The following is a 55257-nucleotide window of genomic DNA, read 5'->3' as shown; positions in this document are numbered from 1 at the left end:
TTCGGCGCGCCCCTGCGACCCCGGCTCCCCTCTCCTCGGGCTCCGGCGGTGATGCGACGAGTTCCGCCAGTGCGGACAGGGCCGGCGACCGGATGTGGTCCCGGTGGTCCAGGTCGGCGAAGGCGTCCACGAAGGGGTGGAACGGCGAGCCCTCGTCCGGGTCCCCGGGCCCCGCGTGGCCGCGCAGGACGGTCACCCCACGCGTCCGGGCCCGCGCCGCGAACTCTGTGAGGAGTCGGGTCTTGCCTATGCCCGGCTCGCCCGTGACGTCCACGGCCACCGGGCCCGTCCCCTCGGAACGGTGGCGCAGCAGTGCGTCGAGCCGGTCGAGTTCGCGCGTCCGTCCGACGAGAGGCGCGCGGTCGACGCCCCCCAGGTCCGTGAAAGCGTCCACGTGCAGTCCCCCTCGCGCGGTCACGCGGTCGTGCACCCCGCAGCCCTCGGGCCACGGAGCGTTCGGTCGTCCTCTTCCCCGCTCTCAGTTGTACGGCACGCCACCGACAACGGCGTCAGGCGGAGGCGAGGACCTTGAGCGCGCGGGTCGTTTCCGTGAGGGCCCTCGAAGACGAGGACGGGCTGCCGGAACATCGGCGGCTACGGGATGCCGTCGGCATCGGCGTACGGCTCGCCGATCACCTCGGGCGGTTCCTGGCCGGGGGCGCTGACCAGGAACGTGGTGACGTTCGGCGCTGCCAGGTCTACAGATCCTCCCGCAGGGGTACGGCGATCCTGGTGTCGAAGCGGACGGGGGCGTCGTCGGTGGTCGTCATGGTGTGACCTAGCGGGTCGGCGTCCGGGGCGTGGCGGCCCGGAGATCGGCGAGGAGATCGGCCTGGCCCGCGAGGACGCCGGAGAGGATCGAGCGCGCCACGGTCAGCAGCTCGGCCACCTGCGGGCTCGTCAGGGCGTAGTGGACAGCGGTTCCCTCGCGCCGGGCGACGACCATGTTCGCCCGGCGCAGGACCGCCAACTGCTGGGAGAGGTAGGCCGGTTCGACGCCGGTGTCGCGGAGCAGCTCGGCCACCCCGTGTTCACGTTCACACAGCAGTTCCAGGACGCGGATGCGGACCGGATGCCCCAGCGTCTTGAACAACTCCGCCTTCAGTCGGTAGAGCGGCGCGCTCATCGCACCCACCCCGCGCCTCGCGTCGACCCAGCACTCTGCACCATGCCCCCATCCTCGCGCGTGACGGGACGGACTTCGCACCGATTCCCCCAGGGCGTGCGGGAGTTGGGCGGCCCGAGGGCCGAAGCGGGCCGACGACTCAGGCGGTCGGCCACGCGTCGCTGCGCCAGGCCCGCTGCTCCACGCCCGCGCCCGTGTGCGCGGCGAGCGCGGCGGCCAGGTCACGATGGATCGGGACGGGGTGCCCGTCGCCCACGGGTACGAGGGAGCCGTCGGCCGGGATCGCGGCCAGTTCGAGGGCCCGGCCCGCGGCCCGCAGCCGCAGGGCGGCCTCCGCGACGGCGAGCTGCCCGCCCACCGACCAGCCCCGCAGCCGCGTCAGGTCGAGGACGACGGGCCCCGTACCCCGCGCGACCGCCCACCCCACGGCCCCGGTGAACCGTCCCAGGGCGTCGGCTCCGAGGAACCCGGCCAGGGACAGGACGCCCAGGTCCTGCTGCACGGTGTAGCGCCATTCGATGGTCATGTGCGTCGTCGTTCCTTCTCGTACGGTGATCACTGCGGGAGCGCGGATGGGCGGGTGTGCGGCCGGCCCGACCGGGCCGGCCCGGTCAGCTGGGCACGGCCTCGCTCTCGCGGAGTCCGTCGAGGAAACGGTCCTGTACGGCGAGCATCTCGGTGAGGATCCGCCGCGCGGCCCGCATCAGCTGGGCGACGTCTCCGCTCGTGAGCGTGTAGACGACGGTGGGCCCCTCACGCGTGGCGGTCACGATCCCGGAACGGCGCAACACGGCCAGCTGCTGGGAGAGGGCCGCGGGCTCGACCTCGATCCGGGCGAGCAGGTCCCGTACCGGCATCGGCCCGTCCTGGAGCAGCTCCAGGACCCGGACGCGTACGGGATGGCCGAGCAGGCGGAAGAACTCGGCCTTGGCCTGGTACAGCGGGACCGGCACGGGCTGTCCTCCGGGGGCGCGGGCGGGGGCACCGCGCCCGCGGCTGGCCTGGGACGCAGCCTGATCAGGATGTATCGAATTGCAGAATTATGCAATTTGCTGATCACTTATGACCGGACCCGCCGCCGATGCCGACCCGTAGCCGGACGTCCAGAAGGGCCGCCGGCTCGGCCAGGCACTGGCTTCGGCACCGGCGGGGCCCGGCCCTCGCGCCGGGGAACCCGTGGCGTGTTCCGTACCCTCCCCACCGCCGTCTGACGGAAGCTGTTCATGACAGCCGTGATCACGCACAGCCGGAACAGAAGGACGCAACCATGAAGATCGGCATCATCGGCGCCGGCAACATCGGCGGCAATCTGACCCGCCGTCTCACCGCCCTCGGCCACGACGTGTCCGTGGCCAACTCCCGTGGCCCCGAGACCCTCACCGCTCTCGCCGAGGAGACGGGCGCCACCCCGGTCGCCGCCTCGGAGGCCGCGCGGGGCGCCGACGTCGTCGTCGTCACCGTCCCGCTGAAGAACGTCCCGGACCTTCCGGCCGGACTCTTCGACGGGGCGGCCGACGGCTTCGCCGTCGTCGACACCGGCAACTACTACCCCCGCGAGCGTGACGGTCGCATCGCCGCCATCGAGGACGAGGGACTGACGGAGAGCCGCTGGACCGAGCGCCAGATCGGCCACCCGGTGGTCAAGGCCTTCAACGGGACCTTCGCCCAGGACATCCTGGAGCGGCCGCGTCCGGCGGGCGCGCCGGACCGGCTCGCCCTGCCCGTGGCGGGGGACGACGCGGCGGCGAAGGAGAAGGTGCGCCTCCTCATCGACGAGCTGGGTTTCGACACGGTGGACGCGGGTGGTGTCGACGACTCCTGGCGCCAGCAGCCTGGCACGCCGGTGTACGGCCTGCGGGAGGGCGTGGACGCCGTGACGAAGGCGCTCGCGGAGGCCTCCCCCGAGCGCCCGAAGGACTTCCGGGGCTGACCGCCGCCCCTTCCGGATCAACGCGCTCCGGCCCGCCGGAGGCCGACGCGATCCGCGTGCCCCGCAGCCGCTTTACCAGAACCATCTTCTCGACAGGGCTGCACCAGGGTTGCCCCGTGTCTCCTAAGCAGCAGCGTGGTGAGGCCACGGTCGAGCGGCTGCTGACCACGGCGCTGCGGGTGTACGCGGACTCCGGCCGGCAGGGGTTCACCGTGAACGCGGTGACGGCGGCCAGCGGTGTCAGCCTCTACCACCACTTCGGCAGTTTCGACGGCCTCGCCGCCGCCCCGTACATCCGGTGCACGGAGCAGCTGTACGGCGAGGTCGTCGCCGGGCCGGCCGCCGAGACCGCGCGCCGGTGGCTGTGCGGCGCGCACGATGTCGATCTCGCCCGGGCGACGCGGATCCTGCCGGACCGCGTCTGGCGTTCGCTGCGCCCGGAGTGACGGAACAGCGGGACTCTCCCTGGCTCCCCGTCCCGCACGGGAGCCTCAGCCCGTGGTCGGGGCCGGGGCCGGGGCCGGGGCCGGGGCCGGGGCCGGGGCCGTGAACGCTACGTCCGCGGCGCGGACGGTGACCTCCGCGTCGCTCCCGAGGGCGTAGGCCGCGACCCGGGAGACCGTCGCGGCCGGGACGGCCTCGCTGATCCCCGGCGCCGCCGGAACGTCCTGGGTGGCATGGGCGTCGTGCGGCACGACGACGCGGTAGCCGCGCGCCAGGGCCGTACGGGCCGTCGCCTGGACACACATCTCGGACATCACTCCGCAGACGGCGAGCGCCCGCACCCCCGCGTCGGCGAGCACGCCGCCCAGCGGGGTCTCCTGGAAGCCGTCGTCGTGCGGCTTGCGGATCACCAGCTCCCTCGGTCCGGGCTCGACGGGGTGGTGGAGCTCCCAGCCCGGCGTGTGGGGTTCGTCCTCCGAGCCGGGCGGTCCGTCGTTCTGGAGGTGGACGACGAGGGCGCCGTCCCTCCGGGCCCGGGCGATCAGGTCCGTCGTGCGGTCGACGAGCCGCGCGGCCGCGGGCACGGCCCCGTCCCCGGTGACGAAGGCCGACTGCACGTCCACGACGATCAGGGCGTCCACGGGCGGGGTCGGGGTGGTCCCCGGATGCTGGGTCATCCGGACATCATCACTCCCACCGGCCCCCGCTGCCACGGGGTTTCGTCCGCCGGACCGCGGCGGAGCGGGGTTCCGCGGCGCCCGCGAGGGTTCCCGGGGAGCCGTGGTCACCGTGGACCACCGCCCGCGGGTCGATCAGCTCCGTGAGCGACAATCTGTTCGTGGGACCGCTCGCGCCACGCGGGCGCTGTTCGCGGATGCCGTACCGGCGGCGGGCGTCGCCCGGTCGTCCGGTGGCCGGTGTCCGCTGGGGAGAGGAAGAGCATGTCGGTGAGCCGCGACGTCGTCGCACTCGACGACCCGGTGGGTGAGTCCCTGCGCGGTCGTCACGCGCATCTGGCCCGCGGCGTCGGCCGCGCCGCCACCTACCTGCCGGACGTCTCGACCTTCGCCTCGGTGTCCGCCGATCCGGGTCCGGCGGACTGGGACGACCTCGTCCGGCTCCTCGGTCGGGGCGAGTTCGCCGACATGTTCAGCTGCCCGGCGACCCCGCCGTCGCACTGGGAGCCGGTCTTCGTGCTCGAAGGCCGGCAGATGATCTGGCCCGAGGACGCCCTGCCCGGCCACGCCGGGGACGAGACCGACGCGGGCATGGTCGAGCTGGGCGCCGACAGCGGACCGGAGATGCTCGACCTGATCGCGCGGACCAAGCCGGGGCCGTTCTGGTCGCGCACCCACGAACTCGGCACCTACCTCGGAATCCGCGACGACGGCGGGCTGGTGGCCATGGCGGGCGAGCGGCTCCGGCCGCCGGGCTGGACGGAGATCAGCGCCGTCTGCACCGCGCCCGAGGCCCGTGGGCAAGGGCACGCCGCCCGCCTGGTCGGCGCGCTCGTCACCCGCATCACCGCCAGGGGCGAGCGCCCCTTCCTGCACGTGGCCGAGGCGAACACCGGCGCGATCGCGCTCTACGAACGGCTCGGCTTCGTGACCCGCAAGCCGGTGACGTTCCGCGGGTTCCGCACTCCGTGACGAAGGCCGGTGGTCACGGTGGCCAAGACACGAAGGCGGTGAGCACGGCACGAGGTCGGTGATCACGACCCGACGGGCGGGGTCCCGCCGCTGCGGCGGGTCGCGCGGGGGAGCAGCCATCCGCCCGTGACTCCCGTCGTCAGGAGGCCGGTGACCAGGGCGATCAGGGAGATGCCCGGGCCCGAGGCCCAGTCGACCGCTCGGCCGTGGACGACGAGGACGACCGCGAGGGCCAGCGCCACCGCCGGGACCGCCCGGAGGGCGGGGCGGAGACGGGTCAGGTCGTCCTCGGCCAGGGAGGCGAGGACACCGACGCCGAGGGCGAGTGCCCACACTCCCAGGCCCTGCGCGTCCGCCCGGTTCACGGTCCACGGCACGAGGGCGCCCCAGAACCCGGGGACGACCAGCAGGCCGACCCCGATGCCGAGCCAGCCCGAGCCGACGACGGCGAGCGGCGGCTTCGACCAGCCGGGCATCGGAACGCCCGGCCGTCGCGGTGCCGCGCTCCCGGTCGCGCCCCCGGCCGAAGCCCTTCCCGACGGCCCACCGGCCGACACCGCGCCCGGCGGCCCCCCGGCCGAAGCCGTTCCCGACCGCCCCGGCACGGCCGTCCGCCCGGCCGGTCGGCGGTACTGCGCGGCGAGGCAGCCCACGGCGGCGAGGGCAAGGAGGCCGAGGGTGGCGACCCAGCCGAGGCTGAAGAGGGCGAGGAACAGCGGGCCGCCCCGGACCGCCTGGAGAGCGCCGGCGTTCAGCAGGCTCACCGTGAACAGGCCGACGAGCACGATCACCAGAGGCAGCACCAGGCTCCGCACGTCCTCCCAGACGCGCGCCCCGCCGATCGTGAAGAGCGCCGGGGCCACCCCGGCCATGGCCGCGCCGATGAGGCCGGGGCTCAGCGCCTCCGGCGACGCCCAGGGGCCGGCCGCGTACCCGGCCAGGCTCGTGACGGCGAGCAGGGCGCCCGTGGCGAGGCTGACGCCTCCCACGACCCCGCTCAGGAGGACGATGCCGGGCGAGAGTTCCCGGCCCCCGTCTGTCACGGCGCTCGCGCCCTCCGCCGCCGTCCGCCGCCGGGTCTCGCTCACCGATGCCGCACTGTCGCCGCTCGTCGGTGCCGCACTTTCGCCGCTCGTCGGTGCCGCCCCTCCGCCGCTCACCGGTGCCGCCCCCTCCGCGCCCATCGGTGCCGCCCCTTCCCCGCTCATCGCCCCTCCCCCGTCGCTCCGGCGCCGGCCGGAGCCGCCTCCGCCGGGCGGGTCGGTAGGTCGGCTAACTCCCCCTGTCGCTTGCGGACTTCGCGGCCGTGCAGGACGCGCAGGCTGACCACGGCCACCGCCGCGTACGCCAGCATCCCGGCACCGATGCCGACACCCGCGATCAGGGACGTGAGCCGGTCCAGTCCCATCGTCCGTTCCAGTACGGGCACGGTGACCGCCGAGAACGCGGGCGCCAGGCACTGGGCCGCCAGGTGGAGGCGCCACTCCTCGCGCGCCCAGGGGGCTCCCCTCCGGCGGGCGTTCGCCGCGCGGGCCGCGACGACGGCGTACGTCAGGACGTACGGGACGAGGAACGCGACGAGCAGCCGCCTCCCCTGCGCCCCCTGCCCGAGGAAGGCGTACACGGTCCACGCCAGGCCCGCGGCGCCCGCGAGGTGCGCGGCGACCAGGACCGGGCCCGGGGCCCAGGTGCCGGTCAGGCCCGGGACGGCGGCCCGCCGGTCGAGGGCGCGGGAGGCCAGGAGCGCGCCGAAGGCGACGAGGGCGCCGAGGTGCATGATCGCGACGCGGTTGATCTCCTGGAGGGAGAGGCCGGCGTACAGCCAGGGCAGCGCGCCCCATTCGAGCCGCAGCAGCGGAGCGGTCATCAGGAAGCCGTAGCAGAGCAGCATCCAGCGCTGGTGGAGGTCGGGGAAGCCGCGGACGGCGGCGAGGACGCCGAAGGTCACGCTGCCGACGGTGCCCACCAGGATCGTGGCGAGGACGATCCAGAACGCGGCGCCGCTGAAGGCCTCCGCCGGCGGGGTGCGCAGCAGGTACAGCGCGGCGCCCGCCATGGAGACGTACACGGTGACGGCGAAGACGGTTCCGGCGGTCCGGTGCAGGCGGACGCGGCGGCGTACCGCCGAGAGCAGTTGGACCGGGCCGAGCACCATCAGGAGGCCGCCCAGGACCGAGTGGACGATCAGCGGGACCAGGCTGCGGCCGTACGGTCCCATCCGGTCGCGTACGGCGTCGGCCACGAACTCCGGCGAGACGGAGCGGCCGAGGAGCCACTCGCCGACGGCGGGCGCGCCGGGCCTGGCGTACGGCCAGAGCCCGGTCATGGCGATCGGCGCGTACAGCAGGCAGACCACCGTCACGGCGACGGCGGACGCCCGCCCCCACCTCGTGCTCGTCGGACGCCCCACGGCGATTCCCCCTTCACCGTCCACGCGCACGCACGGCCGCGATAGTCCTTTCTGGACTATGCAGGAAGGTAGGGCGGGGCGCCGCCGAGGGTCAACCGGTCGGTAACAGGAATCAGGGCTCGCGGCTCTCGACCCACTGCCAGAAATCGACCATCATCCGCTCATACCGGATGCCGAACTCCAGCGCCTCGCGCTGCCCGCGCGTCAGCAACTCGCCCACCTCGCCCGCGAGTCCCTCGTACTCGTCCAGGGTCCGCCGGTGCTCCTCGACCTGGACCGGAGCGTGGACCCGCGGACTCGCCCCGAACCACAGCTTGAGGATGCCGCGTTCGCGCGCCTCGACCGGTACGAAGGCGGGGTCGGCGAGCCAGCCGCGCAGGGCGGCGGCCCCCTCGCCCGTGAGCCTCATCAGGCGCCGGTTGCGGCCACCGGCCTGCCGGACCTCCGAGAGGAGCCCCGCCTCCAGGAGCCGGTCGCACTGGGCGTAGACCTGCGCGTGGGGCATGGACCAGAACGGCGCCACGGTCCGCGCGGCCTCGACCTTCACGTCGTACGGACTGGCCTCGCCGAGCTTGTCGATGATGCCGAGCACGAGAAAGGAGGGCGTGGTCAACCGGACTTCAGACATACGACCGACGGTATCGCGCGGGCCCGCCCGGGCGGCCGGGTCCGCCCGACGGGCCGGGCGGCCGGGACGGGGTGGGTCCCGGCCGTGGTCGTGGCCTACGGGCCGGGTCTCGTGCCACCCGTCTCGAAGAGGCGGGGGACCACCGGATTCGGCAGGGCCGTCGGCTCGAACGACGAGCCGTCCGGCAGGTCGCCGAACAGCCCCTCCGGCCACGCGTCCGGCACGCCCTCCGGCGGCTCCGCCTCCGGGCACAGGAGGTCGCACAGGGCGGTCACGCGGATGAGCCGGAGGATCCACGGCTGGTCGCAGACGAGTCTCCAGCGCCCACCGCGCTGTCGCGTGCGGCCGGCGCAGTGGGCGAGGAGGCCGAGCCCGGTGGCGTCGCAGAAGGTGAGCCGCCGGATGTCGACCGTCAGGGCGTTGGACTCCCGGACGAGCGCGTCGAGCTCGGGCCGCAGGTGCCGTACGAGGACGAGGTCGAGCTCGCCACGGAGGGCGGCGACGGTGAGGTCGCCGGTCGAGCGGACCACGAGGTACGGGTCGTGACGGGGGATCAGCTGCATCGGGACGCTCCACAGGTGGCTCCATGTGTAGCTTCGAGCGTGGCCGCCCCGCTCCGGGGAGGGACGTTTCGCCTCGGCCTCTGTCACCTGAATCGGTGAACAGACGGGCCACTCGAACTCGCCCGTACGTCCGAGACTCGCCTCCGCGTACGAGGAATAGCGCCCTCCTGTCCCCCGCCGCCCCTCCCCGCGGCACGTCACGAACCGACCGGCGCCGTCACACGTCCAGCTCCACGTCCGTCAGCGGATACGCCCCGCACGCGTGCGCGTACCGCGAGTCCGGGTCGGACAGGCGCGGTCGGGCGCCGGGCACGTCGTGGCGTTCGACGAGCAGGGCGCGGGGCAGCGGCGGTGAGCCCGGCGCTGGCGGGGCCGATGCCGACGGCGTCGGCGTCCGCGCCGGTCACCGCCCACCGTCGGCGGCGGTCTCTCCGGCGCCGGTCGCGGCGAGGGCCTCTGCCCTGATGCGGTCGAACTGGGCGCCCATGGCCTCGGAGAGCGCCTGGGCGGCGGAGAGCGGCCGGACCATGACCATGAAGTCGTCGATCCTGCCCTCCTCGTCGAAGTGGAGGAAGTCGCAGCCGTTGATCTCCTTGTCCCCGACCTTCGCGGTGAAGACGAGGGCGTGGTCGCGGCCGTCCGCGCCGGCGATCTCGCGTACGTAGCGGAAGTCGGTGAAGACGCGGATGACCCCGCGCAGGATCGCGGCGGTGATGGCCTTGCCGGGGTAGGGCCGGAAGGCCACCGGGCTGGTGAAGACGACGTCCTCGGCGAGCATGGCCTCGATGGCGGCGTGGTCCCGGTCCTCGACGGCCTTGCGGAACGGATGCATGACACGACCCCTTATGCAACTTGTTGAATAGGTGCAGGGGCAGCTAACCGTATCCTCCGTACCGCGTCCAGAGGCCGACCGCGCCCGGCCGGCCCCCGCCCGTTCAGCCCTCCGCGGGCCGGCCCCCACCTGTTCAGCCCTCCGAGGCCGGCGACCGCCGCAGGGGCGGCCGGCTCAGCGTGGTCCACGCCCGCAGCAGCCATTCGACGGGGCCGTAGCGGTACCGGCGCAGCCACCACCGGCTCACGACGATCTGCGCGGCGAAGAGCGCGAGCGCGATCGCGAGCACCACCGGCGGCGACACCCGGCCCACGAGCCCCGCCCCGTACCCGGTGAACAGCAGCGCGCAGACGAGCGACTGGGTGAGGTACCCGGTGAGGGTCATGCTCCCGACGGGGCCGAGCACGGCGACCACGCGCTCGCCGAACCGGCCCTGGGTGAGCCGGAGCACGGTCGCGGCGTACGCGGCGGCGAGCAGCGGCGCCGTCACGACGTCGATCCCGATGGCGAGGACCTGGTACGCGCTTCCCGGGCGCGCCAGGCCCGCGTGGGCGTAGAGGACTCCACCCAGGAGTCCGACCGTGAAGCCCGCCCACTGCAGCCGGATCAGGACGGTCCGACGGCGGGCGAGGTCGCCGAGCGCCCGGGTCCGTCCGGCGGCGAGGCCGAGGAGGAAGGCGGCGAGGGCGGCCGGGGCCTGGAAGAAGACCAGCAGGAAGACGACGTCGGGCAGCTGCGCGAGGTGCTCGGCGATCACCGATCCGGCGCCGCCGCGCAGGGCCGCCGCCGCACGCTCGGCCTCGGCGGCCACGCCGGGGTCCACCCCGCCGCCGCCCGCCAGGCGCAGCCCCAGGGCGAGCAGGGCGTACACGGCGGCGGTCACCGCGAAGAGACCCACGGCGGTACGGACAGCGGTGCGGGGCCGGATGCGGTGGAGGGCGAGCAGGATCAGGCCGAGGACGGCGTAGGTGGTGAGGATGTCGCCGGGGAACAGCAGGACCGCGTGCAGGACGCCGAGGACGAGGAGGCCCGCGAGGCGGCGGAGGAAGCGGGGTGTGAATCGGGCGCCGCTCCGCTCGGCGGAGGCCAGTTGGAGGGTGAAGCCGTACCCGAAGAGGAACGAGAACAGCAGGAAGAACTTGGCCTCGAAGAACGTCGCGACGAACCATCCGACGGCGCTGTCGAGCGGCGAGCCGAAGGCCGGGTCCTCGATGCCCGAGCCGTGGTAGGTCGACGCCAGGAAGCCGATGTTGACGATGAGGATGCCGAGCAGGGCGAACCCGCGCAGGGCGTCGACATGGGCGAGCCGTGCTCCGGCGCCGGGCGTCGGGGTGTCGGCGGCGCGTTCCGCCGTGGCGTGTGGCTTCATGTTCTTCCCCCGTTGACTATCGTTGTGAAAACGCTCGTATTGAGAATGAACGTATTACTATCGATAGTGCAAGTCCGCCGCCCGCTCGCCGTCCGGTGCGGGCCGTCACGAGGAGGAACGCCGATGGACCCGCGACCGGTGGTGCGCCGAGGCGTACCCGAGGGCGGTGAGGTCAGGGTCGCCGCGCTGTATTGGGAGGCCTTCGGGCGCAAGCTCGGCGCCGCCCTCGACCCGCCCGACAAGGCCCGCGCCTTCATCGCGGCCCACCTCCACCACGACCGGGGCGTCACCGCGCTCGTCGACGGAGAGGTGGCGGGGGTCGCGGGCTACCGGCTCGACGGGCGCGGACTCACCGGCGGCGGCGCTTCGGACGTCCTCGCCGCGTACGGCGCGGTGCGCGGTCTGCCCCGGCTGGCCCTGCTCGCCCTCCTGGAGCGCCGCCCCGCCGCCCGCGAACTCGTCATGGACGGCATCGCCGTCGCCCCCGAGCACCGGGGCACGGGCATCGGCGGGCTGCTCCTGCGCGAGATCGCGGCCGTGGCCGCCGAGGCCGGCTGCCGCCGCGTCCGGCTCGACGTCATCGACGTCAACCCGCGCGCCCGCGCCCTCTACGAGCGGTACGGCTTCGTCGCCGTACGCACCGAGAAGACCCCCTACCTGCGCGGCCTGATGGGCTTCGGCGCCGTCACGACGATGCACAGGACCGTCACGGCGGCCGACGCCCGCCCCGGCCAGGAGGCCCGATGACCAGCCCCGACGCCATGCCGCCCCGCGCGACCGGCGGGAACACCGGCGGGGGTGGCCCGACCGTCCTGACCGGCGGGACCACCCCCGCCGCCCCCTGGAACCCCGTCGCCACCCGCACCCTGGTACACGCCCTCGTCCGCACGGACGGCACCGTCGACGCCGGGGAGCTCTACACCGTCGCCGGGCTCCTCGCCATGTCCGACCAGCAGGTGCGGCTCTGCGTCAAACGGCTCGTCGCGGAGGGCCGGTTCACCCACGAGGGCCGGGGGCGCAAGGCCGTCCTCCGGGCGGTCGCCGATCCCTCCGGTGCGATCGCCCCCGACGTCGGCCACGTCCGCCTCGCCCGCCGCCAGGACCACGGGCTCGCGCCCTGGGACGGAACCTGGCACCTCTTCGCCTTCGCCGTCCCGGAGTCCGCCCGGGCCGCCCGCGACGCACTCCGCGACACCCTGCTCGCGCTCGGCTCGGCCCCGCTCCAGGGCGGTCTGTACGTGGCCGCCAACCCGATCGAGCCGCTCGTCGAGGCCCAGGCCGACCACCTCGGCGTGGCCTCCCAGGTCACCTGCCTCACCAGTACCGACCTGCGGGTCGGCGGGCTCGCGGAGCCGCGGGCGCTGGCGGCCGCCCTCTGGCCCCTGGAGGAGATCGCGGACCGGCACACGCGTCTGGCCGCCTTCGCCCGCTCCTGCCTCGAACGCGTCGAGAGCCCGGAACCCCTGACGGACCCGGAGCGCCTGGCGCTCGCCGTCCAGCTCGCCGCCGCCTTCACGTACGCCATGCGGCCCGACCCCCTGCTGCCGCCCGAGCTGCTCCCCCGGCCGTGGCCCGGGGCCTCGGCGCGGGAGCTCTTCGCCGAGTCCTGGGCGGCGCTGACGGCCCGGCCCGCGTCCGGCCCGGGATCCCCGGATCCCGGGCCGTCCGGCTCCGGTTCACCGTTCCCGCGCCTCTTCGCCCTGTACGAGGACGTCGTCTGACGGCCCAGGGCGAGGCGGCGCCGTCCGCCTGATCGGCGACCTGGAACCGGACCCGGCCCTCGGACCTGGCCCGAACCGGTCACGGAGGACCTCTTGAGGGTCGGCCCGCCGGCGCGCGAGGCGCTCAGCCCGCGAAGCGGGCCATCCACGCCTCGACGTCGGCCGCGGAGCGCGGCAGGCCGTCCGACAGGTTCTCGTGGCCGTCCTCGGTGACGACGAGGTCGTCCTCGATGCGGACACCGATGCCGCGCCACTCCTCGGGCACGGTCAGGTCGTCGGGCTGGAAGTAGAGCCCCGGCTCGACGGTGAGCACCATGCCCGGTTCGAGGACGCCGTCGACGTACTCCTCGGTGCGGGCGTGCGCGCAGTCGTGGACGTCCAGGCCGAGCATGTGCCCGGTGCCGGCCATGGTGAAGCGGCGCTGGAGGCCGAGGGCGTACGCGCGGTCCGCGGGGCCCTCGATGAAGCCCCACTCGACGAGGCGGGCGGCGAGGTGGCGCTGGGAGGCCTCGTGGAAGTCGCGGTACGCGGCGCCCGGCTTGACCGCGGCCATGCCGGCCTCCTGGGCCTCGTACACCGCGTCGTAGACCTGGCGCTGGACGGGCGTGAAGGTGCCGCTGACGGGGAGGGTGCGGGTGACGTCGGCGGTGTAGAGGGAGCGGGTCTCCACGCCGGCGTCGAGCAGGAGGAGGTCGCCGGGGCGGACCGGGCCGTCGTTGTCGGTCCAGTGCATGATCGTGGCGTGCTCGCCGGCGGCGCAGATGGAGCCGTAGCCGACGGCGTTGCCCTCCAGGCGGGCCCGGCGGAAGAACGTGCCCTCGATCCACCGCTCGGACGTGGCGACGGCCCGGGACAGCTCGCCGACGCAGTCGGTGAAGCCGCGGACGGTGGAGTCCACTGCCTTGCGCATCTCGCCGATCTCCCAGGCGTCCTTGACCAGCCGGAGGTCGCTGAGCGTCCCCTCCAGCTCGATGTCGCGCTCCTCGTCGGTGGTGACGGCGGCTTCGAGGGCCGGGTCGACCCCGCGGACGATGCGGGTCGGCACACCGGAGCCGGCGGCCAGGTCCTCGACGGCGGTGCGGACGTCGCGACAGGGCAGGCCGAGGACGGTCTCGGCCTCCGCGAGGGAGCGGCGCCGCCCCATCCACAGCTCGGCCGTGTAGCCGATCCAGAACTCGTCGTTGTCGCGGCTGTCGCGGGGCAGCTGGTAGCAGTAGGCGTCGTGGCCGCCGCCCGCGCGGGGTTCGAGCACGAGGGCGCCGTCGCGCGCCTGGTCGCCGGTGAGGTGCACGTATCCGGTGTAGGGGCGGAACGGGTAGGTGTCGTCGTTGGAGCGGGTCTTGAGGTTGCCGGAGGGGATCACGAGCCGTTCGCCGGGGAAGCGCGCGGAGAGAGCGGCTCGGCGGTGGGCCGCGTACGGGGCCTGCTCGTCGGGTTCGAGACCGTGCCGCTCCGTGTCCGCCCACCCCGACCGCATCAGGGTGGAGAGCTCCTCGGAGGGGTTGTCGTAGAGGCCGTTCTTGCGACCCTTCGCCACGTCCTGCACCTTCTTCCTGCTGGGTTTCCTCGCCTGCCGTGGACCGGCGGCCCCCGGAAGGTACTGCGTCCGGCGCGCGCCGGTTGCCGGATACCGCCACTGGCACGGATCGGCCAGAAGGTGCGGCGCGGGGCCCGATAATCGGTGCATGGCGAACGAGAAGCTGGGCGAGGCCCTCCGGTTCCTGGGGATCGGACCCGAGGCCGTCCTGGTCTACCGGAGGCTCCTGGAGCTGGGGCCCGCGCCGCTGAGCGCGGTCGGTGCGGCGGCGGGTCTGGAGGGCGTGGAGCTCGCGGCGGCCTACGGCGAACTGGTCGACTCCGGCCTCGCGAGCGGGGCCGGGCAAGGACCGGACCTGGCGGCGCCGGTGCCGCCCGCCGCCGGCCTGGAGATCCTCGGGCGGCGCCGGGCCGCCGAGCTCGACGCGTCCCGCCTCACCGTCGGGAGCGCCTTCGAGTCGTTCCGGCGGCAGCGGCTCGCCGGATACCACGACCCGCTGGTGGAGATCGTCACCGGCGACGCGATCGGTCCCCGGATGCGCCAGGCCTGGGCGAGCGCCCGGGAGCAGATCCGGCAGCTCGACTCGCCCCCGTACTTCCCGGTCGAGGGCGCCACGGACGACGCGCTGGCCACGCTCGCGCGCGGGGTGACGCAGCGGGTGGTGTACTCGCGGGAGTCCCTGGAGCACCCGGGGCAGCTGGAGCACTCCATCGAGCCGGTCGTCGAGGCCGGAGAGCAGGCGCGGGTGCTCCCGTCGGTGCCGGTGAAGCTCGTGATCATCGACGACGCGTACGCGTTGGTCTCCCTGTCGATCAAGGAGACGGACGTCTACACCACGATGCTGGTCGTCCAGCCCTGCGGGCTGCTCTCCGCGCTCGTGGCGCTGTTCGAGCAGGCCTGGCAGAACGCGCTGCCCTTCCACGGCCGTTCGGCCCGGCCGGCGGGGCTGCCGCCCGCCGACCGGCGTCTGCTCCGGCTGCTCGCCGCCGGGGCGAGCGACGACGTGATCGCCCGGGAGATCGGGGTCAGCCGTCGCACCCTCTTCCGCCGGGTGCAGGTCCTGATGGCGCGGCTCGGCGCTACGAGCCGGTTCCAGATGGCGTTGCAGGCGCAGCGCTCGGGGTGGCTGTGAGCGGGCCGGGGATGGTCGGGGTGGCGGTGCGGGTGAGCCGCTGCCACAGGTAGGTGTGGACGAGCGCGCTGTTGTGGGCGGCCTGTTCGTTGTCGCCCGCGCCCGCGTGGCCCCCGCCGGTGTTCTCGTGGAAGAGGACCCGGTGGCCGAGCTCCCGAAGGCGCGCCGCCGTCTTCCGGGCGTGGCCGGGGTGGACGCGGTCGTCCCGGGTGGAGGTCATCAGGAGGACCGGCGGGTACTCCCGGTCCGCCTCGATCCGGTGGTACGGGGAGAGTTCGCGCAGGTGGGGAAGGTCGGCCTCGTCGTCCGGGTCGCCGTACTCGGCGATCCAGGAGGCGCCCGCGAGGAGCTTGTGGAAGCGGGTCATGTCGAGGAGCGGCACCTGGGCGACGATCGCGCCGAACAGCTCCGGGTGACGGGTGAGCATCGCGCCCATCAGCAGGCCGCCGTTGCTGCCTCCCTGCGCGCCCAGCATGGCCGGGGTGGTGATGCCGCGGGCGACGAGGTCCTCGGCGACGGCGGCGAAGTCCTCGAAGGCCCGGGGCCGTTCGGCGCCGAGCGCGGCCTGGTGCCAGTCGGGGCCGTACTCGCCGCCGCCCCGGATGTTGGCGATCACGTGGGTGCCGCCGCGCTCCAGCCAGGCGCGGCCCGTCACGGCGCCGTAGTACGGGGTGAGGGAGACCTCGAAGCCGCCGTAGCCGTAGAGCAGGGTCGGGCCGGGGCCGCCGGCGGCGTGGTCGGGGCCGACGACGAAGTACGGCACGCGCGTGCCGTCCCGGGAGGTCGCGAAGTGCTGGGCGACCGTGAGCCCGGCGGTGTCGAAGCGGTGCGGGGCCTGCTTGAGCACCTCCGAACCGGCGCCGATCCGGCCGAGCCGGAGGGTGGAGGGCTGGAGGAAGCCGGACACGTCGAGGAAGTACTCGTCGGAGACGTCCGGGTCGGTGTCGACGACGCTGACGGCGGACAACGGCGGTACCCCGACGAGCGGTTCGCGCGTCCATCCGCCGCCTTCCACGGGGGTGAGGACCTCGATGTGGGTGCTGACGTCCCGCATCGTCTCCAGGACGAGGTGGTTGCGGGTCCAGGTGTGCCCGGCGAGGGCGGTCCGCCGGTCGGGCGTGAACAGCACCTCGGGGGTGCGGTCGCCGGCCAGGAAGGCGTCGAAGTCGAAGGCGAGAAGGGAACCGGACGGCTGCCCGAGCCACTCGGACTTCGGGGTGACGATCAGGTACCGCCGGTGCGCGTAGGCGACGGCGTCCTCGGGGACGTCGATCCGTACGAGGGTGCCGTCGGGCCGCAGGAGGTGGGTCTCGCCGCGGAAGAAGTCCAGCGAGCGGCCGACGAACTCGCGCTCGAAGCCGGGTGTGGTGTCCCGGTACCCCCAGGCGGAGACGTCCTCCGGCGCGGCCTCGAAGACGGGTTCGGCGTCCTCGACGGGCGTGCCGCGCCGCCAGCGCAGGACGGTGCGGGGATAGCCGGAGTCGGTCAGCGAGCCGGGGCCGAGGTCCGTGCCGACGAGGACGGCGTCCGGTCCGGCCCAGCCGATCCGGGTCTTCGCCTCGGGCAGCCGGAAGCCGTCGTCGACGAACTCCCTGGTGCCGAGGTCGAACTCGCGGACCACGACGGCGTCCCCGCCGTCGCGGGAGAGCCGGACGAGGGCCCGGTCGTACTCCGGCCGCCGGACGCGCGCCCCGTCCCACACCCACTTCTCGTCCTCGGCGGCGGCCAGCGCGTCGACGTCGAGGAGGACGTCCCACTCGGGCTCGTCCCGCCGGTAGCTCTCCAGGGTCGTGCGCCGCCACACCCCGCGCACGTGCTCGGCGTCACGCCAGAAGTTGTAGAGGTGCGCCCCGCGCCGCACGGTGTACGGGATCCGGTCCGAGGCGTCGAGCACCTCCCGCACGCGCGCCTTCAACGCGTCGAATCCGGCGTCCCCGGCCACCTCTCCGGCGGTCTCGGCGTTCCGCTCGGCGACCCATGCGAGGGCGTCCTCGCCCGAGACGTCCTCGAGCCACAGGTAGGGGTCGTCGTCGCTCACGTTCCGCATGGTTCTACTTCCCGTCCTCGCGCCGCAGTCGTGCCGAAAGGTGGTGCCGGAGGCGGTGGCCGACGGCCGCCATGTCGTGGACGAAGTCGAGCGTGTCGCCGTCCGTCAGGGTGTAGCGGCGGCGGGTCGCCTCGACGTGCTTGGCCGTCGGGGCGAGCGCGACCGTGTGCGTGCCGAGGTCGATCGTGCCGTCCTCCGTCCGGCCGACCAGGATCTCGGCGATGCCGGTGGGCTGGGTGATGAGCGCCTCGATGTCCCCCTCGGGCTTCAGCCGCCACCAGCCGCTCTCCCGCGCCGCCGGCCGCAGCGGCGCGCCGTCCGCGTCGGTCAGCCAGGCGCGCGCCTCGTAGTGGAGGAAGGGGCGGCCGTCGTGGCTGAAGGTGACCTCCTGCGCGTACGTGAACTCCTCGGCGAGCGTCGGGTACGCGCCGCGGCCCCGTCCGGTCCAGGTGCCGAGCAGTCCCGCCACCGGTGCGAGCAGCTCGTGCGGGGCGGGTGCCTCGTCCGGCCGGAGGGCGTCGGGGTACGGGTGCTGCCGGTCGCGGTCGGTCATGGTGCGCGCTCCTGGGTCGAGGCCTGTGCCGGAGGGCAGCTTAGGTCGTCGGCCCTCCGGGCCACGGCCCGCCCGGGTGCGGTTCACCCGGGCGCGGCGCGTGTCGCCGTGACGTTCCCCGGCGCTATCCCCGGCTGCGTACCAGCAGGTAGAGGAAGTACGGGGTGCCGATGACCGCGGTCATCATGCCCGCTCCGAGCTGGGCCGGGGCGATCACCGTGCGGCCCACCAGGTCGGCGGCGCAGACCAGGACGGCGCCGAGGAGGACCGCGACGGGCACCACGCGCGCGTGGTGCCGGCCCACGAGGGCGCGGGCCGCGTGCGGTGCGACGAGTCCCACGAAGCCGATGGCGCCGGCGGCGGCGACGGCGGTGGCGGTGAGCAGCACGGCGAGGGCGAGGAAGCCGAGGCGGGCGCGTGCCAGGCCGAGGCCGAGGAGGCGCGGGGTGTCCTCGTCGAGGGAGACGAGGTCGAGTTCGGTGCGCCGGGCGGCCGCGACGGCAACGCCCCCGACGAGGACCACGGCGAGGGGCACCACGTCGGGCAGGGACCGCCCGTAGGTGGAGCCCGAGAGCCAGGTGAGGGCCTTCGTGGCGTTGAACGGGTCGGTGAGGATGATCAGGAGGCTGATCAGCGCGGCGGCGGCGATGGCGACGCCGATGCCGACGAGGACGAGCCGGTTCTGCTGGAAGCCTCCCCGCGCGGCCAGTCCGAAGACGAGGACGGAGCTGGCGGCGGCGCCCACGAACGCGGCTGCGGCGATGCCCCACGAGCCGGCCAGGGGCACGGTCGTCACGAAGAGGATCGCGCCGAGCGCGGCGCCGCCGGAGACGCCCAGGATGCCGGGTTCGGCGAGCGGGTTGCGGGTGACGGCCTGGACGAGCGTGCCGGCCAGGGCGAGCGCGGCGCCCGCGAGGAGGGCGGCGAGGACGCGGGGCACCCGGGTGTCGAGGACGAAGGTGACGGTCCGGCCGGCCTGTCCCTGGGCCCAGTTGACGACGTCGCCGAGGAGCAGCTTGCTGTCGCCGAGGAGGACGCCGGCGACGGCGACGCCGGCCAGGACGGCCACCAGGACGGCGGTGGTGGTGAGGAAGCGGGTCCGGCTCCTGATGTGGAGACGCTCGGTGGCGGTGGTGCCGGCCGTGTCGCGGACGCGGACTGCCATGACGATCAGGAAGACCGCGCCGACGAGGCTGGTGACCACGCCGGTGGGCACGGCGACCGCCACGTCCGCCGGGACGAGGGTTCGCAGCAGCACGTCGGAGCCGAGCACGAGGGCGGCGCCGACGAGTCCGGCGACGGGCAGGAAGCCCCGGGAGCGGGTGAAGCCGCGGAACCTGCGGGCGAGGGGCCGGACGAGCGCGGGGGCGCACAGACCGACGTAGCCGACGGGTCCGGCGAGGGTGACGGCGGCCGTGGAGAGCAGGGCCGCGAGGACGACGGCGGTGATGCGGGTGGCACGGACGGGGACGCCGAGCCCGCGGGCGGCGTCGTCGCCCAGGGCCAGGGCGTCGACCCGGCGGGCGAGGAGCAGGAGTCCGACGAGGCCGGCGAGGCCGATCGGGGCCATCTGCAGGACGCCGTCGAAGCCGTTCTGGCCGATGCTGCCCTGGTTCCAGTCGTAGAGGCCCTCGGTCTCCGCGGGGAACAGCAGGAGCAGGCCTTCGGTGACGGCGGTGAGGCCGAGGGTGAGGGCGCTGCCCGCGAGGACGAGGCGGACCGTTCCGGCGCCCAGGCCCGAGAGGGAGAGGACGACGGCCGCGGCGGCGAGACCGCCGGCGAACGCGAACGCCGAGGAGGCGAGGAGCGGCAGCGAGAGGCCGAAGGCTGCGGTGAGGCCGAGCGCGAAGTAGGAGCCCGCGTTGACGGCGAGGGTGTCGGGCGAGGCGAGGACGTTGCGGCTGACGGCCTGGAGGGCGGCGCCCGCCATGCCGAGGACGGCCCCGACCAGGAGGCCGGCGGTCATCCTCGGCAGGCGGGAGGCGACGACGACGGACGCGTCGGCCGGATCGGCCTGGCCCGTGAACGCCTTCCACACCTCGGAGGCGCCGACCGCTGCCGTGCCCTGCGTGATGTCCACGAGGGCGAGCGCGGCGACGAGGAGGAGCAGGGCGGCCGTCACCGCGGCCGCGCCGGTCCGGGACGGGGCCGTCTGCGGACGGGTGGCGGGAGTGGTTGCGGTGACGGCCATGGTGCTACTTCGTCAGGGCGGCGACGAGGGAGTCGACGTACTTGCTCATCGACTGGGGGCCGCCGAACATCCAGATGCCGTCGGGCAGGCGGTGCACGTTGCCCTTCTTGACGAACGGCAGGGACGTCCACACCTTGTCCTTGGCGAGGACGCCGGTGAACGGGGTGCTGCCGGCGTCGCCGTCGTTGCCGACGTAGGCGAACTGGACGTCACCGAGCTTGGTGAGGCCCTCGACGTCGGTGGTGCCGAGGCCGTAGGCCGGGTCGCCCTTGACGGTCCAGGCGCTCTTCAGGCCGAGCTTCTCGCTGACCGCGCCGATCAGCGAACCGCTGGTGTAGGGGCGGATCGAGACCTGGTTGGACATGACGTAGCCGTCGGCGAAGGCGTACTTGGTCCCGGCGAGACCGGCGTCGGCGAGCTTCTTCCTGCCCTCGTCGAGCTTCGCCTGGAACTGCTTCTTGAGCTCGTCGGACTTCGCCGTGGTGCCGGTCGCCTCGGCGATGGCGTCCAGGTCCGCGGTCATCCGGCCGATCGGGTCGGCGGCGTCGGCGGCCTTGAGCGTCAGGACCGGCGCGACCTTGCGCAGCTGCTTCACCGCGGCCGGCGGCAGGTCGGTGGTGGCGACGATGAGGTCGGGCTTCAGGGCGGCGACCGTCTCGACGCTGGGCTCGCCGCGGGTGCCGATGTCCTTGGGCTCGTTCTTGAGCGGGACGGCGGTGTCCCAGGTCTTGTAGCCCTTGACGTCGGCGACACCGACCGGGTCGACGCCCAGCGTGATCAGGTGCTCGACGACGTTCCACTCGGTGCCGACGACCTTCTTGGCGGGGCCGTCGAGTTCGACCTTCACGCCCGTGGAGTCGGTGAGGGTGATGCGCTCGGCGGTCTTCTTGGCGTCGTCGGCGGCGGGCTCGGTGGTGCCACAGGCGGACAGGGCGAGAGCCGCGGTGGTGGCGGCCGCCGCGGTGAGGACGATTCGTCTCATGATGTGGTGCTGAGCCTTTCGCTTCGCGAGTGGTGGCGGCCTATCGCACGGGTGCGCAGCCGGCCGGTGAGGGGGTCGTGGTCGACCTCGATGCGGATGCCGTACGTGTCGGTCAGCCGCTCGGGCGTGAGGACGTCCGGCGGGCTGCCGTCGGCGACGACGCGTCCCGCGTCGAGCAGGACGATCCGGTCGGCGACGGCGGCCGCCTGGTCGAGGTCGTGCAGGACGGCGCCCACGGCGATGCCGTGATCGTCCGCCAGGTCGCGCATGAGGTCGAGGAGTTCGACCTGGTAGCGCAGGTCCAGGTAGGTGGTCGGTTCGTCGAGCAGCAGGACACCTGTCTGCTGGGCGAGGCAGCCGGCGAGCCAGACGCGCTGGAGCTGGCCGCCGGAGAGGTGCTCGGCACCTCGCCCCGCCAGTTCCGTGACGCCGGTCATTTCGAGCGCGCGGTCCACCGCGGCCCTGCCGTCCGGGTCGGCCTTGCCCCAGCGGCCCCGGTAGGGGTAGCGGCCGAACTCGACCACGTCGCGCACCGTCAGCCCGCTGGGGGTGGGGCGTCCCTGCGTGAGCAGGGCGACGTGGCGCGAGAACTCACGGGGGCTCAGCGCGAGGCCGTCGGTGGCGCCGTCGAGGACGAGCGCGGCGGCCCGGGGCTGCTGGAGCCGTGCGATCGTGCGCAGCAGCGTCGACTTGCCGCTGCCGTTCGGCCCGACGAGCACGGTCACTTCGCCGGGGCGCAGCGTCATGGAGGCGTCGTGGACGACGTCGACGCCTTCGTACGCCACGGTGACACCCGTGGCCGAGAGTTCATGACCGCGGGGACGGGGAGTCGCGTCGGTCTCTTCACCTGCTTGCACGTCGCAGAGGTTAGCCTAACCTTATCGATAGGCCAAAGGGAGCCCGCGGTCTCGGCCACAAGAAGGAATCCGGCCAACATCGCACCGCGCCGTCGCACACCTCCTCCCGTGCTCCCCCGTCCACGCTCCGAGACACCGTTGACCCCGCGCGTGGCCGCCGCTACGTTCGCGCCATGTTGCGTACAGCCCTGCTCACCACGCGCGGTCACATCGACCTGCTGCGGGTGGCCTCCGCCGCGTGTCGCCGCGGCTGCTGACGCCCTTCACAGCTCCGGCCCCTCCGGCGCGCTGACACCTCATCGGCACCCTGACGCTCCTCCGGTGCCCTGACAGGTCTCGGCTCCCGCGCCGTTCGGCGTGCCGACGCACTCCGGCGTACCGACAGGTCCCGGCGCTCCGACGTGTCCCGGACCCCGGACCCCGCCACCCCCACCGCACTCCGCCCACCGTGTACGCGCACCGCCCCGCGCCCACGGTCGCCGGCGCGCACCCACGCCCTCCGCCCCGGAGTCCACCATGACGGTCGACCACGCCCCACCCCACTCCCCGACCGACCCCTCGCCCCCGCCGGACCTCCCGCCGCCGCCGGACGTCGAGTCCCTCACTCCCGATCGGGCGCCAGGCCGCCGCCCCGCCGTTCCCCGCTGGCTGCGCCGCACCGTCGGACCCGCGCTGCTCCTCGCCCTCTGGCAGGTCTCCAGCGCGACGGGGGTCCTGCCGGCCGACGCGCTGGCCTCGCCCGGGACGATCGCCCGCGCCGCCGGCGAGCTGATCGCCGACGGGACGCTGCCGACCGCGATGGGCGTCTCCCTGCGGCGCGTCGCCGCCGGCCTGCTGCTCGGCGGAGCCGTCGGCATCGCCCTCGCCCTGGTGTCCGGGCTCTCACGGCTCGGTGAGGACCTCGTCGACGCCCCGGTCCAGATGCTGCGGACCGTGCCCTGGGTCGGTCTCATCCCGCTCCTCATCATCTGGCTGGGGATCGGGGAGGCGCCCAAGGTGGCGCTCATCGCGCTGGGCGTCGCCTTCCACCTCTATCTCAACGTGTACGCCGGAATCCGCGGCGTGGACGCGCAACTCGTCGAAGCGGGGCAGTCCCTGGGGCTGGGGCGCTGGGGTCTCGTCCGGCACGTCGTGCTGCCGGGCGCGTTGCCCGGGGCCATGACCGGCCTGCGCTACTCCCTCGCCACGGCCTGGCTCGCGCTGGTCTTCGGCGAGTCCATCAACGCGGACGCCGGCATCGGCTTCCTCATGAACCAGGCGCGGGAGTTCTTCCGCACCGACGTGATCGTCGTCTGCCTGGTCGTCTACGCCTTCCTCGGCCTGCTCGCCGACGCCGTCGTCCGCACTCTCGAAAGGCTGCTGCTGCAATGGCGACCGACCTTCACCGGGCAGTGACCGTCCAGGGTCTCACCCGTTCCTTCGACGGCCGCCCGGTCGTCGACGGGCTCGATCTGACCCTGCGGGCCGGGCAGTTCACGGCGCTCCTCGGCCACAGCGGCTGCGGCAAGTCCACCCTCCTCCGGGTCCTCGCGGGGCTCGACCGGGAGATCTCCGGCACGGTCCTCGTCCCGCGCCGCCGCGCCGTCGCCTTCCAGGCGCCACGACTCATGCCGTGGAAGCGGGTGTGGCGCAACGTCCTGCTCGGGCTGCCCGGGAAGCCGGGCCGGGCGGTCGCCGAGAAGGCCCTGGAGGAGGTCGGGCTCGGCCACCGGTCGGGCGCCTGGCCGAAGACGCTCTCCGGCGGCGAGGCCCAACGGGCCTCCCTCGCACGGGCCCTGGTACGGGACCCGGATCTGCTGCTGCTCGACGAGCCGTTCGGCGCGCTCGACGCGCTGACCCGGATCAAGGCGCAGCGGCTCGTGGCCGAGCTGTGGCAGCGGCGCGGCTGCACGGTCCTGCTCGTGACGCACGACGTCGACGAGGCGCTGCTGCTCGCCGACCGGGCCCTGGTGATGAGGGACGGCGTCATCGCGTACGACACCGCCGTCGACCTGGACCGTCCCCGCCCCCCGGGAGATCCCGCGCTCGCCGCGCTCCGGACCCGCCTGCTCGGCGAACTCGGCGTCAGCGAGAGCGAGTTCGGCGACCGCGCGGCCTGAACCCGGCCGCCGGCCGTTGCCCCCGGCCCCACCCTCCCGTCCTCCCACCCCCTGGAGCGATACCCGTGAAGTCCTTCCGCCTGTCCAGCGCCGCCGCCCTGCTCGTACCGCTGGCGCTCCTCGCCTCCGCCTGCTCCGGCGCCTCCGCCACCGGCCAGGGATCGAACTCCGACGGCAAGGGCTCCCTCGTCCTGAACGTCGGCGACCAGAAGGGCGGCACCGAGGCCCTGCTACGGGCCGCGGGCGAGCTCGACGACCTCCCCTACCGGATCACCTGGTCGACGTTCACCTCCGGACCACCCCTGCTCGAAGCGGTGAACGCGAAAGCCGTCGACATCGGCACCGTCGGCAACACCCCACCCGTCTTCGCCGCCGGAGCCGACTCGAAGATCTCCGTGGTCGCCGCGACCCACAGCGACTCCGCGGGCGAGGCGATCCTCGTCCCGAAGGACTCGCCGCTGCGCACCGCGCGGGACCTGAAGGGCCGGAAGGTCGCCGTCGCCCAGGGCAGTTCCGCCCACTTCCAGCTGATCGCCTCGCTCGCGAAGGCGGGACTGAGGCTCGACGACATCCAGGTCACGCTGCTGCAGCCGGCGGACGCACTGGCCGCGTTCACCAGCGGCAAGGTGGACGCCTGGGCGGTCTGGGACCCGTACACCTCGCAGATCCTGCTCGGCGGCAAGGGCCGGGTCCTCGCCGACGGCCGCGGGGTCGTCAACGGCCTCGGCTTCCAGGTCGCCGCCCCCTCCGCGCTGGCCGACAAGGAGAAGGCCGAGGCCATCGGGGACCTGATCGAGCGGGTGCGGCGCGCCCAGGACTGGGTGTTCGAGCACCCCGAGGCCTGGGCGAAGGTCTGGGCGAAGGAGACCGGACTGCCGTACGAGGTGGCCCTGGCCGCCGTGAAGCGCAGCAACGGGACCCGCATCCCGGTCGCCCTCGACGAGGCGGCGATCGCCTCCGAGCAGAAGATCGCCGACACCTTCGCCGCTCTCGGTCTCATCCCCCGCACGTTCCGCTTCGCCGACTACGTCGACACCCGCTTCAACAAGGACCTGCCGCCGTCGACCACCCCGGCGCGCAGCTACGGAAAGGCCTCCTCATGACCGTCCATCTGCACTGGTTCCTGCCGACCGGCGGCGACGGCCGCACCCTCGTCGACCGGCACGCCTACACGGACGGCGGCATCACCCGCGACCGGACCGTGTCGGGGGTCCGGGCGCCCGACATCGACTATCTGATCCAGATCGCCAAGGCGGCCGAGCAGTTGGGCTTCGAGGCCGTGCTGACCCCGACCGGGACGTGGTGCGAGGACGCCTGGCTGACGACCGTGGCGCTCGCCCAGCACACCGAGCGGCTCAAGTTCCTGGTGGCCTTCCGGCCGGGGGTGATCTCGCCGGTGCTCGCGGCCCAGATGGCGTCCACGTACCAGCGGATCACCCGGGGCCGGCTCCTTCTCAACGTGGTGACCGGCGGCGACTCGGCCGAGCAGCGCCGCTTCGGCGACCATCTCGACCACGACCGGCGGTACGCGCGGACGGCCGAGTTCCTGTCGGTGGTGCGGGGCGCGTGGAGCGGGCGGCCGTTCGACTACGAGGGCGAGCACTTCCGGATCGAGGGCGGACTGACCGCGCTGCCGCCGGACCCGCTGCCCGAGATCTTCTTCGGCGGCTCCTCCGCCGCGGCGGGTCCGGTGGCGGCGGAGCACGCGGACGTCTATCTGACCTGGGGCGAGCCGCCGTGGCAGGTCAAGGAGAAGATCGACTGGATCCGTTCCCTCGCGGAGGAGCGCGGCCGGACGGTCCGCTTCGGGATCCGGCTGCACACGATCTCCCGCGACTCCTCCCGCGAGGCCTGGGCGACCGCCGACCGACTGCTCTCCGACCTCGACCCCGAGACGGTGGCCGCCGCGCAGGCGATGCTCGGCCGGAGCGAGTCGGTCGGCCAGCAGCGGATGCTGGCGCTGCACCAGGGCGGCTCCCTCGGCCGCGACCAGCTGGAGATCTCGCCGAACCTGTGGGCGGGGGTGGGGCTGGTACGGGGTGGGGCCGGTACCGCGCTGGTCGGCAGTCACGCCGATGTCGCGGACCGGATCGAGGAGTACCACGACCTGGGCGTGGAGCACTTCGTCCTGTCCGGTTACCCGCATCTGGAGGAGGCGTACTGGTTCGGCGAGGGCGTCCGGCCGGAGCTGGCCGCGCGCGGCCTGCTGCCGACGGCCCTGCCCTCCCCGCTGCTCGGCGTCCCGGCCGCGAACGGCCGCCCGGCCTCGGCGCCGGGAGGCGCACCGCTGCTCGTGCCCGGCGGGCGGTAGGACGCGGGCCGGTGGGGGCGCGGGCCGGTGGGGGCGCGGGCCGGTGGGGGCGCGGGAAGATCCGCGCCCCCACCCCTGTTGGTAGAACCGTGAACGATTTCGGGGTCGAAACGGTGGTGGGGGTGGAGGCCGTGGCAGCGGACGCGGGGCAGCCCAGGGCGGTGGACGTCGTGGTCGTCGGTGCCGGACAGGCCGGCCTCTCGGCCGCCTTCCATCTGCGCCGGGCCGGCCTGGAGCCGGACCGGGACTTCGTGGTCCTCGACCACGCCCCGCGGGCGGGCGGCGCCTGGCAGTTCCGCTGGCCCTCCCTCACGTACGGCAAGGTCCACGGGATGCACGCGCTGCCCGGCATGGAGCTGACCGGAGCCGACCCCGCCCGCCCCTCATCGGAGGTGATCGGCGCGTACTTCGACACCTACGAGCACACCTTCGACCTGCGGATCCACCGCCCCGTCGACGTCACCGCCGTCCGGGAGGGCGAGGGCGGGCGGCTTCTCGTCGAGACCTCCGAGGGTCCGTACGCCACCCGCGCCCTGGTCAACGCCACCGGCACCTGGGACCGCCCGTTCTGGCCGCGCTACCCCGGCCAGGAGACCTTCCTGGGAAGCCAGCTGCACACCGCCGGCTATCCGGGCCCGGAGGGGTTCGCGGGGAAGCGGGTGCTCGTCGTCGGCGGCGGGGCCTCCGGCGCGCAGCACCTCATGGAGATCGCGGACGTCGCGGCCGACACCTTCTGGGTGACGCGGCGCGAGCCCGTCTTCCGCGAAGGCCCCTTCGGCGAGGCGGAAGGCCGGGCGGCCGTGGCGCTCGTCGAGGAGCGGGTACGGCTCGGGCTCCCTCCCCAGAGCGTCGTCTCGGTCACCGGGCTCCCTCTCAACGACGCGATCCGCGCGGCACGCGAGCGCGGGGTCCTGGACCGGCTGCCGATGTTCGACCGGATCACCCCGACCGGTGTGGCCTGGGACGACGGCCGGACCGTCGACGTGGACGTGATCCTCTGGGCGACGGGCTTCCGGGCGGCCATCGACCATCTGACCCCGCTGCGGCTGCGCGAACCGGGCGGCGGCATCCGGGTCGAGGGGACGCGCGCGGCCCGGGACGAGCGCGTCCACCTCGTCGGGTACGGCCCCTCGGCGTCCACGATCGGCGCCAACCGGGCGGGCCGCGCGGCCGTCTCCGCCATCCGCCGCCTGCTCCGCCGCGACCCGGCCACCCCGACTCCGGCGGCCGCCCCGGTCGTCACGGCGTGAGTCGTCCCCGCACCCGAGGACCCGAGGACCCGGGCTACGGGGCCTCGGGTACGGGGCCTCGGGTACGGGGCCTCGGGTACTGGGCCTCGGGTACTGGGCCTCGGCCTCAGCGCTTCCCGGCACTCCGGTTGGCGTTGAACTCGGCCACGTTCACCTGGTGGGCCGCGTAGTCGGCGGTGAAGCGGGTGTCCCCCGGGGCCACCGTGACGAAGTAGAGCCAGTCGCCGTCCGCCGGGCGGATCACGGCCTCCACCGCCTCTTCCCCCGGATTCCCGATGGGAGTCGGCGGCAGGCCCTTTCGCTCGTACGTGTTGTACGGGCTCCGCAGACGGGTGTCCTCGTACGTGGTGTCGACGGTGCTGCGGCCGAGGGCGTAGTTGAGCGTCGAGTCCATCTGGAGGGCCATGCCCCGGTGGAGCCGGTTGTGGACGACCCGGGCGACCTTCGCCATGTCCTCCGGGTTGTCGGCCTCGGCCTGGACGATGCTGGCCGCGATCACGGTCTGGTGGACGCTCAGCCCGTGCGCCTTCGCCCCCTCGACGACCCGGGCGGTCCCGAAGCGCCTGCCCGCCGTGTCGACCATGAACCGGAGCAGCCCCTCGGGGGTGGTGGCCCGGAGCACGGGGTAGGTCGCGGGGAACAGGTAGCCCTCGGGGTTGCCGCCGGCCTCGGCGGGCAGCGGAAGCGCGGTGCCGGGTGCGGTCGCTGTCCTCCGGGTGGTCCCCTCGGGCAGACCGAGGGCCCGGTCGACGGCCGTGTAGACCTGGCCGGCCCGCCGGCCTTCGGGGACGAGCAGCGTGCGGGGCTGTTCGACGGCCGGTTCGTCCCGGATGAGCAGCAGGGGGACGACGATCGCGACGGCCGCGGCGAGGACGGCTCCGAGCAGGAGCGCGGTCCGGCCGCGGCGGGTGAGCCGGGGGCGGCGGGGCGGCCGGAGCAGGGAGAGGCGGCGGGAACGGCGCGGGGGTGCGTACGGGGACGGCGGCCGGTACGTCATGGCCGCACGCTAACCCCACCTCCGCGTGAATCCCGGGAGCCCGCGCACGCGGCGGCGCCGCCGGCCCCCTGGGACGGGGGGCCGACGGCGCCGGGGCACTGCGATCGTCAGACGAGCCAGCCCAGGAAGTGGAGGACGCCGGCGAGCAGATCGGTGATGACGTTCATGGTGGTGCTTCTCCTCGTACAGGTGCATCGATGTGGGACGACGCGGTCACGGTCTGCAGCCCGTCGATCGCGCACCGCAATCATCCGACGCCGTACGGGAGTTGGGCAACGATTCCCGGCACGATCACACGTTCTGGGGAACAACCGCTCCCACGTTCGCCTGTTCGGTGCCGGCGGCGGCGTCCCCGGCGCCCGTCACGCTCTGGGCGTCCCGCCGGAGCAGGGCCGCGTACCGCCCGTCCCGGGCGAGCAGTTCGTCGTGGGTGCCGCGCTCGGCGATCCGCCCGGCCTCCAGGACGACGATCTGGTCGGCGTCGCGCACGGTGGAGAGCCGGTGGGCGATGGTGAGGGTGGTGCGGCCGGCCGACAGGGCGTCGATGGCCTGCTGCACGGCGTGCTCCGTGCGGGTGTCGAGGGCGCTGGTCGCCTCGTCGAGGATCAGCACGGGCGGGTCGCGCAGGATGGTGCGGGCGATGGCCAGGCGCTGCTTCTCGCCGCCCGAGAAGCGGTGGCCGCGCTCGCCGACCAGGGTGTCGTACCCGTCGGGGAGCGAGGCGATGTGGTCGTGGATCTGGGCGGCGCGGGCCGCGGCCTCGATCTCCTCGTCGGTGGCGTCCGGCTTGGCGAAGCGGAGGTTGTCGGCGACGGAGGCGTGGAAGAGGTACGTCTCCTGGGAGACGACGCCGACCGCGCGGGCGAGGGTGTCGAAGTCCAGGTCGCGCACGTCGACCCCGTCGAGGGTGACGCGGCCGCCGGTCACGTCGTACAGCCGGGGCACGAGGTAGCTGAGGGTGGACTTGCCGGAACCGGTGGGGCCGACGACGGCCAGGCTGCCCCCGGCGGGGACCGTCAGGTCGACGGAGTCCAGGGTCGGGCGGCCCGGCGCCTCGGGGTCGTAGCGGAACTCGACCTTCTCGAAGACGACCTCGCCGCGGACCTCGGGGAGCCGGACGGGCTCGGCGGGCTCGGTGATGTCGACGGGCAGGTCGAGGTACTCGAAGATGCGCTGGAAGAGCGCGAGGGACGTCTGCATCTGCACGCCGGTGGAGAGCAGACTGACGGCGGGCCGGAAGAGGCCCTGCTGGAGCGAGACGAAGGCGACGAGCGTGCCGAGGGAGATCGCGGCCCCGCCCGCGCCGAGGGCGATGCCGGCGGCCCAGTAGATCAGGGCGGGCATGGCGGCCATGACGATGCCGATGGTGGACATCCGCCACCGTCCGGCCATGGAGGAGCGCACTTCGAGGTCGACGAGGCGCTCGGACTCCTCGGCGAAGGACCTGGTCAGCGAGTCGGAGCGGCCCATGGTGCGGCCGAGCAGGATGCCGCTGACCGAGAGGGACTCCGTGACGGTCGCGGCCATGGCGGCCATCTGCTTCTGGCGCTGGGTGGTGATCCGCTTGCGCTCGTTGCCGACGCGCCGGCTGATCCAGACGAAGACCGGCAGCAGGAGCAGCGAGACGAGGGTGAGGCGCCAGTCGAGGGCGAGCATGGCGGCGACGGTCGCGACGACGGCGGTGAGGTTGGAGACGAGCGAGGTGGCCGTGGAGGTCACGGTCGCCTGCATGCCGCCGATGTCGTTGGCGATGCGGGACTGGACCTCGCCGGTGCGGGTGCGGGTGAAGAAGGCGAGGGGCATCCGCTGGAGCTGCTCGTACACCCCGGTGCGCAGGTCGTGCATGACGCGCTGGCCGACGGTGGTGGAGATCAGGGTCTGGAGCACGCCGAAGACGCTGGTCAGGACGGCGGTGGCGATCATGCCGAGGGCGAGCAGGCTGAGCAGCCCGGTGCGGCCCTGCGGGATGGCGGTGTCCAGGATCTCCCTGAGCAGGAAGGGGGAGGCGACCGTGACGAGCGAGGCGGCGCCGACCAGGAGGCCGACGAGCACCAGGCGGGCGCGGTAGGGGCGGAAGAGTCGCAGGATGCGCCGCACCTGCGCGGGCTCCTTCGGCTGGCCGGGGTCGCGTGGTGGGGGCGTCCAGTCGGACTGGTCGGGGGGGCGCATGGGCTCCTTCGAGGGTGCGGAGATGTCGATGAGAGCTTAGCTCATTGTTACCTACACTCACAATGAACTGGGTCCTGATATTGTTCCCGTATGACCACCTCCGCCGTCCCGACCGGATCCGACCGTCCGGGTGGAGCCGACGCCGACGGCCTCCTCGCCGAACAGCTGCTGCGGCTCACCCGGCGCCTGCACCGCATCCAGAAGCGCCACCTGGAGCCGGTCGGGATCACCCCCGCCCAGTCACGCCTGCTGCGCACGGTCGCGCACTTCGGGGAGCCGCCCCGGATGACCGATCTCGCGGCCCGCCTGGAGGTCGTCCCCCGCGCCGTGACCAGTCTCGTCGACGGTCTGGAGGCCGTCGACCGGGTGCGCCGGGTGCCCGATCCGATCAACCGGCGGGTGGTGCGGATCGAGCTGACCGACGCGGGCCGCGCCACGCTGCGGGAGCTGCGCAGCGCGCGCCGGGCGGCCGCGGAGGACATCCTTGCTCCATTGACCGCCGCACAGCGCGAGGTGCTCGGGGGTCTGCTGACCGCCCTGGTCGACCCCGGCCCGGAGGGCGGCTGCTGACCCCTCCGGAGCGCGGACGCGCCGAAGGGGAGCCGTGACATGCCGCTGTTCGAGCCGAACCCGCAGGCCCTTCGCCCCGGCACGAAGCGGACCCCGGCTCCCGACCGCGTGCCGGAGCTCCACGCCCGGGGCACGCCGAGACGGCTGCGCGAGGAGCTGACCGAACTCCTCGGTCCGGGCAAGGTCCTCTCCACCATCTCCGACCTCGTGCGGTACGCCTCGGACGCCAGCCCGTACCGCTTCGTCCCGCAGGTCGTCGTGGTCGCCGAGGACATCGACGACATCTCCGCGATCCTGTCGTACGCGCACGGCAAGGGCCGCGAGGTCGTCTTCCGGGCCGCCGGGACCAGTCTCAACGGACAGGCGCAGGGCGAGGACATCCTGGTCGACGTGCGCCGCCACTGGACGGGCGTCGAGGTCCTGGACGGCGGCGCGCGGGCCAGGATCAGCCCCGGCACCACCGTCGTACGGGCCAATGCCGCGCTCGCCCCGCACGGGCGGGTCCTGGGGCCCGATCCGGCCAGCGCCATCGCCTGCACGATCGGTGGGGTCGTCGCCAACAACGCCTCGGGGATGACGGCCGGGACGACCCGGAACTCGTACCGGACCGTCTCCTCGCTCACCTTCGTCCTGCCGAGCGGCACCGTGGTCGACACCGCCGACCCGGACGCCGACGAGGAGCTGGCGCACGCCGAGCCGAGACTGTGCGCGGAGCTGATGGCGCTCAAGGCGGAGATCGAGGCGGACACCGGGCTGACCGACCGGATCCGCGCCAAGTACGCCATCAAGAACACCAACGGCTACCGGCTCGACGCCTTCCTCGACGGCGACACGCCGGTCCGTATCCTGCGCGGGCTGATGGTCGGCTCCGAGGGCACCTTCGGGTTCATCTCCGAGGTCGTCTTCGACACGCTGCCGCTCGACCGCCAGGTGTCCACGGCCCTGCTCTTCTTCCCCTCCCTGCCGGCGGCCGCGGCCGCCGTGCCCCGGTTCAACGAGGCCGGGGCGCTGGCCGTCGAACTGATGGACGGCAACACGCTGCGGGCCTCGGTGAGCGTGGCCGGCGTGCCCGCCGACTGGGCGGAGCTGCCCAGGGAGACGGCGGCGCTCCTGGTCGAGTTCCGGGCACCGGACGCGGCGGCCCTCCACGCGTACGAGCGGGCGGCGGACGAGGTGCTCGCCGGGCTCGACCTGGTGGCCCCGGTGGCCTCCGTGGAGAACACGTTCACCCGCGACCCGAAGCGGATCTCCGGCTACTGGAAGGCCCGCAAGGCCTTCGTGACGGCGGTCGGCGGCACCCGCCCCTCGGGTACGACCCTGATCACCGAGGACTTCGCGGTGCCCCCGGCCCGGCTCGCCGAGGCCTGCGCCGACCTGCTCGACCTCCAGGCGCGGCACGGCTTCGACGCGGCCGTGGCCGGCCACGCGGCCCACGGCAACCTCCACTTCCTCCTCGCCTTCGACGCGGCCGACCCCCGGGACGTCGAGCGGTACGCGGGCTTCATGGACGAGTTCTGCAAGCTGACCGTGGAGCGCTTCGACGGCTCGCTGAAGGCGGAGCACGCCACCGGCCGCAACATCGCGCCCTTCCTGGAGCTGGAGTGGGGCACGAAGGCGACCGACCTGATGTGGCGGACCAAGGAGGCCATCGACCCCGACGGGGTGCTCGCCCCCCGGATCGTCCTGGACCGCGACCCGCACGCCCATCTGCGGGGCCTCAAGACGATCCCGGCCGTGGAGCGGATCGCCGACCCGTGCATCGAGTGCGGATTCTGCGAACCGACCTGTCCCAGCCACGATCTGACGACCACTCCGCGCCAGCGGATCGTGCTGCGCCGGGAGATGATGCGGCAGAACGACGGCTCCCCCGTCGAGACGCGCCTCCTGGAGTCGTACGGCTACGACGCCGTCGACACGTGCGCCGGCGACTCCACCTGCAAGCTGGCCTGCCCGGTCGGCATCGACACGGGCGCGCTGATGAAGGAGTTCCGGCACCAGCGGCACACCGCGCGCGAGGAGCGGGTCGCCGCGCTCGCCGCGAAGAACTTCCGGGCGGCGGAGGCCTCCGCCCGCCTCGCGGTCGCCGCCGCCGACAAGATCGGCGACCGGGTCCTGGAGTCGGTGACGGGCCTGGCCCGCCGGGCGGTCAGCACCGACCTCGTACCGGAGTGGCTGCCGCAGATCCCGGGGGCGGCGGCGCGGCGGCTGCCCCGCACCCACCGTCCGGCGGCGGTCGCCGTCTACTACCCGGCCTGTGTGAACCGCATCTTCGGCAACCCGGACGGCACCCGCGGCCCCTCGCTCCCGGAGGCCGTGGTCGCGGTGTCGGCGCGGGCGGGGAAGCCGGTGTGGATCCCGGACGACGTGGCCGGGACGTGCTGCGCGACGATCTGGCACTCCAAGGGGTACGAGCGGGGCAACGAGGTGATGGCGAACCGGATCGTCGGGAAGGCCTGGGGGTGGACGGCGGGCGGGACGCTGCCGCTGGTGGTGGACGCCTCCTCGTGCACGCTCGGCATCGCGCACGAGGTGGTGCCGTACCTGACGGAGGAGAACCGGGCGCTCCACGCCGAGCTGCGGGTGATCGACTCGCTGGTGTGGGCGGCGGACGAGCTGCTCCCCCGGCTCGACGTGCGCCGCCGGGTCGGCTCCGCCGTGGTCCATCCGACGTGCTCGATGCGGCATCTGGGCGACGCGGAGAAGCTGACGGAGCTGGCCCGCGCCTGTGCGGAGGAGGTCGTCGTCCCCGCCGACGCCGGCTGCTGCGCCTTCGCCGGAGACCGGGGGATGCTGCACCCGGAGCTGACGGCCTCGGCGACCGCCCGGGAGGCGGCCGAGGTGACGGCCCGGACCTTCGACGCGCACTTCTCGGCCAATCGGATGTGCGAGATCGGGATGGACCGGGCGACCGGCCGGAGCTACGGGTCGGTGCTCCTCGCCCTGGAACACGCGACGCGCCCCTGATCGGTCGTCACACCCGGGGTCACACCCGGCCGGAGGCCCCTCACCCCGTGTGGTGAGGGGCCTTTCGCCTGTTCGGGTGATGGTCGGCGCCCGGTGGGGCCCGGTGCGAGATCCGGAACAGTAAAGTCCAACCACCCATGACGAGAGTCCTGTCGGCGCCCTTGCGGACCGCCGGTCGCCGGGGCCAGGGTCCTGTGCGGGATTCATGAAACAGCCGTGCACGCAGCTCCGGGAGGTTCCATGAACGAGCAGACACCGCACACCCCGAGCCGTCGCAAGGTCCTCAGGACCACGGCGGCCGCGGCCGGGACGGGCATCGGTATCGGCGCCCTCGGCAGCCTGGACGCCCAGGCCGCCACCGCCGCCGTCCCGGCGGCGGCACCCGAGTCGGCCACCGCCGGGACGCCGTCCGACGCCACGACCGCCCGCAGGCGCCTCGGGCCCACCATGGCCGGGGTCCCCTTCCCCGGCCGCTCCACCGTCCGCGTCGCCCTCGTCGGCCTGGGCAACCGCGGGAACGGCATGATCGGGCTCTATCTCGCACTGCCCTGGGTGCGGGTGGTCGCCGTGTGCGACCCGGTGCGCGACAAGGCCGAGCGGGCCTCGGCGAAGGTCGTCGCCGCCGGACAGCCCGCCCCCGCCGTCTACACCAAGGGCGAGGAGGACTACAAGAACCTCTGCGCCCGCTCCGACGTCGACTTCGTGCACGTGGCCACCCCCTGGGACAGCCACTACGCGATCGCCCGCGCGGCGATGCTGGCCGGCAAGCACGTCGGCGTGGAGTGTCCGGTCGCGATGACGCTCGACGAACTGTGGGGGCTCGTCGACGTCTCGGAGCAGACCCGCCGCCACTGCATACAGCTGGAGAACTGCTGCTACGGCCGGAACGAGATGCGGGTGCTGCGGATGGCGCACGCCGGCAAGTTCGGCACGCTCCTGCACGGCGCGGGGGCGTACAACCACGACCTGCGCGCGCTGATGTTCTCGCCCACGTACTACGAGGGCCCCTGGCGCCGGCTCTGGCACACCAGGCTGCGGGGCGACCTCTACCCGAACCACGGCTTCGGGCCCGTCGCCAACTACATGGACATCAACCGGGGCGACCGGGCGGTGAGCATCAGCAGCTTCGGCACACCGGCCCTCGGCCTCGCCGAGTACCGCGAGGAGAACATGCCGGCCGGCGACCCGAGCTTCAAGGAGACGTACATCGGGAGCGACCGGACGATCAGCCTGGTCCAGACGGCCAAGGGCCGGGTGATCCGCCTGGAGCACGACGTCTCCACCCCGCACCCGTACAGCAGGGTCAACAGCCTGGGCGGGACCCGCGGCGTCTTCGAGGACTATCCGGCCCGGGTCTACATCGAGCCGGACCACAAGGACGACCAGTGGGGCGACTTCGCCGCGTACGCGGGCGAGTTCGACCACTGGCTCTGGAAGGAGCACGCCAACCCGCCGGGCGGCCACGGCGGCATGGACTACATCATGGTCTACCGCCTGATGCAGTGCATGCGGCTCGGTCTGCCGCCGGACTTCGACGTGTACGACGCCGCCACCTGGACGGCGCCGGTGCCGCTCAGCCACGCCTCGATCAGGGCGAAGGGCGCGCCGCAGGAGATCCCCGACTTCACGCGGGGCGAGTGGCGCAAGGCCCGTTCGGGCGTGGACTCGGTGAAGCCCGCCTGAGGCCGCGTGGTGCCCGGCCCTCTCCGCGACGACGGACGGGGGCCGGGCACCACGGTGCTCAGCAGCGCCGCAGGTCCCGGGTGACGGTGCCCTGAACGGTCGTCAGGCTCCGGTCGTGGCAGCCGTCGGAGCCGTACAGCCGGTAGCGCTCGTGCGTGGTGCCGACCGCGTGCCGCTGGTCGCGCGGGACGCCGGTGGTGTACGTCGCGTCCCCGGTGTACGTGTCGTCGAGCCGCGACCAGGAGAGGCGCCGTCCGTCGCGCAGGACGCTCGTGTCGGCGCGGTCCCCGAGGGTGAGGACCGTGCGCAGCCGGTCGCCCGCGCCGATCGTCGTCTCGCCGTCCATGGTGTACGTCCGGTCGGCGCGGGTGACCGTCCGGCCGCTGGTCACGGTCTCCCGGTCGGTCCAGCGCGCGGTGAACGCGTCCGGGTTCTCGCCCTCGCCCCAGCGGTGGACGGAGGTGTGGGCGACGGTCCGGTCGACGGTGGTGACGACCCGGCCGCGCGAGGTGTTCAGATGCCCGGCGACGGTGAGCCGGTGGCCGGCGTCCGTGTCGAGCCGGTGGAGGGTGTCCGCGGTGCCCGCCGTGTACACGGAGGAGTTGCGCGGGGCGGTCTCCTCGTGGCGGTCGAGGCCGCCGGTGACGACCCTGCTGCCCTCGTCCTGCCAGAGCAGCACGTTGGTGGGGGTGGACCAGCCCGTCTGGCCGGCCGGGACCCCGGCGACGGTGACCTCCACGCGGTGGGCGCGGCCGTCGTTGAGGAGGGCCGCGAAGGGGGTCAGGTCGTAGACGATCGGCTGGACGTCGAAGGCGCGCGGCGCGGGGGTGACGTACCAGAGGAAGGGGTTGGACCAGCCGCCGGTCCAGACGGTGGGGAAGGGGGCGGCGATGCCGGCGAGGCGTCCGTCGACGGAGACCCGGACCTCCCGGTGCGGGCCGTCGCCGGCCTGGCAGGAGTAGGGCGCGGCGTCGGGGACGGAGAGGTACCAGTACTCCTCGCAGCCGCCGCCGGAGCCGGTGGCGTACACCTCGGCGAGGACGCGTTCGGTGTTGCGCGGGGTGGTGAGGGTGGTGCCGGTGAGCGGGAGGACCCGGTCGGGGGTTCCGGCGGCCGGCTTCACGCGTCCCTGGGGGGTGTGGAAGGTGAGGGTGACGCGGACGTCGAGGACGCCGGTGTAGGTCTCGTTCACGACGTTGCCGATGAGCATCTCGACGGGGCCGGGCCGGCTGAGGGTGTCGCGGTAGCGGGTGACGTCCTTCTCGACCGACCAGGTGATGCCGTCGGGCGAGGGCTGCGGGGTGGAGGTGCGGAGGATCTCGACGCCCCCGACGCTGAGGTGGCCGAGGCGGTCGTACTGGCGGCCCTTCACGCTGCCTTCGAGGCGGAGGACGACCTTGTTCCAGCGGGTGCCGCACTCCTTCGGCGGGGTGTAGTTCCCCTGGTAGGGGGTGAAGTCGCGGAACCGGGCGGCGGCGAGGGTGACCTCGCAGCTGCGGGTGCCGGGGGTCTCGACGGGCGGGGCGGCGGTGACCGGGTCGTGCCAGTCGGTGGTGAACTCGGCGGGCGGGGTGGGACCGTTCGGGCCCTCGGCGCCGGCCGGGTGGGCGGTGAGGAGCGCGCCCGCGGCGAGGACCAGACCGCTGAGCATGCTCATGATCTTGAGTGATCTCATGGGGCGGAAGTGAAGCGCGGTCAGCCCCGTGCGGTCCAGAGGACGATGATCGGATATGGCGCGATCTGTTCCCTCGTGGGGAAAATCGATTGCCGCTCCGCGAGGAAGAAGCGAACCTTGCACGGTTTCCCCACCGTCGCACCTCCCGCCCTCACATCCCGCCGTCGCCCACCCCCGGCGCGCGTTCCCGCAGACCAGACCGCAGACAAGACCCGGAGACCCTGGGACGCCATGCAGATTCGAGATCTTCCCTACGCCGACCCAGGGGTCCCCGATGTCCGCTCGGGCACCCGGTTCCTCGTCTGGCTCGGCCGCCAACAGCTCGCCGGGCAGGTGAAGTCCATGCTCTGGGGGCTCCTGCACCACCTGGGCATCGCCGGGCTGCCCCTCGGCATCGGGCTCGCCGTACAGGCCGTCGTGGACCGCGAGGGCGGGCGGCTCGCCCTCGCGGGAGTGCTGCTCGTCGTCATGGGCGCCGCGATCTCCCTGGGCGACGTGATGCTGCACCGCACCGCCGTCACCAACTGGATCACGGCGGCCGCCCGGGTCCAGCAGCTCCTCTCCCGCAAGACCGCCGAACTGGGTTCCGTGCTGACCCGGCGGGTCGCCGCGGGCGAGGTCGTCGCCGTCTCCACCGCGGACGTCGAGAAGATCGGCTGGTTCGTCGAGGGCATCTCGCGGTTCGCCGCGGGCGCCGTCACCCTGGTGATCATCTGCGTCGGCCTGACCGTCTACCAGCCGGCCCTCGGTGTCGTCGTCGCCGTCGGCATCCCCGTCCTCGCCCTGGCCGTGCTGCCGCTCCTCCCCCGTGCCACCGCCCGCGCGGACGTCCAGCGCGAGAAGGCGGGCAAGGCCACCGAGCTGGCCTCCGACACCGTCGCCGGACTCCGTGTGCTGCGCGGCATCGGCGGCGAGGAGCTGTTCCTCGACCGCTACCGGGCCGCCTCCCAGGAGGTCCGCGGGGCCGCCGTGCGCAGCGCGCGCATGTGGGCCCTCATCTCCGCGATCCAGGTCGTGCTGCCGGGTCTCCTGCTCATCGTCGTGGCCGTCCACGGAGCACGGCTCGCGCTCGCGGGCCGGATCACGGTCGGCGAGCTGGTCACCGTCTACAGCGCGGTGGCCCTGACGTACCACCCGCTGCGCAACTTCGAGGAGATCGCCATGGCCTTCTCCTTCTCCCGGCCGTCGGCGAAGCGGGCCGCCCGGGTGCTCGCACTGACCCGGACGACCACGACCACCCCGGGGGACGGGGACCGCGAGGCCACCGGCGACCTGTACGACCCGCTCACCGGGCTGCTCGCTCCCGCCGGCCGCTTCACCGCGGTCGTCTGCGGCGACCCGGACGTGGCGGGGCGGCTCGCCGACCGGCTCGGCGGCCATCCGACCGAGCCGGACCCGGACCACACCTCGGTCCTCCTCGGCGGGGTCCCGCTCGACGAACTGCCGCTGGAGACCGCCCGGACGGTCGTCCTCGTCCAGGACAAGGACCCGGTCCTGCTCTCGGGCACGCTGGACGAGCTGCTCGACGTGCCCCGCTCCGGCGAGGTCCTCCCGGGGCGGGCCCTGACCGCCGCCCGCTGCGACGACGTCCTCGACGCGCTGGCGCAGGCGTCCGTGGACTCCGACGGCGATCCGATGCGCACCCGCATCACCGAGCGGGGCCGGTCGCTCTCCGGCGGCCAGCGCCAGCGGCTCGCGCTCGCCCGGTCCCTGGTGACCGACCCGGAGGTGCTCGTCCTCGACGAGCCGACCTCGGCGGTCGACGCGCACACCGAGGCCCGGGTCGCCGAGGGCGTCGGCGAACTGCGCGAGGGCAGGACCACCGTGGTCCTCGCCTCCTCGCCGCTGCTCCTGGACCGCGCCGACCGGGTCGTCCTGGTCCACGAGGGCCAGGCGGTCGCCGTCGGCACCCACCGCGAGCTGCTCGCCCGGGAGCCCCGCTACCGCGCGGTCGTCACCCGTGAGACCGACGAGGAGCTCGCCGCCCCGGCGCCCGCCCGCGTCGGCGAACTCGAAGCACTGGAAGGGGAATCGGCATGATCGGCCTGGCGCCACCGGAGTACGACCCGGCGGCCCCGAAGACGGCGACGACACTGCCCGTCGCCGCCCACACGACCGTCCGCGCCTACGTACGCGAGCTGCTCCGCCGCCACCGCCAGGCGTTCGCGCTGCTCGTCGGGGTGAACGCGGTCGCCGTGATCGCCTCGATGGCCGGCCCGTACCTGCTCGGCTCGATGGTGGACGAGCTGGCCACCGGCGCGCGCGAGCTGCGCCTGGAGCGGACGGTGGCGCTGTTCGCGGGCGCGCTGCTGATCCAGACGGCGTTCACGCGGCTCGTCCGGCTCCGCGGGGCGATGCTCGGTGAGGAGATGCTCGCCGACCTGCGGGAGGACTTCCTCGTCCGCGCGGTCGGTCTGCCGCCCGGCGTGCTCGAACGGGCCGGCACCGGCGACCTGCTCTCCCGGATCACGACGGACGTCGACCGGCTCTCCAACGCGATGCGCGAGGCCGTGCCGCAGCTGGCCATCGGCGTCGTGTGGGCGGGGCTGCTGCTCGGCGGCCTCGCGGTGACGGCGCCGCCGCTGGCGCTCGCCGCCCTGATCGCGGCGCCGCTGCTGATCGTGGGCTGTCGCTGGTACTTCAAGCGGGCGCCGGCCGCGTACCGCTCGGAGTCCGCGGGGTACGCGGCGGTGGCCGCCGCCCTCGCGGAGACGGTCGACGCGGGCCGTACGGTCGAGTCGCACCGGCTCGGCGCGCGCCGGATCGCCCTGTCGGACCGGCGGATCTCGGAGTGGGTCGCGTGGGAGCGGTACACGCTCTTCCTGCGCTCGGTGCTCTTCCCGGTGGTCAACGTCACCCATGTGACGGTCCTCTGCTCCGTCCTGCTGCTCGGCGGGGTCTTCGTCCTCCAGGGCTGGATCGACGTGGGGCAGCTGACCACGGGCGCGCTGCTCTCGCAGATGCTGGTGGACCCGATCGGGATCGTGCTGCGCTGGTACGACGAGCTCCAGGTCGCGCAGGTGTCGCTGGCCCGCCTGGTCGGCGTCCGGGAGATCGAGCCGGAGGCGGGCGACGCGGAGGTGCGGCCGGAGGGCCGGGCGGTCCGCGCGGACGAGGTCCGGTTCGGCTACCGCGAGGGCGTCGACGTGCTGCACGAGGTGTCCCTGAAGGTGGCGCCCGGCACCCGGCTCGCCCTGGTCGGCCCGTCCGGCGCGGGCAAGTCCACCCTCGGCCGGCTCCTCGCGGGCATCTACGCGCCCCGGACCGGTTCGGTGACGCTCGGCGCCGCCGAGCTGGCGCGGATGCCCGCCGAGCGGATCCGTGAGCACGTGGCCCTGGTCAACCAGGAGCACCACGTCTTCGTGGGATCGCTCCGCGACAACCTGCTCCTGGCCAGGACGGGGGCGAGCGACACCGATCTGTGGGCGGCGCTGACGGCGGTGGACGCGGAGGTCTGGGCCCGGGGCCTCGACGAGGGCCTGGACACGGAGGTCGGCTCGGGCGGCCGGTCCCTGACCCCGGCGCAGGCCCAGCAGATCGCGCTGGCCCGGCTGGTCCTCGCGGACCCGCACACCCTGGTCCTGGACGAGGCGACGTCGCTGCTCGACCCGCGGGCGGCCCGTCACCTGGAGCGCTCGCTCAGCCGGGTCCTGGACGGGCGTACGGTCGTGGCCATCGCGCACCGGCTGCACACCGCGCACGACGCCGATCTGATCGCGGTGGTCGAGTCGGGCCGGATCAGCGAGCTCGGCAGCCACGCGGAGCTGGTCGCGGCGGACGGGGCGTACGCGGCGCTGTGGAGGTCGTGGCACGGCTGACGGGCGACGGGACACGGGAGGGGGCCGCACCGGATCACCGGTGCGGCCCCCTCCCCGTACCGCTAGATGAACCCGAGCGCCGAGGCCCCGCCCACCCCGCCCAGGACCATGAACACGGGCATCAGGACCTTCAGCTCGACCCAGCTGCCGGCCCGGAAGCGCATCGCCTTCGGCGGGCCGATCGGGTACCAGCGCTTACGGCCGACCGGGATGGGCCAGAGGATGGGGCAGCCGGAGACGGTCAGGGCGTCGCCGATGTCGTGGACGAGGGCGCCGAGCAGGATCGGCAGGCCGAGCCACAGGTACTCCTGGCCGGGGCCGGTGAAGAACCAGTCCGAGCCGCTGCCCGGCTTGTCGAGGACGCCGGCCAGGATCCAGGCGCTGGTCGCGCCGAGCAGCCAGACCAGGACGTCGCTGGAGACCCGGGCGGCCCTCCACAGCAGGCCCTCCACGGCGAGGACGAGGTGGACGAAGAGGATCGCGAGGACCGCCCAGCGGCCGCCGGCGACCGCCGCCCAGGAGGCACCGCCGCCCATCAGGACCGCCCAGAGCCAGGTGTGGGTGAGGGTCCGGTGGCCGCCGGTCCTGCGCGGGTCGGCGGTGGAGCGGGTCGCCTTGTAGACGGCGTACGAGACCTTGTCGACGACCTCGCAGACGCCCTTGGAGACCGGTCCGAAGGCGCGCGAGATGGTCGCCGACTTGTGGTCGAGGTCGGGGGCGAGCGCCGCGCCCGCGCAGATGAGCGCGCCGACGACGAGAACCGGCCACGGCATCGGGCGATCGTAGGCCGCCGCGAGCGCTCCGACCCCGAGCCAGGCCGCCGCTCCGGACAGCGAGTGTGCCGGTCCCATCATGGTTGGCCCGCCCCGTTTCTCCCCTGCCGGCGCTCAGTTGACGACCGGTCGACGGACGAGCCTATCCCCCGTGATCTTGGCCGCCGATGGCCGGTTCCCTCATCCGAGCGGAATCCAGGCAAGATGGGGGCGTGACCCTTATCGATCAGCTGCCGCCGACCGCCGACCCCGACGCCCTCTTCGAGGCCTTCTCCTCCTGGGCCGAGGACCGGGGCATCACGCTCTACCCGGCCCAGGAAGAGGCGCTGATCGAGGTCGTCTCCGGGGCCAACGTGATCCTGTCCACCCCCACCGGCTCGGGAAAGTCGCTGGTGGCGGCGGGTGCGCACTTCGCCGCGCTCGCGAACGACCAGGTCACGTTCTACACCGCGCCGATCAAGGCGCTGGTGTCGGAGAAGTTCTTCGACCTGTGCAAGCTCTTCGGCACCGAGAACGTCGGCATGCTGACCGGTGACGCCTCCGTGAACGCGGACGCCCCGATCATCTGCTGCACGGCCGAGGTGCTGGCGTCGATCGCGCTGCGGGACGGCAGGTACGCGGACATCGGCCAGGTCGTCATGGACGAGTTCCACTTCTACGCCGAGCAGGACCGCGGCTGGGCCTGGCAGATCCCGATCCTGGAACTCCCCCAGGCACAGTTCGTCCTCATGTCGGCGACGCTCGGCGACGTGTCGATGTTCGAGAAGGACCTGACCCGGCGCACGGGCAAGCCGACCTCGGTGGTCCGCTCGGCGACCCGGCCGGTGCCGCTCTCCTACGAGTACGTGCTCACGCCGATCACCGAGACCCTGACGGAGCTCCTGGAGACCAAGCAGGCGCCCGTCTACATCGTCCACTTCACGCAGGCGCAGGCCGTCGAGCGCGCGCAGTCGCTGATGAGCATCAACATGTGCACGCGCGAGGAGAAGGACAGGATCGCCGAGCTGATCGGCAACTTCCGCTTCACCACCAAGTTCGGCCAGAACCTCTCGCGTTACGTCCGGCACGGCATCGGTGTGCACCACGCGGGCATGCTGCCGAAGTACCGGCGGCTCGTCGAGAAGCTGGCCCAGGCGGGCCTGCTCAAGGTGATCTGCGGGACGGACACGCTCGGCGTGGGCGTGAACGTGCCGATCCGGACGGTGCTCTTCACGGCCCTCACCAAGTACGACGGCAACCGGGTGCGCACGCTGCGCGCCCGTGAGTTCCACCAGATCGCGGGCCGGGCCGGCCGGGCCGGCTTCGACACCGCCGGTTACGTGGTCGCCCAGGCCCCCGAGCACGTCATCGAGAACGAGAAGGCGCTCGCCAAGGCCGGCGACGACCCGAAGAAGCGCCGCAAGGTGGTCCGCAAGAAGGCCCCCGAGGGCTTCGTCGCCTGGAGCGACACCACCTTCGAGCGGCTCATCGGCGCCGAGCCGGAGCCGCTCACCTCCCGCTTCAAGGTCACCAACATCATGCTCCTCTCGGTGATCGCCCGGCCGGGCAACGCCTTCGAGGCGATGCGCAAGCTCCTGGAGGACAACCACGAGCCGCGCAAGGCCCAGCTGCGCCACATCCGCCGGGCCATCGCGATCTACCGTTCGCTGCTCGACGGCGGTGTGGTGGAGCAGCTCGCCGAGCCGGACGCCGAGGGGCGCACGATCCGCCTCACGGTCGACCTCCAGCAGGACTTCGCGCTCAACCAGCCGCTGTCGACGTTCGCGCTCGCCGCCTTCGACCTGCTGGACCCGGAGTCCCCCTCGTACGCCCTGGACATGGTCTCGGTCGTGGAGTCGACGCTCGACGACCCGCGCCAGATCCTCGCCGCCATGCAGAACAAGGCGCGCGGCGAGGCGGTCGGGCGGATGAAGGCGGACGGCGTCGAGTACGAGGAGCGGATGGAGCGGCTCCAGGAGATCTCGTACCCGAAGCCGCTGGAGGAGCTGCTCTGGCACGCGTACAACGTCTACCGGACCTCGCACCCGTGGGTCGGCGACCACCCGGTGTCGCCGAAGTCGGTCATTCGGGACATGTACGAACGGGCCCTGACCTTCACCGAGTTCACCTCCTGGTACGAGCTGGCGCGGACCGAGGGCATCGTGCTCCGCTACCTCGCGAGCGCGTACAAGGCGCTCGACCACACCATCCCGGACGACCTGAAGACCGAGGACCTGGAGGACCTGATCGCCTGGCTGGGCGAGATGGTGCGCCAGGTGGACTCCTCGCTGCTCGACGAGTGGGAGCAGCTGGCCAACCCGGAGATCCAGACGGCTGAGGAGGCCCAGGAGAAGGCCGACCAGGTCAAGCCGGTCACGGCGAACGCCCGCGCCTTCCGCGTCCTCGTGCGCAACGCGATGTTCCGCCGGGTGGAGCTGGCCGCGCTGGACAACGTGGCCGCGCTCGGCGAACTGGACGGCGAGTCCGGCTGGGACGCGGACGCGTGGGGCGAGGCGATGGACGCGTACTGGGACGAGTACGACGACCTCGGTACGGGTCCGGACGCGCGCGGCCCGAAGCTGCTGAACATCGAGGAGGACGCGGCCCACGGCCTGTGGCGCGTCCGCCAGACCTTCGCCGACCCGAACGGCGACCATGACTGGGGCATCGGCGCGGAGGTGGATCTCGCGGCCTCCGACGAGGAGGGCCGCGCGGTGCTCCGCGTGACGTCCGTCGGCCAGCTGTAGAGACGTTCCGAGGAGACCAAGGTGACCAACCCCGCCGAGAGGCTCGTCGATCTGCTCGACCTGGAGCGGATCGAGGTCGACATCTTCCGCGGGCGCAGCCCGCAGGAGTCGCTGCAACGGGTCTTCGGCGGCCAGGTCGCCGGGCAGGCCCTGGTGGCGGCCGGCCGCACCACGGAGGGCGACCGGCCGGTGCACTCGCTGCACGCCTACTTCCTTCGGCCGGGCCGCCCGGGGGTGCCGATCGTGTACCAGGTGGAGCGGGTGCGCGACGGGCGCTCGTTCACGACCCGCCGGGTCACGGCGGTCCAGGAGGGGCGGACGATCTTCAACCTGACCGCCTCGTTCCACCTGCCGGAGGAGGCCGGGTTCGAGCACCAGCTGCCGCCACGGCACATGACGGACCCGGAGAGCCTGCCGAAGCTCGCGGACGAGATCCGCGACCACCTCGGGGCGCTGCCGGAGGCGCTGGAGCGGATGGCCCGGCGGCAGCCGTTCGACATCCGGTACGTGGACCGGCTGCGCTGGACCAAGGACGAGGTCAGGGACGCGGACCCGCGCAGCGCGGTGTGGATGCGGGCCGTGGGGCCGCTGGGCGACGACCCGCTGGTCCACACCTGCGCCCTGACGTACGCCTCGGACATGACGCTCCTGGACGCGGTGCGCATCCCGGTCGAGCCGCTGTGGGGCCCGCGCGGCTTCGACATGGCGTCGCTCGACCACGCGATGTGGTTCCACCGGCCGTTCCGGGCGGACGAGTGGTTCCTGTACGACCAGGAGTCCCCGATCGCGACGGGCGGCCGGGGACTGGCACGGGGCAGGATCTACGACCGCGAGGGCCGGCTCCTGGTCTCGGTGGTCCAGGAGGGCCTGTTCCGGAAGCTGTGAGCCCCCGGGACAGGCCGCGGCCGGGTCACTCGAACTCGGTGCCGCCCTTGCGGGTCAGGTAGGCCGGGCTGACCGCCTTCGCGATGGCCCGGCCGCCGACGACCGGGCTGTACCGCTCGGTCGCGGGCCTGATGACGACGCCCTCCCGCAGGTGGGCCTCCCGGCCGGAGACGGTCTCCCGGCCGCTCGCGTGCGCGAGGACCGTGTCGAGGTCGTACGGGCCGGAGTAGAGGCGTGGTACGAGCGGGACCTCGCCCGCCTCCAGGACCTCGGCCGGGTCCAGCCAGCGGACCTGGCCGTCGATCTCGGCCGACACGTCGAAGAGCGCGTACCCGACGGTCTCGGACCGGGCGTCGGCGCCGTAGGCGAGGTCCTGCACCCCGGAGCCGTACACCTCACCGAAGAGCCCGACGCGGCGGGCGCCGAGACGTTTCGCCAGCCGCTCGGCGACGGCGGCCAGACCGTGGCCGTGGACGGCGCGCCAGTAGAGGTTGCGCGGGTCCTCCTGGAGGGCGAGGCCCTTCGACCCGAACCCCTTGGAGGAGACCTGGACGCGCCCGTCCTCGGCGCCGTAGGTCAGCAGACAGGCCGTGCCGTGCAGCTTCTCCGTGAGGACGACGGGCTCGCCGGGCTCGAAGATCCCCGGATAGCGCTGGAGGTTCTCGATGTCGACCCAGGGCAGCAGTTCGGGCGCGACCTCCACGTCCCCGCTCATCGTCGGCGGTATCGGCGGCACCCACTTGACGATCCCGAGCGTCTCCGCGAAGTCGGCTCCCTCGGCCGCCGCCCGCGCGAGGTCGACCCCGGCGAGGGCGCCAGGCCGGCACACGATCCCCTGCGACAGCTCGCCGCGCAGCCGCACCGCCTTGACCCGGTCCGACTTCCCTCCGGCGAGGCGCCCGGTCAGCCCCAGCTCCTCGATGAGCGCGGCGGGCAGCACGGACTGCTCGGGGATGTACACGGCGGCCTCACCGGTCCGGTAGGCCCCCTTGGCGACCACGGCCCGGTAGAGGCCGACCTGGGCCAGTTCCAGGGCGTCGGCGTTGGGATGCGGATGGACGGTCAGGACTTCGGCGGTGACGCGCAGGGTCGACACGGTTCAGGACTCCGGTTGCTCGGGTTTCGCTCTCATCGGCGTCGACTGTGCCGGACGGGAAAGGGCTGGGCCAGCGATTTGCGCGCTGGTAGCGTCTCCGGGTTCCGGACCGGGCCCCGCGGCCCTACGGGGCCTGGTCGATGCCCGGCAGGGTGTCCTGCTCGACCTCGTGGCGGCGGCTGCGGATGTCCGGGGCCGGCGGGTGCAGTTTGGCGTCGCAGGTCGGGCCGACGCCGGTCCGGCGGGAGTCCGCGCCCGTCAGCGGACGGCCGCAGAGGCGGCAGCGGACCAGGCGCGGTCCCGCCTCCGAGGAATCGATCGCGATTGCCAGTGGTTCGTCTCCCATGCTGAGATCAAACCCTATTCCGACGAGGAGCAGTCCATGAGCCTGTACGACATTCCCCTGAAGACCCTGACCGGCGAGCCGGTCTCCCTCGCCGACTACCGGGACGGCGCCGTCCTCGTGGTCAACGTCGCCTCCAAGTGCGGTCTGACCCCGCAGTACGAGGGTCTGGAGCGGCTGCAGAAGGAGTACGGGGAGCGCGGCCTCACCGTGCTCGGCGTGCCCTGCAACCAGTTCGCGGGCCAGGAGCCCGGCAGTGCGGAGGAGATCCGGACCTTCTGCGCGACGACGTACGGCGTGTCCTTCCCGCTCCTGGAGAAGACCGACGTCAACGGCGACGCCCGCCACCCGCTCTACACGGAGCTGGTGAAGGTGGCGGACGCCGAGGGCGAGGCCGGTGACGTCCAGTGGAACTTCGAGAAGTTCCTGATCGGCCGCGACGGGCAGGTCACCCGGTTCCGTCCGCGCACCGAGCCCGACGCCCCCGAGGTCGTCGCGGCCATCGAGGCCCAGCTTGTCTGAAACGGGCGTCGTAGAGCGGCTGCGGGCCGCCGGCTGCGTCTTCGCCGAGGAGGAGGCGGCGATGCTGCTCGCCTCGGCCACCGGGCCCGCCGAACTGAACCTGATGGTCGAGCGGCGGGCCTCGGGCCTCCCCCTTGAGCACGTCGTGGGCTGGGCCGACTTCGCCGGACTGCGGATCGAGGTCGACGGCGGGGTGTTCGTGCCCCGGCGGCGTACGGAGTTCCTCGTCGGGCACGCGGTGGGGCTGGCCCGGCCGGGAGCCGTCTGCGTCGACCTGTGCTGCGGCTCCGGCGCGGCCGGCGCGGTGCTGCTCGCCCGGGTCGAGGGCGCGGAGACGCACGCCTCGGACATCGAGCCGGCGGCGGTGCGCTGCGCCCGCCGGAACGTCGAGCCGCGCGGCGGCCGGGTGTACGAGGGCGACCTCTTCGCGCCGCTCCCCGGCGGGCTGCGGGGCCGGGTCGAGGTGCTCGTCGCCAACGTGCCCTACGTACCGACCGGGGAGATCGGCCTGCTGCCCTCCGAGGCGCGGGACCACGAGCCGCTCGTCACGCTCGACGGCGGCGCGGACGGTCTCGACGTGCTGCGGCGGGTCGCCGCCGAGGCGCCTGAGTGGCTGGCGCCGGGCGGTCACCTGCTCGTGGAGACGAGCGAGCGGCAGGCCGGTCGGGCCGCGGAGGCCGTCGCGGAGGTCTCGGGAGGCCTGCTGGCCGCCGAGGTGCTGACCTCGGACGAGTGGGGGGCGACGGTGGTGGTCGCGACCCGGCGGTAGGGCCGCCGGGGGCGCCGCCCCGCTCTAGACCGTCCTGGGCGTGAGCCGGCAGCGCGCCGGACCGGCCGCCTGGAGGGTGATCGCCGGTGCGACGGGCACCTCCTTGTCGACGGCCTCGAAGTCGTACCGCTGGAGGATCATCGCCAGGGCGATCACCGACTCCAGCATCGAGAAGTGCTGGCCGATGCAGGCGCGCGGGCCGCCGCCGAAGGGGAACCAGGCGTACCGCGGCCGTGCGGCCTCCGCCTCGGGCGTGAACCGCTCCGGGTCGAAGCGCTCGGCGTCCTCCCAGTAGGCGGGGTGACGGTGGGTGACCCAGGGGGCGACGATGACGTCCGCGCCCGCCGGGATGGTCACGCCGCCGACCTCGGTGGCGGCGACGGCCCGGCGCCCGATGACCGGGGCGGCCGGGAAGAGCCGCATGGCCTCCTTGAGGACCCGGGTGACGTACGGCAGGGCGTCGAGGTCGGCGGCGCCGGGGGTACGGCCGGCGAGCACCCGGTCGACCTCCTCGTGGGCCCGCTTCCGCTGCTCCGGGTGGAGGGCCAGGAGGTGGAGGGCGAAGCCGAGGGACGTGGCGGTCGTCTCGTGACCGGCGAGCAGGAAGACGAGCACCTGCTCCCGCAGCTCGGTCGCGTCGAAGCTGCCGTCCTCGGCGCTCTCCGCCTCGACGAGGAGGGTGAGGAGGTCCTGGCCGTCGCCGGGGGCGGCGCCGGAGCCGCGGCGCTCGGCGATGATGCGGTCGCAGACCTCGTACAGCGCCCGGTGGACGCCGGCGGCCCGGCGGTTGGCGGGGGTCGGCCAGTCGCGGGGGACGTTGATCGGGGAGTAGCCGCGGCGCAGGACGTAGGCGCCGACCTCGGGGAAGTTCTCCTCGACGATCCTCACGGCGGCGTCGACGTCCGTGCCGAAGAGGATGCGGGCGACGGCCCGCAGGGCGAAGCGGGTCATCTCCTGGAGGACGTCGACGGATTCGGCGCCGGAGTCCTGCCACTCCCGGGTGAGGGTGGTGATCTCGGCGGCTACGGCGGAGGCGTAGCCGTCGACGCGGCGGCGGGTGAAGAGGGGCTGGACGAGTCGGCGCTGGCGGAGGTAGTCCTCGTCCTGGCTGGTGAGCAGGCCGTTGCCGAAGGACTCGCGGATCTCCTGGTAGAAGGCGTTGTCCTTGCGGAAGTTGGCCGACTCCCCGGCGAGGACCTGCTGGGCGCCCTCGGCGGAGAAGACGCCGTAGACGGTGGCGCGGATGCCGGGCGGCCCCGCCGTGATCCGTACGACGTCGCCGTGCTCGCGCCGGGCGCGGAGGAAGGTTCCCAGGGAGTCGCTCTTGAGGTCGAACATGGAGCCGAGCAACGGGAGTCCCGCGAGTTCGGGCGCTTCGGTACCGGTGGTGATGGCCATGAACGGCTCCCCTCGATCGTCACCTGCCGGGTGATTGTCCCCCAGGACGTGACGCGCGGGTAGCAATGTCCGAACGGCGGGCCGAATCTGGCTCGTTGGCTCGAACCGGTCGACTGTCGGTGGCGTCTGCGAGGCTCGCCGCATGGAACGCCCCGAGCTGACGCTGCAACTGACCGTCGACTGCGCCGACCCCCAACGCCTCGTGCCGTTCTGGCTGGTGGCCCTGCGGTACGTCCCCGATCCGCCGCCCGAGGGCCATGCCACCTGGCGGGCGTACTGGGAGGCGATCGGTGTCCCCGAGGAGGAGCTCGGCGAGGACGCCGGGGAGCTGCCCGAGTCCATCGTGGACCCGAAGGGGGTGGGCCCCCGGGTCTGGTTCCAGCGCGTCCCGGAGCCGAAGACCGCCAAGAACCGCCTCCACCTCGACCTCAAGGTCGGCGGCGGCCGCGCGGTCCCGCTCGCGCTGCGCCGCGAGCGGGTGGACGGCGAGGTGGCCCGCCTGACGGCGCTCGGCGCGACGATCCTGTACGCGATGGACGAGCCGAACGGCATGGACTACTACGCGGTGGTCCTCCAGGACCCGGAGGGCAACGAGTTCTGCGTGGTGTGACAGTGGCCACTCCGTCGGCGGGCGCGGCCGGGCCGCGGCCGCCGACGGGGTGGCGTGGCGGACCCCACGTCCGCGGGAGGCGGGGTCTGTCGTACCCAGCGCCTAGGCTGGGTGCCATGTCCGACACCGACCCGCACAGAGGGACCCCCGGCCCCACCGCCCTGAACGACGCGATCCGCACCCTGTGGGTGCGCGCCGGAGAGGAGCGGCGTCCGCTGACCGCGGACGAGCAGCGGATCTACCAGGTGCTCGTCGCGGCCTGGACCGACGCGGTGCAGGCCGAGCAGGAACTCGCCGCCTGAACCGCGGACGCCGCCGACCCGGATCAGGCCCGCCCCGTACCGGTGCGGGCCTGATCCGCGTCCCGCCCCGGCCGCGCGCCTGGCCGGCGCCCCGCCCCGGCCGGCCGGACTACTTCGCGATCGCCCGGCTGATCACCATGCGCTGGATCTCGCTCGTGCCTTCGAAGATGGTGTAGATCGCCGCGTCGCGGTGCATGCGCTCCACCGGGTACTCGCGGGTGTAGCCGTTGCCGCCGAGGATCTGGATCGCCTGGGCCGTGACCTGCTTGGCCACCTCGCTCGCGTACAGCTTGGACATGGAGCCCTCCGCCGCGGTGAAGGGCTTGCCCGCCGTGGCCATCCAGGAGGCGCGCCAGACGAGGAGGCGGGCCGCGTCGATCTGGGTGGCCATGTCGGCGAGCTGGAAGGCGACGCCCTGGTTCTCGATGATCGGGCGGCCGAACTGGACGCGGGTCTTCGCGTAGTCGAGGGCGACCTCGTACGCGGCGCGGGCGGTGCCTACGGCCATGGCGCCGACCGCCGGGCGCGAGGCCTCGAAGGTGGCCATGGCGGCGTTCTTCACGCGCTCGCCACCCCCGGCCCTGGCCTTCTCACGGGCGCGGGCCAGGCGCTCGTCGAGCTTCTCCTTGCCGCCGAGGAGGCAGTGGCCGGGGATCCGGACGTCCTCCAGGACGACCTCGGCGGTGTGGGAGGCACGGATGCCGTGCTTCTGGAACTTCTGGCCCTGGGAGAGGCCGGGGGTGTTCGGCGGGACGATGAAGGAGGCGTGGCCCCTGGAGCCGAGCTCCGCGTCGACGACGGCGACGACGACGTGGACGTTGGCGATGCCGCCGTTGGTCGCCCAGGTCTTGGTGCCGTTGAGGACCCACTCGTCCGTGGCCTCGTCGTAGACGGCGCGGGTGCGCATGGAGGCGACGTCGGAGCCGGCGTCGGGCTCGGAGGAGCAGAACGCGGCGACCTTGACGTCGTTCGCGTCGCCGTACATCTGCGGCACCCAGGTGCCGATCTGCTCCTCGGTGCCGTTGGCGAGGACGCCGACGGCGGCGAGGCCGGTGCCGACGATGGAGAGGGCGATGCCGGCGTCGCCCCAGAAGAGCTCCTCCATCGCCATGGGGATGCCCAGGCCGGTCGGGTCGAAGAACTGCTGGGCGTAGAAGTCGAGGGAATAGATGCCGAGCTTGGCCGCTTCCTGGATGATCGGCCAGGGAGTCTCCTCACGCTCGTCCCATTCGGCGGCCGCGGGGCGCATCACATCGGCGGCGAAGCCGTGGAGCCAGTCGCGGACCTGCTTCTGGTCATCGTTGAGTTCGAGCGTGAACTCGCCCATTTTCCCTCCCAGCTGTACGTTACTTGCGGTAACAGCAGTCTGTTACCGACGGGTACGGACTGTCAACCTGCGGGGAAGCGGTTCGGCCCGACCCGCACCGGACACCGGCCGGGTGTTACGTTGCGACAGCCTCACGGAATCGCACGGGCGGGGAGACACGCTATGGACATCGCACACCGGACCACCGACCAGCAGAAGCCCGCCGAGCAGCGGCGACGCGAACTGCTGGAGGCGGCGGACCGGGTCGTGCTCCGTGACGGCCCCAAGGCGTCCATGAACGCGATCGCGGCCGAGGCCGGCATCACCAAGCCGATCCTCTACCGCCACTTCGGCGACAAGGGCGGCCTCTACCGCGCCCTCGCCATCCGGCACACCGACGCCCTCCTCGCCGCCCTGCGGGCAGCGCTCGACGCGCCCTCCGACCGGCGCCACCGCGTCGAGGCCACCCTCGACACCTACCTCGCCTCGATCGAGGCGATGCCCCAGGTCTACCGCTTCCTCATGCACCCCGCGGAGGAGTCGCACCAGAACGAGCAGGGCTTCGACGTCGGCCGCCACTCGGCCCCGCTGCTCCGCCGCATGGGCGAGGAGCTCGGCCAGGTCATCGCCGAACGCGTCGACCTGGGCCCCGGCGCCCAGGCGCAGGCCCGGATCTGGGGACACGGCATCGTCGGCATGATGCACGCGGCCGGCGACTGGTGGCTCGGCGAACGCCCATGCTCCCGCGCCGAACTCGTCCGGGCCCTGGCGGACCTCCTGTGGGGCCGGCTCGCCCAGGCCCCCGACCTCCCCGGCGGACCGGGGTTCTGACGCACGCCCACCCCCGGCCCCGAGGGACCGGAGGCGGCCTTCAGCCCTCCAGCACCCCGACGCCACTCCCCCACGGCTGCTTGCGGATCGCGCGCAGCAGACGTGACTTCCGCCACCCCGTGACCCGGTCCGCGTAGACCCCGCCCTCCAGATGGTCCGCCTCGTGCTGGAGGCAGCGGGCGAAGAAACCCGTGCCCTCGACCCGTACCGGAGTGCCGTCCAGCCGTACGCCCTCGACCACCGCGCGGTCGTACCGGGGCGTCGGCGCCTCCAGACCCGGCAGCGAGAGACACCCCTCGGGGCCCCGGACCACGTCTCCGTCCGCCTCCACCAGGCGCGGGTTCACCACGTGGCCCAGGTGACGGGTCTCCTCGTCGTCCGGGCAGTCGTACACGAAGACGCGCAGGCCCACGCCCACCTGGTTGGCGGCCAGGCCCACGCCGTTCGCCGCGTACATCGTGGCGAACATGTCCTCGACGAGCCGGGCCAGTTCGGGGCCGAAGTCGGTGACGGGCGCGCAGGGGCTGTGCAGCACGGGGTCGCCGAGCGGAGTCATCGCTCGGACGAGGCCGGAACTGCCGGGGATGGGGCGGTTTCGCATGGCCGTAAGGGTACGGTCCGCCGTGACCAGGCTGTTTCGCCCGCCCGCTCGGCGGTGCCGCTGTTCGGGCTCCTGGCCGGATCTCGATAGGCTGAGCCCGGACCGACGCAAGGAGGAACAAGAACGATGTCAGGACACCCCGGTAATCCAGAGCCGCTGTCGCCGCGCGCCAAGCTGGCCGTGACGGCGGGCAGGGCCGCGGCCGCGGTGTCGCGGGCGGCGGGTCGCGGAAGCGGATCGGTGATCGGCGGCAAGGTGGCGCTGAAGCTCGACCCCGACCTGCTCGGCCGGCTCGCGCAGCATCTGGACGTCGTCCTGGTGTCGGCGACCAACGGCAAGACGACGACGACCCGGCTGATCGCGGAGGCCCTGCGCGCCGCCGGCCCCGTCGTCTCGAACGCGCTCGGCGCCAACATGCCCGCCGGCATCACCTCGGCGCTGGCCGGCGGCTCGGACTCCAAGTACGGCGTGATCGAGGTCGACGAGAAGTACCTCGCCGGAGTCGCCCGCGACACCACGCCCAAGGTCATCGCGCTGCTCAACCTCTCCCGCGACCAGCTCGACCGCGCCGCCGAGACCCGGATGCTCGCCGAGAAGTGGCGCGAGGGGCTCAACGGCACGAAGGCCGTCGTCGTCGCCAACGCCGACGACCCGCTCATCGTGTGGGCCGCCTCCTCCTCCCCCAACGTGGTGTGGGTGGCCGCCGGCCAGGAGTGGAAGGACGACGCCTGGTCGTGCCCCGCCTGCGGCGGTGTGATGCAGCGTCCGGGCGACGACTGGTTCTGCGGCGAGTGCGGCTTCCGCCGCCCCGCGCCGAGCTGGGCGCTCAGCGGCGACCACGTGCTCGACCCGCACGGTTCGGCCTGGCCGATCCGCCTCCAGCTGCCCGGCCGCGCCAACAAGGCGAACGCCGCCACCTCGGCCGCCGTCGCCGCCGTCTTCGGAGTGCCGCCGCAGGTGGCCCTGGAGCGCATGTACGCGGTGCAGGCCGTCGCCGGACGCTACGACGTGGTCTCCTTCCAGGGCCGTGAGCTGCGCCTGCTGCTCGCGAAGAACCCGGCCGGCTGGCTGGAGACGTTCTCCCTCATCGACGGGCCGCCCGCCCCGGTGATCCTCTCCGTCAACGCGCGCGGCGCCGACGGCACGGACACCTCCTGGCTGTGGGACGTGGACTACGGCCGGCTCGCCGGCCACCCGATCATGGTGATCGGCGACCGCCGGCTCGACCTCGCGGTCCGCCTGGAGGTCGCGGGTGTGGACTTCCGGGTCTGCGAGACGCTGGACGAGGCCGTCGCGATGGCCCCGCCCGGGCAGATCGAGCTGATCGCCAACTACACCGCCTTCCAGGACGTCCGCCGCCGCGTCGGCAACTGACCCGTAGAGGACATGCAGCATGAGTGACAGCAGCCTGCGCCTGGTCTGGGTCTACCCGGACCTGCTCAGCACCTACGGCGACCAGGGCAACGTCCTCGTCGTCGAGCGCCGCGCCACCCAGCGCGGACTCCACGTCGAGCGCGTCGACGTCCGCAGCGACCAGCCGATCCCCACCTCGGGCGACATCTACCTGATCGGTGGCGGTGAGGACCGT

General features: G+C 73.4%; 52 protein-coding genes and 1 pseudogene (2 of these 53 cut by a window edge). 26 read left to right on the top strand and 27 right to left on the bottom strand.

What is annotated here, in order from left to right:
- The 5 genes and pseudogenes from ACRRSS_RS13060 to ACRRSS_RS13040 all read right to left on the bottom strand — a co-directional run.
- Positions 1-394, bottom strand: the 5' end (the start) of a protein-coding gene (locus ACRRSS_RS13060) for an AAA family ATPase (protein WP_435971367.1). 2897 nt of this gene lie to the left of the window's left edge; the window shows 394 of its 3291 coding nt (coding positions 1-394); the start codon lies at positions 392-394; its stop codon lies off the left edge, out of view.
- Between the two features lie 203 nt (positions 395-597).
- Positions 598-770: pseudogene (locus ACRRSS_RS13055) on the bottom strand (DUF2000 family protein); the annotation flags it as partial.
- Positions 771-778: 8 nt separating this feature from the next.
- Positions 779-1126, bottom strand: a complete 348-nt coding sequence (locus ACRRSS_RS13050; protein ID WP_435971366.1) for an ArsR/SmtB family transcription factor — start codon at positions 1124-1126, stop codon at positions 779-781.
- Positions 1127-1265: 139 nt separating this feature from the next.
- On the bottom strand, positions 1266-1652 hold the full coding sequence (locus ACRRSS_RS13045) for an anti-sigma factor antagonist (protein WP_435971365.1): 387 nt from the start codon (positions 1650-1652) through the stop codon (positions 1266-1268).
- A gap of 85 nt (positions 1653-1737) precedes the next feature.
- A complete protein-coding gene (locus tag ACRRSS_RS13040; RefSeq protein WP_435971364.1) occupies positions 1738-2079 on the bottom strand; it encodes an ArsR/SmtB family transcription factor in 342 nt (113 codons plus the stop codon).
- A gap of 128 nt (positions 2080-2207) precedes the next feature.
- Between ACRRSS_RS13040 and ACRRSS_RS13035 the strand changes: the two genes are divergently transcribed.
- Positions 2208-3056, top strand: coding sequence for an NADPH-dependent F420 reductase (locus ACRRSS_RS13035; protein WP_435971363.1), 849 nt, complete (start codon positions 2208-2210; stop codon positions 3054-3056).
- Between the two features lie 116 nt (positions 3057-3172).
- Positions 3173-3502: a TetR/AcrR family transcriptional regulator gene (locus tag ACRRSS_RS13030; RefSeq protein WP_435971362.1), complete on the top strand. Its 330-nt coding sequence runs from the start codon at positions 3173-3175 to the stop codon at positions 3500-3502.
- Positions 3503-3547: 45 nt separating this feature from the next.
- Here the strand turns inward: ACRRSS_RS13030 and ACRRSS_RS13025 are convergent, their stop codons facing one another.
- Positions 3548-4177, bottom strand: coding sequence for an isochorismatase family protein (locus ACRRSS_RS13025; protein WP_435971361.1), 630 nt, complete (start codon positions 4175-4177; stop codon positions 3548-3550).
- 264 nt (positions 4178-4441) lie between these two features.
- On the opposite strand from ACRRSS_RS13025, the gene ACRRSS_RS13020 reads away from it, so the two are divergent.
- Positions 4442-5149, top strand: coding sequence for a GNAT family N-acetyltransferase (locus tag ACRRSS_RS13020; RefSeq protein ID WP_435971360.1), 708 nt, complete (start codon positions 4442-4444; stop codon positions 5147-5149).
- Between the two features lie 62 nt (positions 5150-5211).
- Here ACRRSS_RS13020 and ACRRSS_RS13015 read toward each other — a convergent pair whose 3' ends face one another.
- The 6 genes from ACRRSS_RS13015 to ACRRSS_RS12990 all read right to left on the bottom strand — a co-directional run bounded on the left by ACRRSS_RS13015 (position 5212) and on the right by ACRRSS_RS12990 (position 10951).
- Positions 5212-6237 carry a hypothetical protein gene (locus ACRRSS_RS13015; protein WP_435971359.1) on the bottom strand — a complete coding sequence of 342 codons (1026 nt, stop codon included), beginning with the start codon at positions 6235-6237 and terminating at the stop codon, positions 5212-5214.
- A 116-nt stretch (positions 6238-6353) separates the two neighbouring features.
- On the bottom strand, positions 6354-7559 hold the full coding sequence (locus ACRRSS_RS13010; protein ID WP_435971358.1) for a DUF2306 domain-containing protein: 1206 nt from the start codon (positions 7557-7559) through the stop codon (positions 6354-6356).
- A gap of 112 nt (positions 7560-7671) precedes the next feature.
- Positions 7672-8187 (bottom strand): PadR family transcriptional regulator, encoded by a 516-nt coding sequence (locus tag ACRRSS_RS13005; protein WP_435971357.1) that lies wholly within the window; start codon positions 8185-8187, stop codon positions 7672-7674.
- A 95-nt stretch (positions 8188-8282) separates the two neighbouring features.
- Positions 8283-8750: an STAS domain-containing protein gene (locus tag ACRRSS_RS13000; protein ID WP_435971356.1), complete on the bottom strand. Its 468-nt coding sequence runs from the start codon at positions 8748-8750 to the stop codon at positions 8283-8285.
- A 403-nt stretch (positions 8751-9153) separates the two neighbouring features.
- The gene (locus ACRRSS_RS12995) at positions 9154-9582 is read right to left on the bottom strand and encodes a nuclear transport factor 2 family protein (protein WP_435971355.1); all 429 of its coding nucleotides are present in this window, start codon (positions 9580-9582) and stop codon (positions 9154-9156) included.
- Between the two features lie 133 nt (positions 9583-9715).
- Positions 9716-10951, bottom strand: a complete 1236-nt coding sequence (locus tag ACRRSS_RS12990) for a DUF418 domain-containing protein (RefSeq protein WP_435971354.1) — start codon at positions 10949-10951, stop codon at positions 9716-9718.
- A gap of 123 nt (positions 10952-11074) precedes the next feature.
- Between ACRRSS_RS12990 and ACRRSS_RS12985 the strand changes: the two genes are divergently transcribed.
- Complete coding sequence (locus ACRRSS_RS12985) at positions 11075-11698, top strand: GNAT family N-acetyltransferase (protein ID WP_435971353.1); 624 nt, start codon at positions 11075-11077, stop codon at positions 11696-11698.
- The gene (locus tag ACRRSS_RS12980) at positions 11695-12672 is read left to right on the top strand and encodes a PaaX family transcriptional regulator C-terminal domain-containing protein (protein ID WP_435971352.1); all 978 of its coding nucleotides are present in this window, start codon (positions 11695-11697) and stop codon (positions 12670-12672) included. Before ACRRSS_RS12985 ends, ACRRSS_RS12980 begins: the two co-directional genes overlap by 4 nt.
- A 124-nt stretch (positions 12673-12796) precedes the next feature.
- On the opposite strand, the gene ACRRSS_RS12975 is transcribed toward ACRRSS_RS12980, so the two are convergent.
- Positions 12797-14209, bottom strand: a complete 1413-nt coding sequence (locus ACRRSS_RS12975) for an aminopeptidase P family protein (RefSeq protein ID WP_435971351.1) — start codon at positions 14207-14209, stop codon at positions 12797-12799.
- A 148-nt stretch (positions 14210-14357) separates the two neighbouring features.
- On the opposite strand from ACRRSS_RS12975, the gene ACRRSS_RS12970 reads away from it, so the two are divergent.
- Positions 14358-15341, top strand: a complete 984-nt coding sequence (locus ACRRSS_RS12970) for a LuxR family transcriptional regulator (protein WP_435971350.1) — start codon at positions 14358-14360, stop codon at positions 15339-15341.
- On the opposite strand, the gene ACRRSS_RS12965 is transcribed toward ACRRSS_RS12970, so the two are convergent.
- The 5 genes from ACRRSS_RS12965 to ACRRSS_RS12945 all read right to left on the bottom strand — a co-directional run bounded on the left by ACRRSS_RS12965 (position 15289) and on the right by ACRRSS_RS12945 (position 21971).
- The gene (locus ACRRSS_RS12965) at positions 15289-17388 is read right to left on the bottom strand and encodes a prolyl oligopeptidase family serine peptidase (RefSeq protein WP_435971349.1); all 2100 of its coding nucleotides are present in this window, start codon (positions 17386-17388) and stop codon (positions 15289-15291) included. The two genes, ACRRSS_RS12970 and ACRRSS_RS12965, sit on opposite strands and share 53 nt — an antisense overlap.
- 4 nt (positions 17389-17392) lie before the next feature.
- Positions 17393-17941 (bottom strand): FABP family protein, encoded by a 549-nt coding sequence (locus ACRRSS_RS12960; protein ID WP_435971348.1) that lies wholly within the window; start codon positions 17939-17941, stop codon positions 17393-17395.
- Positions 17942-18065: 124 nt separating this feature from the next.
- Positions 18066-20132 carry an iron ABC transporter permease gene (locus ACRRSS_RS12955; RefSeq protein ID WP_435971347.1) on the bottom strand — a complete coding sequence of 689 codons (2067 nt, stop codon included), beginning with the start codon at positions 20130-20132 and terminating at the stop codon, positions 18066-18068.
- A 4-nt stretch (positions 20133-20136) separates the two neighbouring features.
- Complete coding sequence (locus tag ACRRSS_RS12950) at positions 20137-21114, bottom strand: ABC transporter substrate-binding protein (protein WP_435971346.1); 978 nt, start codon at positions 21112-21114, stop codon at positions 20137-20139.
- Positions 21111-21971, bottom strand: a complete 861-nt coding sequence (locus tag ACRRSS_RS12945) for an ABC transporter ATP-binding protein (protein WP_435971345.1) — start codon at positions 21969-21971, stop codon at positions 21111-21113. The genes ACRRSS_RS12950 and ACRRSS_RS12945 overlap by 4 nt, the downstream gene beginning before the upstream one ends.
- 173 nt (positions 21972-22144) lie before the next feature.
- On the opposite strand from ACRRSS_RS12945, the gene ACRRSS_RS12940 reads away from it, so the two are divergent.
- The 6 genes from ACRRSS_RS12940 (at position 22145) to ACRRSS_RS12915 (ending at position 27631) form a co-directional block, all read left to right on the top strand.
- On the top strand, positions 22145-22228 hold the full coding sequence (locus ACRRSS_RS12940; RefSeq protein WP_351816447.1) for a putative leader peptide: 84 nt from the start codon (positions 22145-22147) through the stop codon (positions 22226-22228).
- A 259-nt stretch (positions 22229-22487) separates the two neighbouring features.
- Entirely contained in the window at positions 22488-23366 is an 879-nt protein-coding gene (locus tag ACRRSS_RS12935; protein WP_435971344.1) for an ABC transporter permease, read from the top strand.
- Positions 23339-24070: an ABC transporter ATP-binding protein gene (locus ACRRSS_RS12930; RefSeq protein WP_435971343.1), complete on the top strand. Its 732-nt coding sequence runs from the start codon at positions 23339-23341 to the stop codon at positions 24068-24070. The genes ACRRSS_RS12935 and ACRRSS_RS12930 overlap by 28 nt, the downstream gene beginning before the upstream one ends.
- A gap of 65 nt (positions 24071-24135) precedes the next feature.
- The gene (locus ACRRSS_RS12925; protein WP_435971342.1) at positions 24136-25173 is read left to right on the top strand and encodes an ABC transporter substrate-binding protein; all 1038 of its coding nucleotides are present in this window, start codon (positions 24136-24138) and stop codon (positions 25171-25173) included.
- Positions 25170-26381, top strand: coding sequence for an LLM class flavin-dependent oxidoreductase (locus tag ACRRSS_RS12920; protein ID WP_435971341.1), 1212 nt, complete (start codon positions 25170-25172; stop codon positions 26379-26381). The genes ACRRSS_RS12925 and ACRRSS_RS12920 overlap by 4 nt, the downstream gene beginning before the upstream one ends.
- A 131-nt stretch (positions 26382-26512) precedes the next feature.
- Positions 26513-27631, top strand: a complete 1119-nt coding sequence (locus ACRRSS_RS12915; protein ID WP_435975315.1) for an NAD(P)-binding domain-containing protein — start codon at positions 26513-26515, stop codon at positions 27629-27631.
- A 106-nt stretch (positions 27632-27737) separates the two neighbouring features.
- Here ACRRSS_RS12915 and mltG read toward each other — a convergent pair whose 3' ends face one another.
- Positions 27738-28628: an endolytic transglycosylase MltG gene (gene mltG, locus ACRRSS_RS12910; RefSeq protein ID WP_435971340.1), complete on the bottom strand. Its 891-nt coding sequence runs from the start codon at positions 28626-28628 to the stop codon at positions 27738-27740.
- Between the two features lie 291 nt (positions 28629-28919).
- Complete coding sequence (locus ACRRSS_RS12905; RefSeq protein ID WP_435971339.1) at positions 28920-30797, bottom strand: ABC transporter ATP-binding protein; 1878 nt, start codon at positions 30795-30797, stop codon at positions 28920-28922.
- 90 nt (positions 30798-30887) lie between these two features.
- Here ACRRSS_RS12905 and ACRRSS_RS12900 point away from each other — a divergent pair, with 90 nt between their 5' ends.
- The 3 genes from ACRRSS_RS12900 to ACRRSS_RS12890 all read left to right on the top strand — a co-directional run bounded on the left by ACRRSS_RS12900 (position 30888) and on the right by ACRRSS_RS12890 (position 36014).
- A complete protein-coding gene (locus ACRRSS_RS12900) occupies positions 30888-31367 on the top strand; it encodes a MarR family winged helix-turn-helix transcriptional regulator (protein ID WP_435971338.1) in 480 nt (159 codons plus the stop codon).
- A 39-nt stretch (positions 31368-31406) separates the two neighbouring features.
- A complete protein-coding gene (locus tag ACRRSS_RS12895) occupies positions 31407-34331 on the top strand; it encodes an FAD-binding and (Fe-S)-binding domain-containing protein (protein WP_435971337.1) in 2925 nt (974 codons plus the stop codon).
- 240 nt (positions 34332-34571) lie between these two features.
- Positions 34572-36014: a Gfo/Idh/MocA family protein gene (locus ACRRSS_RS12890; RefSeq protein ID WP_435971336.1), complete on the top strand. Its 1443-nt coding sequence runs from the start codon at positions 34572-34574 to the stop codon at positions 36012-36014.
- Positions 36015-36072: 58 nt separating this feature from the next.
- On the opposite strand, the gene ACRRSS_RS12885 is transcribed toward ACRRSS_RS12890, so the two are convergent.
- Positions 36073-37689 (bottom strand): peptide-N4-asparagine amidase, encoded by a 1617-nt coding sequence (locus ACRRSS_RS12885; protein WP_435971335.1) that lies wholly within the window; start codon positions 37687-37689, stop codon positions 36073-36075.
- Between the two features lie 231 nt (positions 37690-37920).
- Between ACRRSS_RS12885 and ACRRSS_RS12880 the strand changes: the two genes are divergently transcribed.
- Positions 37921-39729, top strand: coding sequence for an ABC transporter transmembrane domain-containing protein (locus ACRRSS_RS12880; RefSeq protein WP_435971334.1), 1809 nt, complete (start codon positions 37921-37923; stop codon positions 39727-39729).
- Entirely contained in the window at positions 39726-41507 is a 1782-nt protein-coding gene (locus tag ACRRSS_RS12875) for an ABC transporter ATP-binding protein (RefSeq protein WP_435971333.1), read from the top strand. The genes ACRRSS_RS12880 and ACRRSS_RS12875 overlap by 4 nt, the downstream gene beginning before the upstream one ends.
- Before the next feature lie 62 nt (positions 41508-41569).
- On the opposite strand, the gene ACRRSS_RS12870 is transcribed toward ACRRSS_RS12875, so the two are convergent.
- Positions 41570-42361, bottom strand: a complete 792-nt coding sequence (locus ACRRSS_RS12870; RefSeq protein WP_435971332.1) for a metal-dependent hydrolase — start codon at positions 42359-42361, stop codon at positions 41570-41572.
- Between the two features lie 86 nt (positions 42362-42447).
- On the opposite strand from ACRRSS_RS12870, the gene ACRRSS_RS12865 reads away from it, so the two are divergent.
- Both ACRRSS_RS12865 and ACRRSS_RS12860 read left to right on the top strand, forming a co-directional pair.
- Positions 42448-45006: a DEAD/DEAH box helicase gene (locus ACRRSS_RS12865; protein WP_435971331.1), complete on the top strand. Its 2559-nt coding sequence runs from the start codon at positions 42448-42450 to the stop codon at positions 45004-45006.
- Between the two features lie 21 nt (positions 45007-45027).
- The gene (locus ACRRSS_RS12860; protein WP_435971330.1) at positions 45028-45891 is read left to right on the top strand and encodes an acyl-CoA thioesterase; all 864 of its coding nucleotides are present in this window, start codon (positions 45028-45030) and stop codon (positions 45889-45891) included.
- A gap of 25 nt (positions 45892-45916) precedes the next feature.
- Here the strand turns inward: ACRRSS_RS12860 and ACRRSS_RS12855 are convergent, their stop codons facing one another.
- On the bottom strand, positions 45917-46987 hold the full coding sequence (locus tag ACRRSS_RS12855; protein WP_435971329.1) for an RNA ligase (ATP): 1071 nt from the start codon (positions 46985-46987) through the stop codon (positions 45917-45919).
- 124 nt (positions 46988-47111) lie between these two features.
- Positions 47112-47333 (bottom strand): DUF6011 domain-containing protein, encoded by a 222-nt coding sequence (locus ACRRSS_RS12850; protein WP_435971328.1) that lies wholly within the window; start codon positions 47331-47333, stop codon positions 47112-47114.
- 36 nt (positions 47334-47369) lie between these two features.
- Between ACRRSS_RS12850 and ACRRSS_RS12845 the strand changes: the two genes are divergently transcribed.
- Together ACRRSS_RS12845 and ACRRSS_RS12840 are read left to right on the top strand one after the other, a co-directional pair.
- Positions 47370-47852 (top strand): glutathione peroxidase, encoded by a 483-nt coding sequence (locus ACRRSS_RS12845; protein ID WP_435971327.1) that lies wholly within the window; start codon positions 47370-47372, stop codon positions 47850-47852.
- A complete protein-coding gene (locus ACRRSS_RS12840; RefSeq protein ID WP_435971326.1) occupies positions 47845-48621 on the top strand; it encodes a putative protein N(5)-glutamine methyltransferase in 777 nt (258 codons plus the stop codon). The genes ACRRSS_RS12845 and ACRRSS_RS12840 overlap by 8 nt, the downstream gene beginning before the upstream one ends.
- A 24-nt stretch (positions 48622-48645) precedes the next feature.
- Here the strand turns inward: ACRRSS_RS12840 and ACRRSS_RS12835 are convergent, their stop codons facing one another.
- The gene (locus ACRRSS_RS12835) at positions 48646-50019 is read right to left on the bottom strand and encodes a cytochrome P450 (protein WP_435971325.1); all 1374 of its coding nucleotides are present in this window, start codon (positions 50017-50019) and stop codon (positions 48646-48648) included.
- 142 nt (positions 50020-50161) lie between these two features.
- On the opposite strand from ACRRSS_RS12835, the gene ACRRSS_RS12830 reads away from it, so the two are divergent.
- On the top strand, positions 50162-50629 hold the full coding sequence (locus ACRRSS_RS12830) for a VOC family protein (protein WP_435971324.1): 468 nt from the start codon (positions 50162-50164) through the stop codon (positions 50627-50629).
- 116 nt (positions 50630-50745) lie between these two features.
- A complete protein-coding gene (locus ACRRSS_RS12825) occupies positions 50746-50931 on the top strand; it encodes a hypothetical protein (protein ID WP_351897861.1) in 186 nt (61 codons plus the stop codon).
- Between the two features lie 109 nt (positions 50932-51040).
- Here the strand turns inward: ACRRSS_RS12825 and ACRRSS_RS12820 are convergent, their stop codons facing one another.
- A complete protein-coding gene (locus tag ACRRSS_RS12820) occupies positions 51041-52258 on the bottom strand; it encodes an acyl-CoA dehydrogenase family protein (protein WP_435971323.1) in 1218 nt (405 codons plus the stop codon).
- A gap of 162 nt (positions 52259-52420) precedes the next feature.
- Here ACRRSS_RS12820 and ACRRSS_RS12815 point away from each other — a divergent pair, with 162 nt between their 5' ends.
- A complete protein-coding gene (locus ACRRSS_RS12815; protein WP_435971322.1) occupies positions 52421-53068 on the top strand; it encodes a TetR family transcriptional regulator in 648 nt (215 codons plus the stop codon).
- Between the two features lie 40 nt (positions 53069-53108).
- Here ACRRSS_RS12815 and def read toward each other — a convergent pair whose 3' ends face one another.
- Positions 53109-53669, bottom strand: coding sequence for a peptide deformylase (def, locus tag ACRRSS_RS12810; protein WP_435971321.1), 561 nt, complete (start codon positions 53667-53669; stop codon positions 53109-53111).
- A 126-nt stretch (positions 53670-53795) separates the two neighbouring features.
- Between def and ACRRSS_RS12805 the strand changes: the two genes are divergently transcribed.
- Together ACRRSS_RS12805 and ACRRSS_RS12800 are read left to right on the top strand one after the other, a co-directional pair.
- The gene (locus tag ACRRSS_RS12805; RefSeq protein ID WP_073902087.1) at positions 53796-55043 is read left to right on the top strand and encodes a Mur ligase family protein; all 1248 of its coding nucleotides are present in this window, start codon (positions 53796-53798) and stop codon (positions 55041-55043) included.
- 19 nt (positions 55044-55062) lie between these two features.
- Positions 55063-55257: the beginning of a type 1 glutamine amidotransferase gene (locus ACRRSS_RS12800; protein ID WP_435971320.1), read on the top strand. It continues 534 nt past the right edge of the window; only the first 195 of its 729 coding nucleotides appear in the window; its start codon is at positions 55063-55065; its stop codon lies off the right edge, out of view.

It is taken from the genome of Streptomyces sp. Qhu_M48 (assembly GCF_051305195.1).
Taxonomy (GTDB): Bacteria; Actinomycetota; Actinomycetes; order Streptomycetales; family Streptomycetaceae; genus Streptomyces.
The sequence above is the reverse complement of the archived record's forward strand: the minus strand, read 5'-3'. Positions and strand labels throughout refer to the sequence as shown.

Bases quoted from the DNA above. Each gene is read 5' to 3' on its own strand.
- ACRRSS_RS13050 (WP_435971366.1), bottom strand. From the start codon at position 1,126: ATGAGCGCGCCGCTCTACCGACTGAAGGCGGAGTTGTTCAAGACGCTG.
- ACRRSS_RS13045 (WP_435971365.1), bottom strand. From the start codon at position 1,652: ATGACCATCGAATGGCGCTACACCGTGCAGCAGGACCTGGGCGTCCTG.
- ACRRSS_RS13035 (WP_435971363.1), top strand. From the start codon at position 2,208: ATGCCGACCCGTAGCCGGACGTCCAGAAGGGCCGCCGGCTCGGCCAGG.
- ACRRSS_RS13025 (WP_435971361.1), bottom strand. From the start codon at position 4,177: ATGACCCAGCATCCGGGGACCACCCCGACCCCGCCCGTGGACGCCCTG.
- ACRRSS_RS13020 (WP_435971360.1), top strand. From the start codon at position 4,442: ATGTCGGTGAGCCGCGACGTCGTCGCACTCGACGACCCGGTGGGTGAG.
- ACRRSS_RS13005 (WP_435971357.1), bottom strand. From the start codon at position 8,187: ATGTCTGAAGTCCGGTTGACCACGCCCTCCTTTCTCGTGCTCGGCATC.
- ACRRSS_RS13000 (WP_435971356.1), bottom strand. From the start codon at position 8,750: ATGCAGCTGATCCCCCGTCACGACCCGTACCTCGTGGTCCGCTCGACC.
- ACRRSS_RS12995 (WP_435971355.1), bottom strand. From the start codon at position 9,582: ATGCATCCGTTCCGCAAGGCCGTCGAGGACCGGGACCACGCCGCCATC.
- ACRRSS_RS12990 (WP_435971354.1), bottom strand. From the start codon at position 10,951: ATGAAGCCACACGCCACGGCGGAACGCGCCGCCGACACCCCGACGCCC.
- ACRRSS_RS12985 (WP_435971353.1), top strand. From the start codon at position 11,075: ATGGACCCGCGACCGGTGGTGCGCCGAGGCGTACCCGAGGGCGGTGAG.
- ACRRSS_RS12980 (WP_435971352.1), top strand. From the start codon at position 11,695: ATGACCAGCCCCGACGCCATGCCGCCCCGCGCGACCGGCGGGAACACC.
- ACRRSS_RS12970 (WP_435971350.1), top strand. From the start codon at position 14,358: ATGGCGAACGAGAAGCTGGGCGAGGCCCTCCGGTTCCTGGGGATCGGA.
- ACRRSS_RS12965 (WP_435971349.1), bottom strand. From the start codon at position 17,388: ATGCGGAACGTGAGCGACGACGACCCCTACCTGTGGCTCGAGGACGTC.
- ACRRSS_RS12960 (WP_435971348.1), bottom strand. From the start codon at position 17,941: ATGACCGACCGCGACCGGCAGCACCCGTACCCCGACGCCCTCCGGCCG.
- ACRRSS_RS12955 (WP_435971347.1), bottom strand. From the start codon at position 20,132: ATGGCCGTCACCGCAACCACTCCCGCCACCCGTCCGCAGACGGCCCCG.
- ACRRSS_RS12950 (WP_435971346.1), bottom strand. From the start codon at position 21,114: ATGAGACGAATCGTCCTCACCGCGGCGGCCGCCACCACCGCGGCTCTC.
- ACRRSS_RS12940 (WP_351816447.1), top strand. From the start codon at position 22,145: ATGTTGCGTACAGCCCTGCTCACCACGCGCGGTCACATCGACCTGCTG.
- ACRRSS_RS12935 (WP_435971344.1), top strand. From the start codon at position 22,488: ATGACGGTCGACCACGCCCCACCCCACTCCCCGACCGACCCCTCGCCC.
- ACRRSS_RS12930 (WP_435971343.1), top strand. From the start codon at position 23,339: ATGGCGACCGACCTTCACCGGGCAGTGACCGTCCAGGGTCTCACCCGT.
- ACRRSS_RS12920 (WP_435971341.1), top strand. From the start codon at position 25,170: ATGACCGTCCATCTGCACTGGTTCCTGCCGACCGGCGGCGACGGCCGC.
- mltG (WP_435971340.1), bottom strand. From the start codon at position 28,628: ATGACGTACCGGCCGCCGTCCCCGTACGCACCCCCGCGCCGTTCCCGC.
- ACRRSS_RS12905 (WP_435971339.1), bottom strand. From the start codon at position 30,797: ATGCGCCCCCCCGACCAGTCCGACTGGACGCCCCCACCACGCGACCCC.
- ACRRSS_RS12900 (WP_435971338.1), top strand. From the start codon at position 30,888: ATGACCACCTCCGCCGTCCCGACCGGATCCGACCGTCCGGGTGGAGCC.
- ACRRSS_RS12895 (WP_435971337.1), top strand. From the start codon at position 31,407: ATGCCGCTGTTCGAGCCGAACCCGCAGGCCCTTCGCCCCGGCACGAAG.
- ACRRSS_RS12890 (WP_435971336.1), top strand. From the start codon at position 34,572: ATGAACGAGCAGACACCGCACACCCCGAGCCGTCGCAAGGTCCTCAGG.
- ACRRSS_RS12885 (WP_435971335.1), bottom strand. From the start codon at position 37,689: ATGAGATCACTCAAGATCATGAGCATGCTCAGCGGTCTGGTCCTCGCC.
- ACRRSS_RS12880 (WP_435971334.1), top strand. From the start codon at position 37,921: ATGCAGATTCGAGATCTTCCCTACGCCGACCCAGGGGTCCCCGATGTC.
- ACRRSS_RS12875 (WP_435971333.1), top strand. From the start codon at position 39,726: ATGATCGGCCTGGCGCCACCGGAGTACGACCCGGCGGCCCCGAAGACG.
- ACRRSS_RS12870 (WP_435971332.1), bottom strand. From the start codon at position 42,361: ATGATGGGACCGGCACACTCGCTGTCCGGAGCGGCGGCCTGGCTCGGG.
- ACRRSS_RS12865 (WP_435971331.1), top strand. From the start codon at position 42,448: ATGGCCGGTTCCCTCATCCGAGCGGAATCCAGGCAAGATGGGGGCGTG.
- ACRRSS_RS12850 (WP_435971328.1), bottom strand. From the start codon at position 47,333: ATGGGAGACGAACCACTGGCAATCGCGATCGATTCCTCGGAGGCGGGA.
- ACRRSS_RS12845 (WP_435971327.1), top strand. From the start codon at position 47,370: ATGAGCCTGTACGACATTCCCCTGAAGACCCTGACCGGCGAGCCGGTC.
- ACRRSS_RS12835 (WP_435971325.1), bottom strand. From the start codon at position 50,019: ATGGCCATCACCACCGGTACCGAAGCGCCCGAACTCGCGGGACTCCCG.
- ACRRSS_RS12830 (WP_435971324.1), top strand. From the start codon at position 50,162: ATGGAACGCCCCGAGCTGACGCTGCAACTGACCGTCGACTGCGCCGAC.
- ACRRSS_RS12825 (WP_351897861.1), top strand. From the start codon at position 50,746: ATGTCCGACACCGACCCGCACAGAGGGACCCCCGGCCCCACCGCCCTG.
- ACRRSS_RS12820 (WP_435971323.1), bottom strand. From the start codon at position 52,258: ATGGGCGAGTTCACGCTCGAACTCAACGATGACCAGAAGCAGGTCCGC.
- ACRRSS_RS12815 (WP_435971322.1), top strand. From the start codon at position 52,421: ATGGACATCGCACACCGGACCACCGACCAGCAGAAGCCCGCCGAGCAG.
- def (WP_435971321.1), bottom strand. From the start codon at position 53,669: ATGCGAAACCGCCCCATCCCCGGCAGTTCCGGCCTCGTCCGAGCGATG.
- ACRRSS_RS12805 (WP_073902087.1), top strand. From the start codon at position 53,796: ATGTCAGGACACCCCGGTAATCCAGAGCCGCTGTCGCCGCGCGCCAAG.